The organism is Vibrio sp. Vb0937, assembly GCF_033338855.1.
Window position 1 is genome coordinate 1 of the sequence record NZ_JAWOTK010000016.1, and the last position, 56,626, is coordinate 56,626.

Sequence of the window (56,626 nt, forward strand, 5' to 3'; positions counted from 1 at the left end):
GTGCCGACTACCGGAATCGAACTGGTGACCTACTGATTACAAGTCAGTTGCTCTACCTACTGAGCTAAGTCGGCACACTTTATTCTTTGTGCTTTTGTCCGTGTTATAACATTTCGTTAAGACACCAACAAATCAAATTGTGGTGCCCGGAGGCGGAATCGAACCACCGACACGAGGATTTTCAATCCTCTGCTCTACCGACTGAGCTATCCGGGCAACGGAGCGCTATTAAACGGATTTTCCCGCGTTGCGTCAACCACTTTTTTTAAATAATTTCAAAAAAGTGGTTGTTCGAACGCTTTTTATTCAACTGTCACTACAAAGTTTGCTTCGAGTTAAATTCCTTTTTGAAATTTGTAACTTTTTCTAGGTAGCGACGCGCTTCTGCGTTCGGGTGTTTCTTGGTTAACGCCCAATAAACTTGGTTGGGTTGCAATGAATTAAGATCTTGCATTGCGCGTTTGCGATCACTGCGATGAAATGTGTTTAAAACTCCTCCAGTACCGCCATTGTATGCTGAAATCATGCTGTACTCGAGAGAGGTAGGGTGGCGGACTTCTCTTAAATAACGATTTTTTAAGATATAGAAATACGCAGTACCAGTATCTATGTTGTTTTCTGGATTAAACAAATATTCAGGGCTTGGTTGGCCTGAGCGCTTTTTCACAAGTTTGAACACATCTCGTCCCGCTGTTTTAGGTACAACTTGCATTAGGCCATATGCATTTGCCCAACTTACCGCGTATGGGTTGAAACTGCTCTCGGTTTTAATAATGGCGTATATCAAGTCTTCTGGAATGTCGTATTTCTTGGAAGCTCGACGCACGATATCGGCGTATTGGTAGCTGCGTGTTGAAAAGTGGTCTTCAACCATGGGAATTTCGACGTAATACGCTTTCTTGAAATCTACATTTTTGGTTTTTATTTTATTTGCGATGAGGTATTCCGCAAATCGGTTTGCCCGCCAAGACCATTGAATTGGCTTATTGTCTTGGTCGACAACTTGTTTATACAGGAATGGTTGCCCCTCTAACGTGATACCTTTAGAGGAGAATAAGTCGACGTGCGCGGGATCGTCTGGTGTTAATAAGGTGGTGACAATCGCGTCTTTTAGGTGTTTTTGGGGCTCGGTCGGTGATACAGTCTCTATCGTGATCACGCCTTTGCGAAAGTCGACCTCGGCGCGGCTAAGGTAGTTATCGATGTACTTAACGTAATTACTCTTGCCAGCGTACTTGATTTCTTTTTTACCCCAGCGCTTTTGAATATTGCCTGAAAAGCTATTGATTAAGGCATCTAGCGCCGCAGTATCTTTTTCAAATTGTCCTGGTAGCTCAGCTAAGTTATTGGCAAAACGGTTTGTTGGCTCGTAGTTGACGTCATAAATCTTTTCGACGAATTCACGGCTACAGCCTGCCATTAAAAGTGCGGCAGCAATAAAGACAATTTTTTTCATAAGTATCAGAGTTATTGAAGGTAATAGAAAAATGACACCACAAATGGTTGTGATGTCATTGTTTAACTCAAGCGACTTTATTCGCTCGGAGGTGTGTAACCTTCGATATGAACGTCTTTTCCTTCAAAGAGGAAATTTACCATTTCTGTTTCGATCAGTTTGCGGTGTTCTGGATCCATCATGTTGAGTTTCTTCTCGTTGATCAACATGGTTTGTTTGTGTTGCCACTGAGCCCACGCTTCTTTCGAGATGTTGTCGAAAATGCGTTTACCTAGTTCACCAGGGTAAAGTTGAAAGTCTAGACCTTCGCCTTCTTTCTTTAGTCGAGCACAAAATACAGTGCGGCTCATAATGACTCCTTGTATTCAATTAACGAAGTTCGTGGGGTAGCGTTTCCAGCAATAGTTTTACTGGCGCGGCTAAACCGACTTCTTCAGGTTTAGATAAGTTATACCAAAGACCTTTGTTGCCTTCCATTATCACGTCCGGTTGCTTTGATAAATCAATCAAAATTGGCGTGATATCTAGGTGGTAATGGCTGAATGTATGACGAAAGGTAATCAGTGTTTGCTTCTGTTTGATATTGCTGGCTTGAATGCCGCGTTGATCCAGTAGCAATTCAATGTCGCTTTCTGCATCCACATGTTCGGTTTGTGGGAAGCAGAATAAGCCACCCCAAATGCCTGTTTGTGGTCTTTGCTCCAACCACACCTCATGACCATTTTCGGTGTTGTGGTGAAGCATCACGAAACGAGTTTGCTTGATTGGTTTATCTTTCTTCGGTTTTTTGCCCGGGTAGTCGAGCACATTACCTTGTTGTTTTGCCACACACAGGTTAGCAACAGGGCAGAGGCTACATTTGGGTTTGCTGCGAGTGCAGACCATTGCGCCCATGTCCATCATTGCCTGGTTATACTTATCTACATCCGTTTGTGGGGTATGCGTTTCGGCAATTTCCCACAGCTGGTTTTCAACCTTTTTTTGTCCTGGCCATCCTGCAACTGCGAAACAGCGGGATAGGGTGCGCTTCACGTTACCATCAAGAATCGCGTGTGGTTGTTTATACACAGACGATAAAATGGCGGCAGCAGTAGAGCGACCGATCCCCGGTAGGGCGTTCATTTTCTCTATATCAAGAGGAAACTCACCATTGTATGTAGAGGCGACCTCTTGTGCGGCTTTGTGAAGGTTACGGGCTCGGGCGTAATACCCTAAGCCAGTCCAAAGGTGTAGGACTTCATCTTGCTCAGCATTGGCAAGATCGATCACGGTTGGAAAGCGCTCCAAGAAACGTTGGTAATACGGAATAACCGTAGTGACCTGAGTTTGCTGAAGCATAATTTCAGACAACCAGACACTGTATGCGGTCTTATTTTGTTGCCACGGAAGATCTTTTCTTCCATATGCGTCATACCATTCTAGGATGGCACTGGCGAAAGGTGTCACGACTTGCTCTGTATTCTATTATTGGTTAGGTGCAAAATTGCACCACATAATGGGCAAGAAGTACAACAGATAAACAGTAGGGATATAAAGAGGTGTGTCGTTGCTTTTGGGTTGCCATAGACCAAGAGCTCAACAAATACTTGCACCTAAGTAAATTCTTTGGATAATCCCCGCTTTGATTAATCAATGTGCAGGCAAAATCAATGAGTGAAGTAACCACTAACGAATACAACGAAGACGGAAAGCTGATCCGCAAAATCCGCAGCTTTGTACGCCGTGAAGGGCGTTTGACTAAAGGTCAAGAGAGCGCGATGAATGAATGCTGGCCTACGATGGGTATTGACTTCAAAGCTGAACTTCTCGATTGGAAAGAGGTGTTTGGCAACGATAACCCAGTAGTGCTTGAGATCGGTTTTGGTATGGGTGCTTCATTGGTTGAAATGGCAAAGAACGCGCCAGAGAAAAACTTCATCGGTATCGAAGTTCATAGCCCAGGCGTTGGTGCTTGTCTTGCCGATGCTCGCGAAGCGGGAATTACTAACCTGCGTGTAATGTGTCACGATGCGGTAGAAGTATTCGAACACATGATCCCAAATGGCAGCTTATCGACACTGCAATTGTTCTTCCCAGACCCTTGGCATAAGAAGCGTCACCACAAGCGTCGTATTGTTCAATTAGGTTTTGCGGAAATGGTGCGTGAGAAGCTTATCCCTAATGAAGGTATTTTCCACATGGCGACCGACTGGGAAAACTACGCAGAGCACATGATTGAAGTGATGAACCAAGCGCCAGGTTTCGAAAACATTGCTAAAGATGGTGATTTCGTTCCTCGTCCAGACGATCGCCCGCTAACGAAGTTTGAAGCTCGTGGTCACCGTCTTGGTCACGGTGTTTGGGATATCAAATATAAGCGTATTGCGTAACCAGAGGAGTTCATGGGATGTACCATTACGCGATATTAGCGAATCCGGGTCATAACCGAATTTACTTTGATAGCGCAATGACCATTGCCTGTTCTGAGCTAAAAGCAATTTTAGCTTCACAAGGCGTGGATGTGACAGAAATTGGTAGTAAAGACGTTGGCTTACCTGCTGCGTTGGTGTTTTCTTGTCAGGAAGCGCTAACCGATGAGCAGGCGCGAAGAATCGCAGCCTCTTCGATTTACTATGCGCTATTTGAAGTGCGCGAAGATGGTTTACTTCGACCAGTTCAAGCGCCCGTATTTAACACTTTCCCGGAAAGTATGAGCCAGATTTTGCGCTACACCGGGAAAACAAACGAACAGTTTACCCGTTTGATGGTGAATATCGGCATTAGTGCGTCCAATACGGGAAGTGAACAACTGACCTTAATGGATCCAATGTGTGGTAAAGGTACAACCTTATTTGAAGGCTTGATCCACGGTTTGAACGTGGTAGGGGTTGAGATCAACGCCAAGTGGGTGCAAGAGATCCAGACCTTTATTGTTAAGTTCATGAAGAATGGCCGCTTTAAGCACAAAGTGAGCAAAGAAAAGCGCACTGCGGGTGGCAAGAAAGTGGCGGATGGTTTCGTGGTTGAAGCTGCAGCAAATAAAGAAGATTACAACCAAGGCAATCTTCAGTTTATGAAGCTGTATTCGGCTGATACTCGTATCGCTGATCAAGTCGTGAAAAAGAACTCAGTTGATGTGATGGTGTCTGATCTGCCTTATGGCGTGCAACACGGCAGCAAAAATGCTAAGGACAGCAAACTGAACCGCAGTCCACTAGAGCTTTTAAACGAGGCTCTGCCTGCATGGAAAGTGGTATTGAAAAAGCAAGGTTCAGTGGTGTTGTCTTTCAATGAATTCACATTGAAATGGAAAGATGTCGCGGCATTATTTGAAGAGCAAGGTTGGAAGGTACTTTCAGAAGAGCCTTACATCGGTTATCTTCACCGTGTTGATCAATCTATCAACCGCAATATTATTGTGGCAGTAAAACCATAATCGACTTGAGTCGAACGAACCCTATGGAAAAGCCAACGACACGTTGGCTTTTTTTACCTCTGAGCTCAACGAGTTCTCTTGTAAATAGAAGGTAGAGAATGAAACCGACAGTGGAAATTTTGACAGATATTTTGGCGGAAGTACGCCCTTTAATCGGCCAAGGTAAAGTGGCTGATTACATTCCTGCTCTGGCAAAAGTACCTAGCAACAAGTTAGGTATTGCGGTATACACCAACGAAGGTGAGGTTATTAAGGCGGGTGATGCCGATGAACCTTTCTCTATCCAATCTATTTCAAAAGCATTGAGCTTGACGTTAGCGATGTGCTTGTACAAGCAAGAAGAAATTTGGTCTCGAGTGGGAAAAGAGCCTTCGGGGCAGGCATTTAATTCGCTAATCCAGCTAGAAATGGAGCAAGGTATTCCTCGTAATCCATTTATAAATGCTGGAGCGATAGTAGTGGCAGATTTGTTACAAACTCGCTTATCTGCACCTCGTCAGCGCCTGTTGGAATTTGTGCGTCAGCTTTCTGGTGATACCCATATTGTGTATGACAAAGTCGTTGCGGCATCCGAAATGATGCATGGTGATCGTAATGCGGCGATTGCATATCTCATGCGTTCGTTTGGCAACTTCGAAAATGAAGTGATTCCAGTACTACAAAACTACTTCCACGCTTGTGCGCTGAAGATGAGTTGCATCGATTTGGCTAAAACGTTTAGCTATTTAGCAAACAAGGGCACATCGGTACAAACGGGTAAGCCTGTAGTTTCTCCTGTGCAAACCAAACAACTTAATGCACTGTTAGCAACGTGTGGCTTGTATGATGGCGCGGGCGAGTTTGCTTATCGCGTTGGTATGCCTGGTAAGTCTGGTGTTGGTGGTGGCATTATTGCGGTAGTACCTGGTGAAATGACCATTTCAGTATGGTCTCCAGAGCTTGATCCTTCAGGTAACTCGCTTGCTGGTACTAAGGCGCTTGAGCTGCTCTCAGAGCGAATTGGCCGTTCAATTTTCTAATGTTGGAAATGTGTCAACCTTATTTAGGATGGTACTGTTTCTAAATAAAAAGCCTCTCAATTGAGAGGCTTTTTTTGTTTTGGGGTTGCGTTAGTCTTCGCTTTCTTCGGCCATAAAGGCTTCGAGCAAATCATTAAGGAAGAGCTTCCCTTTTTCAGTAATTTGCCAATGGGTAGCCGTTTCACTCAGGTAGCCCATTTCTATCGCCCAGTCGATGGTTTCTTGAATCGTACTGAGCGGTAAGCCCGTGGTGTCCACATAATCTTGCTTCGGACAGGCTTCGATTAAGCGGAATCGGTTCATAAAAAACTCGAATGGACGATCTTCATCCGCGACGACATGTTCTGTATGCAGATAAGGTTTGACCATATTTTGATAAGCCGCTAAATAGCCTCGCGGGTGTTTTACCTTTGTCGTTCGAATAATACGTCCGTCGGTAAAACTGAGTTTGCCATGAGAGCCACAACCGATACCAAGGTAATCACCAAAGCGCCAGTAGTTGAGGTTGTGCTGACACTGATAGCCCGGCTTGCTGTAACCGGAGATTTCATATTGCACATAACCCGCAGCTGCAAGTTTTTGGTGTCCGAGCTCGAAAATATCCCACAAGTCATCTTCGTCAGGTAGCGTTGGTGGCTTGTAGTAAAACATGGTGTTTGGTTCGATGGTCAGCTGATACCAAGACAAGTGCGGCGGTGCCAACTCAATCGCTTTGTCCAAATCTGCCAAGGCTTGTTCGATGCTTTGATCAGGTAAGCCGTGCATGAGATCGAGGTTAAAGCTGTTCAAACCGATTTGGTGCGCCAGCTGAGCAGCGTTGACGGCTTCGTCTTGGCCGTGAATACGCCCCAAACGCTCAAGCTTTTGTTGCTCAAAGCTTTGCACGCCGATAGAGATACGCGTTACACCAGCTTTGCGGTAGCCAACAAAACGCTCTGCTTCGATGGTGCCTGGATTCGCTTCCATGGTGATTTCGATTTCAGGCTTGAACGGAATACGCGCTTCAATGCCCTTAAGTAGACGCTCGATGCCTTCTGCCGAAATCAAACTCGGCGTACCACCACCAATGAAGATTGAATGCAGTAGACGTGGCGCTTCGTTAAGTCGGTATTTCTCAATGTCGGTATCCAAATCTTCTAAAAGGGCACTGATGTACTCTTCTTCTGGAATCTCGGTTTTGAGCGCGTGAGAGTTAAAGTCGCAATACGGGCACTTTTGCACACACCACGGGATGTGTACATACAAGCTGAGTGCTGGGGGCGTTAACATGGTCTAATTCGCTCGTGATTACTGAGACACTTGCTCAGACAGTTGAGCAAACAACGACTTGAGCGCTTTACCGCGGTGAGACAGTTGTTTCTTACGTGCAGGTTCAAGTTCGGCTGACGCACAGTTGTCTTCAGGAACAAAGAAGATTGGGTCGTAGCCAAAGCCATTTTTACCGTGTGCTTCAGTTAGAATTCGGCCTTCCCATTTACCGTGACAGACGATAGGCGTTGGGTCGTTCTCGTGACGCATGAGGACTAATACGCAGTGGAAACGTGCTGTACGCTCTGCTTCTGGTACGCCTTCCATTGCCGCTAGCAATTTTACTAGATTCTCTTGATCAGATGCGCTCTCGCCTGCGTAACGTGCAGAGTAAATGCCCGGAGCGCCTTTTAAGAAATCGACTTCTAATCCAGAGTCGTCTGCAATGGCAGGAAGCCCTGTTTCTTGTGCGGCATGGCGAGCTTTAATGATTGCGTTTTCAATGAAAGTTGTACCCGTTTCAGCTACTTCCGATACATTGAATTCACTTTGCGCTAATACTTCAAAGCCGAAGTCAGACAACAAATCTGCCATTTCACGAACTTTGCCTTGGTTACCAGTTGCTAGCACAATTTTTTTCATGGGAATCTCTTTTAATAGTGATAGAGGAGAACAAATCGTTCTCCTCTAGATATTCTTTAACTAATAAGTGGTTTTTAGCCTGCTTAGATCCAAAAGCTTTTGGAACATCACAACCCAATTACTCTTCAACATAAAACTTCTGGGTGAATTTAAGCTTACCTGAGCCTTTGTTTCCAGCTTTTACGTCAATATCGAAAGTAAAAGTTTCTTCGTGGGTAATTGGCAGTTCGGCTAAATAGTATATCGCATTGCCTTCTTTGACTTCACGAAAGGTCAAGGTCTGAGTTTGGCCGATAAGGTTCTTCGCGCGTCCAGCAATTTTTGCTTCTAATGCTGGCTTACCCAATGAAGCTCTATCTAACACGCTAATATTAACCACAGCGAGGTATCCATTACGTTTGATATCGTAGCTACGTGCGACTTTGGGTGTTAGGAATGTTGAGTTAAACGCGACATAGTGTACTTCGATATCTTTCATATTTTTAAACTGATCGGCGAAGCTTGGTAACGACAACAGGCTAATCAGTAATGCGGTAATCCATTTGCTCATTGTTACTTCCTCAAAGCACTTGTTATAAAACAACCATAGCTGCAATTTTACCTTGGTCAGGGGGTAAAAAATGCGTACTCAGTCGTTGGTATTAGTAAGTGTGGTACAAAATCGTAAATAAAAAGCCATCATAAGATGGCTTTAATTTCTGTCGGTATCTGGGTAGGCGATTCTATCCGAATTTGTTTGTGCCGTCCTAATTCACCTTTTTCTATGTGAACCAAGCCCTTAGCGATTTTAAACTGCTTGGCTAAGAACTTAGTTAGGTGTGCATTAGCTTTGCCATCGACAGGTGGAGCAGTAATGGCGATTTTTAGCTCTTCACCATGCAAGCCAACGATTTTATCGCGGCTAGCTTTAGGTTGAATATAGAGCTTCAGGATGATGTCCTCACCATCTTGCCAAACTGCAGCTGACATTATAGCTGGAACCAAATTGGACCAATGATATCGCCCATTAAGAAGTTCGCGAACTGCAAGCCGATAAATAACACCAGTACGCTTAAATCAAGACCACCAATAGCCGGAAGAATACGACGGATTGGAGCGCACATTGGCTCGGTCAGTTGATGGAATACGTACTCGATAGGGCTGCGGCCTTGGCTTACCCAGCTCAAAATTGCACGGATCAATAGTACCCAGAACAATAGGCCACCAGCGGCTTTGATTAATGATAGTAAGCCCAAGAATAAGAAGTCAGCGCTGAAAGAGACGGAACCGTTCGAAGCTATTAGGATAAGCACGACAAATTTAAGCACACACAACACGTAGGCAAACAACACGGTTGCTAGGTCAATATTCCCCACGGAAGGGATAACGCGGCGCAGTGGACCAATGACCGGCTGAGTCGCTTTTACTATAAATTGCGAGAATGGGTTGTAGAAGTCTGCGCGCGCAGCTTGCAACCAAATTCGCAAAATTACGACCATGATGTACAGGTCAAATAGGGTTGAGATGAGAAAACTCATTGAATTCATAAGGTACCCTTAACAAGTGATGGATGATACTAAACGGAGTTCATCCAAATAATTAAAACAGTTTTTCCATTTCTTCCGCGCGAGCCACAGCAGCTTGCATGGCTTTAGCGACAATATCTGAAAGTTGATGTTCGTTGAATGTACGCAGTGCTTCTGCCGTTGTCCCACCTTTCGATGTTACGTTCTCACGCAGGGTCGATAGCTCAGTTTCTGGGTTGCTAACCACCATACTGGCCGCGCCCAGTGCAGCTTGCTGAACCAATAGTCGAGCGGTCTCTTTATCAAAGCCTTGCGCAATCGCTTCTGCTTGCATCGCTTCCATAAACAGGAAGAAGTATGCTGGAGCACTGCCCGCTGCGGCAATCACATTATTGATGCCAGACTCTTGCTCAACCCAACATACTTTACCGACCGCTTCCATTAACTCTGCGGCAAAAGCTTTGTCGTGCTCGGTTACATGAGTTGGTGCGAACAACCCACTCATACCCAACCCAAGTTGTGATGGCGTATTTGGCATAACACGAACCAAGTTCAATTTGGTGGCTAGCATATCATCCAATCGTGAACAGTTGATGCCTGCGGCAATAGAAATCACCAGTTTATTAGTGAAATCGATCGATTGCAGTGGTTTACAGACATCCGCCATCATTTGCGGTTTTACAGACAATACCACCACATCCGCCTCGGTCGCAGCTTGGATGTTATCGCTGGTGGTACGGATGCCAAAATCTTGTTCTAGCAGAAGGCGGCGAGCCTCTGAAGGAGCCGTCGCGGTAATGTTTTGCGCTGGGTATCCGTTAGCAACCAAGCCGGAAACAATGGCTCTCACCATGTTGCCAGCACCAATGAAGGCGATTTTTTTATGTTCCATTTGTCTGATTTCCATCATGATATTTAGAATTTGTTGTGCGCTCAGGTGTATAATGGCGCCGCTGTTACTTACTGCTCCTATTGGCGAGTAAGATGATTGCGCATTTACGCTCTAACGATTGGCGACATAACTTATGTCGCGAGTGAGCGTTTTGTTGATTTAGCTGTAGTCTCGTGCGCCGAAAATAGCGGTTCCAATACGAACCATTGTACTACCAGCTTCGATTGCAGCGGTCATATCACCACTCATTCCCATTGATAATGTATCGATTTCTGGGAACTGTGCTTCGAGTGTTTGCTTCAACGTAGCCAACTTCTGAAATTCACGGAGTTGTGATTCGTAGTCAGACACGTTGGCAGGAATCGACATCAACCCTCTTAAAGTGAGGTTGGGTAGGCGAGAAATCAACTCCGCCAGCTCGAATACTTCCGCTTCAGTGACACCAGATTTAGATGTCTCACCACTGGTGTTAACCTGAATCAGAACTTGTAGCGGTTTAAGTTCGCTTGGCCGCTGATCATTCAGGCGTTGAGCAATCTTGGTTCGATCGATGGTGTGAACCCAATCGAAATGTTCAGCAACAAGTCGCGATTTATTTGATTGGATCGGGCCAATGAAGTGCCATTCGATTCGATTATCTGGATAATGCTCGGTAAAGTGCTGAACTTTACTGACGCCCTCTTGAACGTAGTTTTCACCAAAGGCGGTTTGTCCCGCTTGGTAGGCTTCGAGAATTGCCTCGACAGGTTTAGTTTTGCTTACCGCTAGAAGTTGCACTGACTCTGGAGTTCGACCACATTTTTGCTCGTCATATCGAATTTGAGAGGTGATATGTTCAATATTTTGTTGAATACTACTCATAGCTGTACTTTAGACTTAAGGATTTTAAATGGATATCACTGAGTTACTGGATTTTAGTGTAAAACATAATGCCTCGGATCTACATCTTTCTGCAGGTGTCCCACCAATGGTTCGTATTGATGGGGATGTGAGAAAACTAGGCATTCCAGCGTTTACACACCAAGAAGTGCATCGTTTGGTTTTCGAAATCATGAACGATGCCCAACGCAGTGAATTCGAAGAAAAACTCGAAGTCGATTTCTCTTTTGAGTTGCATAACGTTGGCCGTTTCCGTGTCAACGCTTTCAACCAATCTCGCGGTTGTGCGGCAGTATTCCGTACCATTCCAAGTAGCATTCCAACTCTGGAAGAGCTAGAAGCGCCAGAGATCTTCAAAAAAATTGCGAACGCTGAAAAAGGCTTAGTTCTGGTCACTGGCCCAACAGGTTCAGGTAAATCGACGACCTTAGCAGCCATTGTTGACTACATTAACCGTAATCACAACAAGCACGTACTCACAATTGAAGATCCGATTGAATTTGTTCACAACAACAATAAATGTTTGATCAACCAGCGTGAAGTTCACCGTGACACCCATAGTTTCCAAAATGCTTTGCGTAGTGCATTGCGCGAAGACCCAGACGTTATTCTGGTTGGTGAGATGCGTGACAAAGAAACCATCAGCCTTGCCTTAACGGCGGCAGAAACGGGTCACTTAGTTTTCGGGACGTTGCACACCAGCTCGGCGGCAAAAACCATTGACCGTATTATCGATGTGTTTCCTGGTAGTGATAAAGATATGGTTCGCTCGATGCTATCTGAGTCCCTTCGTTCGGTTATCGCGCAAAAGCTTCTGAAGCGTAATGGTGGTGGCCGTATTGCATGCCATGAAATTATGATGGCAACGCCTGCGATTCGCAACTTGATCCGCGAAGACAAAGTCGCGCAGATGTATTCGATCATTCAAACAGGTGCGGCTCACGGCATGCAAACCATGGAGCAAAATGCTCGTCAGTTAATGGCGCAAGGCATGGTTGCTCGTGAAGAGGTCGATAGTAAGATCGGATTAGAAGTGCAGCAATTCTCGTAACGTTCATACAGATAATGGTGAATACGGAAGATGGATCTAGATAAATTTCTCGAAGGCATGCTGGCGCTGAAAGCGTCGGATCTTTACATCACGGTTGGAGCGCCAATTCTATTTCGTGTGGATGGCGAATTGCGTCCGCAAGGGGAAAAACTTACCGAGAGCGATGTGGCTGCATTACTCGACAGCGCTATGGAACCAGATCGGCGTCAGGAATTTCGTAAAAGTCGCGAGTCGAATTTTGCCATTGTGAGAGATTGTGGTCGCTTCCGTGTGAGTGCCTTTTTTCAACGCGAGTTACCAGGCGCAGTGATTCGTCGTATTGAAACTAATATTCCTACTTTTGAGCAGTTAAAGTTACCGTTAGTGTTGCAAGATTTGGCGATAGCTAAGCGTGGTTTGGTGCTGGTGGTCGGTGCTACTGGTTCGGGTAAATCGACCACTATGGCGGCGATGACAGGCTATCGAAACAGCAATAAAACCGGGCACATTTTGACGGTCGAAGATCCGATCGAGTTCGTGCATGAACACAAGCGCTGTATCGTGACTCAACGTGAAGTTGGGTTAGATACGGAAAGCTATGAAGTTGCGCTTAAAAACTCGCTGCGCCAAGCACCAGATATGATTTTGATTGGTGAGATCCGTAGCCGTGAAACAATGGAATACGCGATGACCTTCGCCGAAACGGGTCACCTGTGTATGGCAACGTTGCACGCCAACAATGCAAACCAAGCTTTAGAGCGCATTCTTCACTTGGTACCGAAAGATCAAAAAGAACAATTCTTGTTCGACTTGTCGATGAATCTGAAAGGCGTGGTTGGTCAGCAGCTGATCCGAGATAAAAATGGGCAGGGACGTCATGGTGTATTTGAGATCTTGCTAAATAGCCCACGTGTGTCGGATTTGATTCGTCGCGGAGATTTACATGAGTTGAAGTCAACCATGGCTCGCTCAAATGAGTTTGGTATGCTGACGTTCGATCAATCTCTTTATAAGTTAGTGATGCAAGGTAAGATCAGCGAAGAGGATGCACTACATAGTGCCGACTCGGCGAATGATCTGCGCTTGATGTTGAAAACGCAGCGTGGTGAAGCATTCTCTACGGGCAGTTTGGCAAACGTTAAGATCGATATGGATTAATCCAATCCAGAAACAAAAAAGGTTGGCAGGAGCCAACCTTTTTTCATTGTGCTTGAAGTGTTTACTCACCCCAAAGGGCTTCAAACCAGCTTTCTAGAATCACCACCGCTGACTGGCAGTCAACATTACCTTTCGATAGGGCTTTGTAGCCGCCCATGCTGAACAACTCCGCACGAGCTTCTGCAGTAGATAAACGCTCATCATGCAGTTCAACTGGCAATCCGTATCGGCCTTGCAGACGCTTAGCAAATTTTCGTGCACGAGGGGTTATGGTCTCAAGGTCTTTACCATGCAGATCGGTCGGTAAACCGACCACTAGCAAATCTGGTTGCCACTCTTTGATTTGCTTTTCGATATCGTCCCAGTTTGGAATACCGTCATTGGCTTTAAAGGCTTTTAATGGGGAAGCTGTACCAGTAATTTCTTGGCCAATAGCGCTACCAATGCTTTTGGTTCCAAAGTCAAAAGCCATAATTGTGCGTGACATAAGGTGTCTCTATCTAATGTAACTGTATATTTGGACTAAGCATGTCCAGAGTCTGCTGAAAGGTGACTTGGGTCGATACCCAGCTTTTCGACCGCTTTCTTCCAACGCTCGTTGATTGGTGTATTAAAGATAATTTCAGGCGTCGCTTCAATGGTGAGCCAAGAGTTTTCGACCAGCTCACTTTCTAATTGGCCTGCACTCCAACCGGAGTAGCCCAGTGCCACTAGGTAATCACTTGGTTCTGCTTCTGTTCCTAACACCGAAAGAATATCACGCGAAGTGGTTACCGCGAGGTCATCGGTCATTTGGACGCTGGACTCGTAGTAATCTTTGGGTTTATGCAAAATAAAACCACGATCTTCCGAGATTGGGCCGCCATTGTAGACTGGTCTATCTAGACTGGCTTCAAATAGGCGCGGGTGTACTGGCTGAACTTCCACCTGCTTGAGCATGTTGCCGACGGTGATATCAACAGGAGCATTGATCATCAGCCCCATAGCGCCGTCTTCGTTGTGCTCACAAACGTAGATCACGCTGTTTTGAAAGTACGGATCTTTCATCCCAGGCATGGCAACCAAAAAGTGATTTGTGAGATTCATACTCATATTGACCCTTAACTCTCGTAAATGCCCTTAAGCAAACATCATACAATTTACCATCTAGGTATGTGCATGAGTTTGCTTAAGTTAATGTACTACGCTCTCTATTAACTGTAATACAGTTTGAGTTATTCGCCTTTTACTCGACGCTCAATCGCATCCATCAGCTTGCCTGTGATTGAGATATCAAAAGCTGCTTCAATTTCGCGAATACAGGTTGGGCTGGTGACGTTGATTTCTGTTAGCTTGTCGCCAATTACGTCAAGGCCAACAAAGATAAGGCCTTTTTCTTTCAGTGTCGGAGCAACGGTTTGCGCAATTTTGAGGTCGGTTTCGCTTAGCGGACGAGCTTCACCAGTACCACCAGCGGCTAGGTTGCCGCGCGTTTCGCCTTTAGCAGGAATGCGTGCTAGACAGTAAGGCATAGGTTCGCCATCTACCACTAGGATACGTTTGTCACCGTTGCTGATATCTGGCACGAAGGTTTGCGCCATTGCGTAGTTTTGACCGTGGTTAGTCAATGTCTCGATGATCACAGAGACGTTTGGATCGTTTTCCTTCACACGGAAGATGGACGCGCCACCCATACCATCAAGTGGTTTCAGGATGACATCACCATGTTTTTCACGAAATTCTTTAATTTTTTCTGCTTTTCGCGTCACGATCGTTGTAGGTGTCAGCTCTGGGAACCATGCTGTAAACAGCTTTTCGTTACAATCACGTAAGCTTTGAGGCTTGTTAACGATCAGTGCACCTTGTTCTTCTGCACGCTCAAGAATGTAAGTCGCGTAGATGTATTCAGTATCAAACGGAGGATCTTTACGCATTAGCACCGCGTCTAGCTCAGACAGTTCGATAGTTTGCTCTGATTTGAACTCGTACCAACCGTTTGGATCTTCTTTTAGTTCCACCACTTTAGTATCTGCAATGGCAACGCCTTGATCGAGATGCAGATCATTCATTTCCATGTAGTGGATTTCATAGCCGCGTCGTTGCGCTTCAAGCATCATGGCAAAGCTAGAGTCTTTTTTGATGTTAATGGACGAGATTGGGTCCATTACGATACCGAGTTTGATCATTATTTTTCTCCGTTTAACCAAGATCGCCGAAACGAACTTGTAAGGCTGTAATTGCTGTCAGAGCCGCTGTTTCGGTACGCAGAACGCGAGGGCCGAGTAGCGTTTCTTCAAATTGGTATTCTCGAGTCATCTCGATTTCTTCAGACGATAAACCGCCTTCAGGACCGATCAGTAGGCGCACTTTTTCAACCGGGGTTGGCAAAGTGTTGATTGAGTATTTAGCACGAGGGTGAAGGTTAAGCTTTAAACCATCGTACTCTTCTTTACACCACTCTTCCAAGCTCATAATTGGACGAATTTCGGGCACGACATTACGCCCACATTGCTCACAGGCACTGATGGCGATTTTCTGCCATTGCGCGAGTTTTTTCTCAAAACGCTTTTGGTCAAGCTTGACGCCACAACGTTCAGAAATCAGAGGAGTGATGGTATTGACGCCAAGTTCAACAGACTTTTGGATGGTGAACTCCATCTTATCGCCACGTGAAATGACTTGACCAAGGTGCAGATCTAAAGGGGATTCAATACTGCTTTCTACACGCTCGGTGATGTTAACCAAAACTGATTTCTTGCTGACTTCACTGATAACCGCTGGGAACTCTGCGCCACTGCCGTCAAAAAGTAGAACGTCTTGGCCTTCTTTCATGCGCAAAACACGACCGATATGGCCTGCTGCGTCGTCACTTAAAGCAAGTGAGCCAAGTTGATGAATGGTTTCTGGATGATAAATTCGAGGGGTACGCATGAGATTTCCAGCAAGAGAATAAACTTAAACCCTAACATGGATGCTTTGCACCGAAAAAACAAGGGGCAAGAAGCGTTTCAATATCAGTAATTGAAACGCTTCGAGGTCGGAGGTTACAGTGCGCGGCAGGCTTCTTGAACAAATGGGTTGTGATTGCCCTGTACTTTTGCAATGCGCTCGTCACGCTCACATTCCCATTTATCGGCAGGATAGGTTTTGTTCCAAGCACTCATTAATTGCGTTTGCTGCTTCGACAGTTTGAAACCGTACTCTTTGCTCATGTATAGATAGGTACGAGCAATTGAACCACGCGCACGGTCTGGTGGCATGACTTTACGCTGCTTAAAGTTCACTTGCATCTCACAGCGACCATAACTCACGCCATCCATACCGTTCCATTGGCTGAAGTTGTAGTTCGAACGGTCACCGTTTACTTCACCAATAGCAGGAGTTAGGTTGTGCAAGTCTGCTTCCATCAAACGAAAAGTTTTGTCTTTTTTCTTACAGTTTTTACGTCCGCCATCTTGCCAGCATTGACGCTGGTGGCCAAATTGCCACGCAGGAACAATGTGCTCCCATTCGATTCGTGCAGCCCGTTTTTCTTGTTTACGGACTTGGTAACCGCAAGAGGCTAAATCGGGTAAGCCTTTCTTGCCTTGCCATTGAATGTTACAGCCACAGTAGAAGCTTGTTGGGTGGTCTTGATAAATTTTGACCGCCTCACGTTTGGCTGCAGAGAATGAGCTCGGTGGCGCGGCAATCGCAGTGCTAGAAAGCGCGATAAGCAACAGAGAGAATAAGTATTTCATGATAAAAGTCTTTATAAAGTATGGCTTTATTCATGATAACACGCATAAAATAGCTTTAGTGATGAGTAAGTTAACAATAAGTGGGGAAGGGAAGGTTTTGATCAACTCGATCTTTGTTTTGGGAACGCAAGTAACACTATGAGGTAAGGGCTACGATAATTGAATGCCGGTGAAGTTAAGTGGTTGGCGGCATTTTTGACAAGAGTACGTCGCCTCTTTGCGCAGCACTTTATTATGACGGCGAATCGATAGAGGGTAGGTCATACAACCACAACGATACTCAAAGGTTTTACCTTGAACGGATTTTACTTCAAAGCTGTGAGTGGTTTTGGCTGGTACGTTAAATACGGCTTCCATGACGCCTTTCCATTCTTTACCGTGAGGCCTAACTCGCCCGTAAACCTGATAAGTAATCAGGTGTGCTACTTCATGAGGAATGACTTCATCTAAGAATGCTTGGGTGTTTTCGCGAAATAAAACAGGGTTTAGGCGTACTTGATTTAATTGAAGGTAGGCTTTTCCTGCCGCTTTCCCACGGACGTCGAAGGTGATTGTTGGAATCGGGAAAGAACGTTTGAAAGCTTGTTCCGCCATCGCGATACATCCCGCCATCACTTGCTTGGCTTTATAGCTGAGTTCTATATCCACAATTCACCTCGATAAATCAAATAAAAAAGCCCCCGCATTGCGAGGGCCAGATCATAGCATCAGTTAATTATGGTGTGTGTTTTTTCTTGATGGTGGCATGGTAAGCGTGCCATGTACCGTAGCCTAGAATTGGCATGGTAAACAACATTCCGATCCCGTAGGTCGCAAAGCCGATAAGAATACCGCCACAGATGATCGCTGCCCAAACAATCATTGCTGGAATGTTGGATTTCACGGCATTAAAGCTGGTAAACACAGCGGTCATCATGTCTACGCGACGCTCCATCATGAGCGGAATAGAAAAGGCTGAAATGCTAAACACCACACAAGCCAAAACAAAGCCAACTAAAGAGCCGATGACAAGGAAGGGTAGGAACTCACTTAAAGGTGCCCCTTGAACAGAAGGGTAGAGTGCATGAAGTAGAGCGGCAATGCGCATCCAAAATATCATACACACTGCGAGTAACACGGCGAACGCCCATTGAGATGTTGAGTTACGACCGATCGCTTTCATTGAATGGAACAAGCTTGCTTTGTGTCCGCGCTCTCTCTCCCAACTGGCATCATACAAGCCCAGCGCGAGAAACGGACCGATTAACATGTAAACAATCAAACTGGGCATGACGACCAAGTGTGTGCCTTGCCACTGTACGAGCAAAACAATGCCTATTGCAGCTGCCATAAAACAGATGCCATAGAAAGCACTAATAAGCGGCATTCGCACGAAATCATGCAGACCTAATGCGAGCCAATGAAAAGGTGCAGAAAGATTAACCGTATTGCACGGTATGGTTCTGGCGTATTCGTTGTCTGGCACTTCCTTTCGCTTGTTGTGGAAGTCCGATGGATTAACAGTTCGAGGCATAACTCCTCCTTGATTTATTCCCACATTATCCGCTTATACCAACTGACAGCGGTTTTTGTTCAGTCAAACTTGAAGCGACTTTTTCAAGTTTACATCTGAGCATTGGCTTAGTTTGGTATCGGCCATAAAGATGCCGACTCATGTCTTTACTTAAGTGTTGCTTCCACAGTCGCCAGCATCCGACGTCTCTATTTAAATTGGAGTTAACAATATTTTAACTATTGGCGGAGATGGGATAATTTACAAATAATTGCTTAAAATTTATTCGGTATAAAAATGAGGGAGAAATAGGACTGCTTTGTGGGGCAGGGCGGTATGAGCCGAAATGGCTGGATAAAAGTTGCTGAAAATAAAAAGCCCCCGCCATAGGCGAGGGCTTGATTGATTCTTGCTTGGCTTGATTATTTGATGCCAGCGAAATCGCGTAGAAGTGCAGCTTTGTCTGTCGCTTCCCACGGGAATTCTTCACGACCGAAGTGACCGTAAGCCGCTGTCTTCTTGTAGATAGGTTGAAGAAGGTTAAGCATTTCTTGTAGACCGTATGGACGTAGGTCGAAGAATTGACGAACCGCTTCAATGATGATGTCGTGAGATACTTTCTCAGTACCGAACGTTTCCACCATGATAGACGTTGGATCAGCAACACCGATTGCGTAAGAAAGTTGGATCTCACAACGGTCAGCCATGCCTGCCGCTACGATGTTTTTCGCTACGTAGCGTGCTGCGTATGCTGCACTACGGTCAACTTTTGATGGATCTTTACCAGAAAACGCACCGCCACCGTGACGAGCTGCGCCGCCGTAGGTATCTACGATGATCTTACGACCAGTTAGGCCACAGTCACCCATAGGACCACCGATTACGAAGCGACCGGTTGGGTTAATGAAGAAGTTTGTTTCTTTGTTGATCCACTCAGAAGGTAGCACTGGCTTAATGATCTCTTCCATTACCGCTTCACGCAGGTCTGAAGTTGAGATTGAGTCACAGTGTTGAGTTGAAAGAACAACCGCGTCGATACCAACGATGTTACCTTGATCGTATTGGAATGTTACCTGAGATTTTGCATCAGGACGCAACCAAGGTAGTGTGCCGTTTTTACGAACTTCTGCTTGCTTTTGAACAAGACGGTGAGAGTAAGTAATTGGCGCTGGCATTAGTACTTCAGTTTCGTTACAAGCGTAACCAAACATGATGCCTTGGTCGCCTGCACCTTGTTCTTTAGGGTCAGCTTTATCAACACCTTGGTTGATATCTGGCGACTGTTTACCGATTGTGTTTAGTACCGCACAAGAATCTGCGTCAAAGCCCATATCTGAATGTACGTAGCCGATTTCACGAACGGTTTCACGAGTTAACTCTTCGATGTCTACCCATGCTGAAGTCGTGATTTCACCACCCACCATTACCATACCGGTTTTAACGTAAGTCTCACATGCAACACGAGCCTTTGGATCTTGCTCTAGAATCGCGTCAAGAACCGCATCAGAAATCTGGTCTGCAATTTTATCTGGATGACCTTCTGATACTGACTCAGAAGTAAACAGGTGCTTAGCCATGTTAGCTCCACTATATCTGGTTTAAAACTGGGGAATGATAAACTCTCCAGCGCAAATTAATACTAATTTTTGTAGGTGTATCTACATCTAGACGTCTATTCTAAATTTGATTGCTCGAATTACAAGCTCTTTTTTGGTTTTTGTTATAACCAAACGTTTGCCTGATTTATTGATAATTTTAAGAACCTCGAACGATTTGGCGCGAAAGGTGCAATATTTGTGAGGTTTTGGACTGGAAAACGTTTGCACACCCAACAGGGCTTTGAGAGAATTATGACCTACTTTTCGTTTCGCTTAATGTACTCAGGAGCAGACATGTCGTCTCGTAAACATCTTGCCAATGCAATTCGTGCTCTAAGCATGGATGGTGTTCAACAAGCTAACTCAGGCCACCCAGGCGCACCAATGGGTATGGCTGATATCGCTGAAGTTCTTTGGCGCTCTCACCTAAACCATAACCCTTCAAACCCAGAGTGGGCCGACCGCGATCGCTTTGTGCTGTCAAACGGTCATGGGTCAATGCTTATTTACTCTCTACTGCACTTAAGCGGTTACGAGCTATCTATTGACGATCTGAAAAACTTCCGTCAATTGCACTCAAAAACCCCAGGTCACCCAGAGTACGGCTACGCGCCTGGTATCGAGACAACAACTGGTCCTCTAGGTCAAGGCATCACTAACGCTGTTGGTATGGCGATCGCAGAGAAAGCACTAGCGGCACAGTTCAACAAAGAAGGTCACGATATCGTTGACCACTTTACGTATGTGTTCATGGGTGACGGCTGTCTAATGGAAGGCATCTCGCATGAAGCATGCTCTCTTGCTGGGACGTTAGGTCTAGGCAAACTGATCGCGTTCTGGGATGACAACGGCATTTCTATCGACGGTCACGTTGAAGGCTGGTTCTCTGACGATACACCTAAGCGTTTTGAAGCGTACGGCTGGCATGTAATCCCAGCAGTCGATGGTCACGACTCAGACGCGATCAACGCAGCAATTGAAGCAGCAAAAGCGGACCCACGTCCTACGCTTATCTGTACCAAAACAATTATCGGTTTCGGTTCTCCTAACAAGTCTGGTTCGCACGACTGTCACGGTGCACCACTAGGTCACGATGAAATCCAAGCGGCTCGCGAATACCTAGGTTGGGAGTACGGCCCATTTGAGATCCCGGCAGATGTTTACGCTGAGTGGGATGCAAAAGAAGCGGGCGCCGCGAAAGAAGCAGCTTGGAATGAAAAATTCGAAGCATACGCTGCAGCTTACCCTGCAGAAGCGGCAGAGCTTAAACGACGTCTAAACGGCGAACTTCCTGCACAGTGGGAAGAAAAAGCGAACCAAATCATTGCCGATCTTCAAGCAAACCCAGCGAACATTGCATCACGTAAAGCATCGCAAAATGCACTAGAAGCGTTTGGTCAAATGCTTCCTGAGTTTATGGGTGGTTCTGCTGACCTAGCGCCTTCTAACCTGACCATGTGGTCTGGTTCTAAGTCTCTAGAAATGGAGGACTTCTCTGGCAACTACATCCACTACGGTGTGCGTGAATTCGGTATGACCGCTATCATCAACGGTATCGCATTGCACGGTGGTTTCGTTCCTTACGGCGCAACATTCCTAATGTTCATGGAATATGCTCGTAACGCAATGCGTATGGCTGCGCTGATGAAAATTCAGAACATCCAAGTTTACACGCATGATTCGATCGGTCTTGGCGAAGATGGCCCAACTCACCAACCTGTTGAGCAAATGGCGTCTCTACGTGTAACTCCAAACATGAGCACATGGCGCCCATGTGACCAAGTTGAGTCTGCAGTTGCATGGAAACTAGCGATTGAACGTAAAGATGCACCAACTGCACTTATCTTCTCTCGTCAAAACCTAGCGCAACAAGAGCGTACTGCTGAACAAGTCGCAGACATCGCGAAAGGTGCTTACATCCTGAAAGATAGCGAAGGTAAGCCTGAGCTAATCCTTATCGCAACAGGTTCTGAGGTTGAGCTTGCAGTGAAAGCCGCTGAGCAACTAACTTCAGAAGGCAAGAAAGTACGCGTTGTTTCAATGCCATCAACAGATGCATTCGACAAACAAGACGCCGCTTACCGTGAATCTGTACTGCCATCAGACGTAACGGCACGTATCGCTATTGAAGCGGGCATTGCTGATTTCTGGTACAAGTACGTTGGCTTTGACGGTCGCATCATCGGTATGACAACATTCGGTGAATCCGCACCTGCTGGTCAGCTATTCGAAATGTTTGGCTTCACGACTGAAAACGTAGTGAACACAGCAAAAGAATTGCTAGCGTAATTGCAGGACCGTCTAAACAGTCGAACGTAAACGACAACTGTTAGATGCTAAAGTTAGAAAGGCCATCATTATGATGGCCTTTTTATTTTTGTCAGGTTTTCCAACCTTGTGGAATGCTTTGATGAATGCAGTCTAAAAGTACGGATAAGCGCAGTGGTGGTCGTCCTGCTGGTGTATAGCAGTTAATGGAAATAGGCTCAGAAAGCCAACCTTCTAAGCAAGGTGTGATTCGCCCTGGGTGATGTTTCTCATAGCCGCATGCTGTCCAAGTCGGCAGCAGTCCAATACCATGACCATTCGCGATACTGTCTATTTGCATTGCTATGTTGTCGCTGTATAGGCGACTAACAAAGGGTTCTAAAAAGAACTCACCGTGTTGAGGGTGTGCTAGCATCAATCCATTTTCTTGCACTGAACCAAAATCGATCCATGGATGTGCTTCAAGTTCTTTGGGGTGCGGTATAGGCCCATGTTGTTTTAGATAATTTGGAGAGGCAAAAGGGGTATAGCGAAATACCCCCAGCACTTCTTTTCGCCAGTCTAGCTCTTTACGTTCACCGAGCCAGATGAACAAATCTGGGTCATGATGCGCCTCAGAAAAGTCACTGGTAAGTTGAACTCTAACATCGGGATTATCAGCAAGAAAACGATTGAGTACGCCGCCGAGCCAGCTTCTAACTAAGGCAGTGTGACAAACAATATGCAGTGGCCCTGAAACTTGGTTCGTTAAACCTTGAAGTGCATCATAACTCTCTTCACTTAACTCAAGAATCTGGCGGCTGTAGTGGGCAAAGATTTCTCCAGCTCTTGTCAGAACTAATCGATTACCTTGTCTGGCGGTTAGAGCCTGACCGAAGTCTTCTTCTAATTGTGCCAAGCGACGACTTAGCGTTGATTTTGGCTGATTAAGGGCTTTAGCAGCGGCTGTCAAACTTTTATGCTGATTGAGCGCATCAAAGGCTCTAATTGATGCTAAGTCGTGCATATTTATTTTACTCCTTACTGCGTTATGTACGAGTTCCATAAATGGAAAGAACCGTTCCATAACTCTCACTATGCATCTCATTCTATTTGTGAATAATTCACTTTCGAAAATAATAATCATTATCAATTATGGAGATGTAGATGTCTACTCTTAGACTGCCAGTTATTACCGCAACTGGTATTTTAGCCTTCGTCAGTGTCCCTCATGTTTTTGCCAATGATGCAGTTTCTAAAATGGAAACAGTGGTTGTAACTGCATCAAGCTACGAGCAATCTCAAGCGGACGCGCCTGCAAGTATTAGTGTGATTTCACGTGAGGAGTTGGACTCTCGTTATTACCGCGATGTGACTGATGCACTAAAAAGTGTACCAGGTGTTGTCGTGACAGGTGGTGGTGATACCACCGACATTAGTATCCGTGGTATGGGTTCTAAATACACTTTGATACTGGTCGATGGTAAGCGTCAAAGCACGCGTGAAACTCGTCCAAATAGTGACGGTCCTGGTATCGAACAAGGTTGGTTACCTCCTCTTCAAGCGATTGAGCGAATCGAAGTTATTCGTGGCCCAATGTCGACGCTTTATGGTTCTGATGCGATTGGTGGTGTGATTAACGTCATCACACGAAAAGATGCGCTAGAGTGGACGGGTAATGTTCAACTGGGCACGGTACTACAAGAGAATAGCCGCTCAGGTGGAGAGCAGAGCGCGAATTTTTTCGTTAATGGTCCGTTGGCTGAAAATTTATCTCTCCAAGTATATGGTCAGTACACAACCAGAGAAGAAGATGACATCGAATACGGTTATGAAGATAAAGATATGCAGAGTATCTCTTCAAAACTGACTTACCAGATTAATGAGCGCCACTCGGTGCAATTAGAAGGTGGCACGTCGGCACAAAGTCGTCGTGGTAATGTGGGCCTTTCAGTGCCGACCACTGGGTGTCGTGGTGGGTGTGAAGACTCACTGAATGAATATCGTCGTAATTACGTAACGGTAAGCCACAACGGTGATTGGGATTCGATTGGTACTTCAGATACTTACTTACAGCGTGAAGAGAGCGAGAACAAATCTCGTGAGATGACGATCACCAACACCACGTTCAAATCGAGCTTGGTGACTGGTATTGGAAACCATACGTTGACGACGGGTGTGGACGCCACTCATGCAGAGCTTGAGGATTTCACCTCCAACAAAGCGTCGTCGAAGACTGAAACATCGAATACGCAGTGGGCTGTTTTCATTGAAGATGAATGGAGAATCGCTGATCCGTTTAGCGTTACGCTTGGCGGCCGTCTAGATCATGACGAAAACTATGGCGCGCATTTTAGTCCGCGTGTTTACGGTGTATGGCGAGTTGACCCGTCTTGGACGGTGAAAGGCGGTGTGGCAACAGGTTTCCGTTCTCCACAATTACGTGAAATTACTCCTGGCTGGGCGCAAGTCAGTGGTGGCGGTAATATCTACGGTAACCCAGATCTTGACCCTGAAACGTCGCTAAACAAAGAAATCAGCGTCTTGTATCAAGGTGATTCTGGCTTAGATGTCTCTTTGACAGCGTTCCATAACGAATTCAAAGATAAGATCACACGTGTTGTTTGTCCAGACACTATCTGTACTGATGGTCCAAACCAATGGGGCGCAGATCCAACGTACCGTATTAACGTGGATGAAGCCGTCACACAAGGTATTGAAGCGACCTTAGCATCGCCGTTAACGGAAACCATTTACCTTAGCTCGAGCTACACATTTACCGACTCAGAGCAAAAAACAGGTGAATACAAAGGCATGCCGCTGCAGCAGTTACCAAAGCATCTGTTTAATGTGGATGTGACTTGGCAAACGACAACAGATCTAGAGAGCTGGGCGAAAGTCACGTACCGAGGTAAAGAAATGGATCCGGTTACTGGCCCATCAAGAAACAGTATTGTAGAACCAGCTTATACCTTTGTGGACGCCGGTGTGACATACCAGTTAACCGACAATACTCGTATTAAAGGCGCTATCTATAACTTGCTGGACGAGGAAATCAGTTACGAAGAATACGGATATATTGAAGATGGTCGTCGCTACTGGTTAGGTTTAGACGTCGCATTTTAATTATCTATCGTTGTAATAAGGTCGAGCATAGTCTCGACCTTTTTTAATCCTGCTTTACTTTGATTCAACAGGTGCGTTTGTCAGCCTGATCAGGTAGTATCTGTGACACGAAATTTTTGGTAGGGCGAAGGATAAATGCTAAAGGTTGCGATCAATGGATTTGGACGTATAGGTCGTAATGTTCTGCGAGCGGTGTATGAAAGCGGAAAACACCAGCAGATCAAGGTTGTGGCGGTTAACGAACTAGCACAGCCAGAGGCGATGGCACACCTACTGCAATATGACACCAGTCATGGTCGCTTTGGTAAAAAAATTTCCCATGACCAAGAACATTTGCATGTTCATCATGACAGCGGTGAATATGATTCCATTCGCATTCTCCACCTCTCCGAAATCGAATTACTTCCTTGGCGTGATTTAGAAGTTGATATCGTCTTGGATTGCACTGGTGTATTTGGTTCGCAAGCGGATGGGCAAGCGCATATAGAAGCTGGCGCGAAGAAAGTACTGTTTTCGCACCCGGGCGCAAACGACCTAGATAATACGATTATCTATGGCGTGAACCACGAAACTCTGAAAGACGAGCACCGTGTTGTCTCCAATGGTTCTTGCACCACCAACTGTATCGTTCCCATCATAAAAGTATTAGACGAAGCCTTCGGCATAGAGTCTGGCACCATTACGACAATTCATTCGTCCATGAACGATCAACAAGTAATCGATGCGTATCATAACGACTTACGCCGTACCCGCGCTGCAAGCCAATCTATTATTCCGGTGGACACTAAGTTGCATAAGGGGATTGAAAGAATCTTCCCGAAATTTTCCAACAAATTCGAAGCAATTTCTGTTCGTGTTCCAACGGTTAACGTCACTGCAATGGATTTAAGTGTCACAATTAGTACAAATGTGAAAGTTAATGACGTAAATCAAACCATTGTTAACGCATCTCAGTGTACATTACGTAACATTGTTGACTATACTGAATCGCCACTCGTTTCCATCGACTTTAACCACGACCCCCATAGTGCGATTGTGGATGGAAGCCAGACTAGAGTGAGTAACGGGCAACTCGTAAAAATGCTCGTTTGGTGCGACAACGAATGGGGCTTTGCTAACCGGATGCTGGATACTGCCTTAGCAATGCAAGCTTCTTCGCAAGTGGAACAGTAATGACGAAGAAGTGATGGAGAATTTTTATTTCTAGCCTTGAAATAAATCCATAATATCTCCATATCTATAACCAGTTTGAAGAATTAACAGGCTTGGCAGGGTTGCCGAGTTTTCAAAAACTTTAATTATTAAATATTTGAGAGGACACATCATGTCTGTAATCAAGATGACTGACCTGGATCTTGCAGGTAAACGTGTATTTATCCGTGCTGACCTAAACGTGCCAGTAAAAGACGGTAAAGTAACTTCGGATGCACGTATCATCGCATCTCTTCCAACTATTAAGCACTGCCTAGAAGCAGGCGCTAAAGTAATGGTTACGTCTCACCTAGGTCGCCCAACTGAAGGTGAATACGCTGAAGAGTTCTCTCTACAACCAGTTGTTAACTACCTAAACGACGCACTAGATTGCGAAGTGAAGCTAGCAAAAGACTACCTAGATGGCCTAGAGCTAAATGCGGGTGAACTTGTTGTTCTTGAAAACGTTCGCTTCAACAAAGGCGAAAAGAAAAACGACGAAGAGCTATCTAAGAAATACGCAGCACTATGTGACGTATTCGTAATGGACGCATTCGGTACGGCTCACCGTGCTCAAGCATCTACTCACGGCGTTGGCATGCACGCAGACGTAGCATGTGCTGGTCCTCTACTAGCGAACGAACTGGAAGCGCTAGGCAAAGCAATGGACAAGCCAGCTCGTCCAATGGTTGCTATCGTAGGTGGTTCAAAAGTTTCTACTAAGCTAACTGTTCTTGAGTCTCTATCTAAAATCGCTGACCAACTCGTTGTTGGTGGTGGTATTGCTAACACATTCATCGCAGCTGCTGGCCACAACGTTGGTAAGTCTCTATACGAAGCAGACCTAGTTGAAACAGCTAAGAAGCTAATGGACGAGTGTGCAATTCCAGTAGCAACAGACGTTGCATGTGCGAAAGCATTCGACGAGAACGCAGAAGCTGAAATTAAGCACGTTTCTGAAGTACAAGACGACGACATGATCTTCGACCTTGGTCCAGATTCAACTGCTGAACTAGCTGAAATCCTTAAAAACGCTAAGACTATCCTATGGAATGGTCCAGTAGGCGTATTCGAATTCAAGAACTTCGAAGCAGGTACTAAAGGTATCTCTGAAGCTATCGCAGCTTCTGAAGGCTTCTCTGTTGCAGGCGGTGGTGACACGCTAGCAGCTATCGACAAGTTCGGTATCAAAGCGGATGTATCTTACATCTCTACTGGCGGTGGCGCTTTCCTTGAGTTCGTAGAAGGTAAAGTTCTTCCAGCAGTAGAAATGCTAGAAGCACGCGCTAAGTAATTAAAGCAAAGCGGGGGAGTGATTCTCCCGCTTTCTTGTTTGCTGCAACGTGTGAGGAACTCTGCTAGAATAGCCTCAGTTGTGAGCAAACGTTTGCAAGATTTTCAACTTAACAAGTTTTGTTTAAAAACGACAGATAAATAGGATTACATCCATGTCTAAGATCTTCGACTTCGTAAAACCAGGTGTTATCTCTGGCGATGACGTTCAGAAAGTATTTGAAGTTGCAAAAGAAAACAGCTTTGCACTTCCAGCAGTAAACTGTGTGGGTACTGACTCTGTAAACGCAGTACTTGAAGCAGCTGCAAAAGTTAAAGCTCCAGTTATCGTTCAGTTCTCTAACGGTGGCGCTGCTTTCTTTGCTGGTAAAGGTCTAAAACTTGAAGGTCAAGAAGCTCAAATCCTAGGTGCTGTTGCTGGTGCGAAATACGTTCACGCTGTAGCTGAAGCTTACGGTGTTCCAGTAATCCTACACACTGACCACGCAGCTAAGAAACTACTTCCTTGGATCGACGGTCTACTAGACGCTGGTGAAGAGTACTTCGCGCAAACTGGTAAGCCACTATTCTCTTCTCACATGATCGACCTTTCTGAAGAGTCTCTAGAAGAGAACATCGAAATTTCTGCTAAGTACCTAGAGCGCATGGCTAAAATGAACATGACTCTAGAAATCGAACTAGGTTGTACTGGTGGTGAAGAAGACGGCGTTGACAACTCTGATATGGATGCGTCTGAGCTATACACTTCTCCAGAAGACGTTGCATACGCATACGAGAAACTAAGCGCAATCAGCCACCGTTTCACTATCGCAGCATCTTTCGGTAACGTACACGGCGTATACAAGCCAGGTAACGTTGTACTAACTCCAACTATCCTACGTGATTCTCAAGCGCACGTTTCTGAGAAATTCGGTCTTCCAGCGAACTCTCTAAACTTCGTATTCCACGGTGGTTCAGGTTCTTCTCTAGAAGAAATCCGTGAATCTATCGGCTACGGTGTAATCAAAATGAACATCGATACTGATACACAGTGGGCTACTTGGGATGGTATCCGTAAGTTCGAAGCTGAAAACCACGATTACCTACAAGGTCAGATCGGTAACCCAACTGGTGAAGATGCACCAAACAAGAAGTACTACGATCCACGCGTATGGCTACGTGCAGGCCAAGCTTCAATGGTTACTCGTCTAGAGCAAGCATTTGCTGACCTTAACGCAGTTGACGTACTATAATCGTTACTGATTAAGTTACTTAAAAACCCGCTCTTTGAGCGGGTTTTTTTATGTCTATCACTTTCTTCCCCGCTGCTTTCTCCCGATATTTTTATGCGTTAGATTGTATTTGCTAGTGAGATATCTCACCTTTAACGTTTTTTTAAAGAAAACATGGGAATATCAGTCTTAAGAGTGGCGAAATCAGAGTGCATTGCGTAACCTGTAACAAGTCAGTGTCAGAAAGCTCTGATAAAGTCTTGTTTTGCATATCTTTGCGAAACTCTGACTTTGAAAAAAGCCAGAGTTGGGATATTGTGCCAAAAATCTGACACTGTTCAGTGGAGCAATAGGGATGTTGTTTTAGAAAAGAGCCTTTAAAAAACAAGGTTCATAAATTAACGGCAATTGGATTTATATCTCTTTATTTTTGAGGATAAGAATTATGGCAGGTGAATCGGTGGGTATCGATACCACTTTAACGGATGGTCTAACTCAGGCTGAAACTTGGCTGACAAACAATTCAGATCTACTGGTTCAGTACGGTGTGAACATTATCTCTGCGCTGCTTATTCTGTTTATCGGTAATCTTATCGTTAAGGCAGTCGCTGGTAGTGTTTCTAAAGTACTAGAAAAGAAAAACATGGATAAGGCCGTCGTTGAATTTATTCACGGTCTTGTTCGTTACTTGCTATTTGTAATCGTGCTAATCGCGGCTCTTGGTCGATTAGGAGTTCAAACCGCTTCTGTTGTTGCTGTGATTGGTGCGGCAGGTCTTGCTGTTGGTCTTGCACTACAAGGTTCACTATCAAACTTTGCAGCAGGCGTACTTATTGTTGCGTTCCGTCCATTCAAATCAGGCGACTACGTAGAAATCGGTGGTGTAGCGGGTAGTGTTGAAGCAATTCAAATCTTCCAAACAGTTCTAAAAACACCAGACAACAAAATGGTTGTTGTGCCTAACTCTTCAGTTATCGGCGGTGCCATTACTAACTACTCTCGCCATGCGACACGACGTGTCGACCTAGTGATTGGTGTTTCATACAAAGCAGACCTTAAACTAACGAAGAAAGTGATTCGTGAGACGCTAGAGAAAGATCCACGTATCTTGAAAGACCCAGATATCACAATTGGTGTACTTACGTTAGCAGACTCTTCAGTTAACTTTGTGGTTCGTCCATGGGTGAAAACTGCAGATTACTGGGGCGTATACTTTGATGCAATGCAAGGTATTAAAGAAGCATTGGATGAAAATGGTATCGAGATTCCATTCCCACAAATGGATGTTCACCTGAACAAAGTCGACGCTTAATCAAAAGCAGTCGATATTCAAAAGCGAGGCCAATAGGCCTCGCTTTTTTATACTTCGTAAAGGGTGTGATGACCAGCAAGTAAGAGGCGTTTTAGATGTTTACCTGCAAATCCAAATGTGAACTCAGGTAAGCCAGGCGTATAGAGCAACTCTTGATGTTGATAGAGATTGGTATCAACAATGATAGTGATGTATTCCGGTAAGCCTATTGGGCAAACCGCGCCGGGTACGCAACCTAACACTTCGACCATTTCATCGTCATTACAAATAGAGGGACGTTTACCTGTAATCGCTTTAATCTGCTTGGCATCGAGGCGCGAGTCCTTATCTGTCAGATAAACCGCGTAACCTTGTCCTTTGAGTGTTAAAAAGAGGCTTTTGGTATGCGTACCCGTCCAACCAAGCTCTCTCGCAATGCGTATATCTGTCTCAAAGTCTAAGATGGCTTCGTGCTGCCATTCCCGAAAAGGAATAGAGAGCGCGTTGAATCGCTCTCTATTGTTGTTATAAATACGTTTTAGTGACTCCATGTCTTTGCTGCCTTACTACCTTATGATTACCAATACTTATCAATAAGCTCACTCGCTAAGATATACGCTATTGTGAACATCATCATTGCGATTGCAATGTCGATGGTTTTTTTCACTTTTGGTTTAGAGAGTGTTGGACCTAGTTTGGCGGCTCCTATCGATAAAGTGTAGAACCAAACAAAGGAAGCCATAATCGTACCTAGTGCAAAAGCAATGCGATCATGGCCTTCAAATTGTCCACCGATCGAACCTAGAATAACGACTGTATCTAAATATAAGTGCGGATTAAGCACAGTGACGGCTAACGCACCTAGAATAACCGTTCGACGACCTCGAGCTACGATCTCCCCTTTTGATTCCGATTCACTCTCTGGCTTAAAAGCACTTTTTAGTGAGAGCAGTCCATAGAAGCTCAAGAAAGCAATACCACCAAGTGTCACCGACGTCAGTAAGAGTTCATTTTGAGACAGAATTGCACCACCACCAAAAATACCTAGAGAGATGAAAATCATATCTAGCACGCTACAAATAGTGGCGGTTGTTAGGTGGTGGTTACGCTTTATGCCTTGATTCAAAACATACGCATTTTGCGCGCCGATCGGAATGATCATTGATGCTCCTAAACCAAAACCTTGCAATAGAACCCACAAGCTCACACTTCACCTCACTTCAAAATAACAAATACATTTACAGAAAAGGGAAAGATAAAGCGTTTATCTAAATAAGTATAATTAATGATTTTAATCTTACATTAGATAGACTAATTTAACGGGAGGCGTTTGATCAAGAGTGAGAGGAAAGGTATGCGAGGGTTAGATTACAAATGGATTGAGGCATTAGACGCTATAGTTTATCAGGGTAGCTTTGAGCGTGCTGCCGAGCATTTATTTGTTTCTCAATCCGCCATTTCTCAACGTATCAAGCAGTTAGAGAAGTTTCTCGCGCAGCCTGTTTTAATTCGAAGCCAGCCACCTAAGCCAACGCTAATTGGTAAAAAATTGTTGGGTCTTTATCGGCGAGTACGCTTGCTAGAGCATGAAATTCTCCCCGAACTAAAAAATGATACCAGTACGCGACCTGTGCAACTCTCTTTAGCGACTAATGCAGATAGCCTTGCAACATGGCTACTGCCAGCGCTGCAAAATGTTATGAAGCAGCGTCAAGTTGAACTAAAACTGACTATCTATGGTGAATACCGCTCTATTGAAAAACTCAAAAGTGGCGAAGTGACAGGAGCGATCAGCTTGGAGTCCCAGCCAATCCCCGGATGCAGAGCAGACTATTTAGGTCGCATCGATTATGTTTGTGTCGCGAGCCCAGAGTTCTATCAGCGTTATTTTTCTAAAGGCGTAAATAATCAGACATTGGCAAAAGCACCGGCCGTTTCATATGACCAATATGATGATCTACATAAAACATTTCTTACCGAGCATTTTAACGTCAATCCTGACAGCGTTATTCATCACAACATCAGTAGTTCTGAAGCGTTTCTAAAAGTGGCGTTAGCTGGTGTTGCTTATTGCTTGATCCCCCGCTTGCAAATTACCGACGAATTAGACAGAGGTGTGTTGGTTGATGTGACTCCAGGTTTTTTAATGTCCCATCGGATTTATTGGCACCACTGGCAGTTAGAAACTGGGGTATTACAAGAAATCTCACACGCGATAGTGGGGTATGCGCAGCAGCATCTACCTCAATAAGTTTGTCAGAGCTGCATATCGTTAACTTAAGTGTGTTTTGTTTAAAAATTACGCCAATGTTACATAGTCAAAGTTGTGTTAGAAGTCACTATGGGTGCTTGGATAATCGGCGGAAGTTTCTATTATGAAACCACACGCTTTCTCAGCCATGATAGTGATGTTGGAATCTGAGATTAAGTACTTAATTTTGTATGGATGGATTTATTGAATGAAATTGTATTCATTTTTGCTGGCTTCAGCACTCAGCCTTACCAGTGCTTCAGTTTTGGCGAATACGCCAGAGTTTGCTCATGTTACGACAACGGGGTATGGCGAAGTGACGGCCACACCTGATATGGCTACGTTTTCTGTAAAAGTAGTCGATACGACAATGACGGCCGAACAAGCGAAATTGTCCGTAGATAAAACCGTTGAAGAGTTTCTAAAAAGCTTATCGGATGCCGGCTTGTCAAAAGACCATATTACTAGCTCGAATTTATACCTTGCTCCTCAGTACCATTACCCTAAATCAGGAAAAGCAGAACTTGTTGGGTATCGAGCATCTCGCAGTATTGATGTCACGGTGACGGATCTGAAAAACCTTAACCAATACCTAGATATGGCGTTAGAAGCGGGAATTAATCAGGTTGATAATATTCAACTTAAGGTAAGCAACCAAGCCGAGTATCAGCAAAAGGCACGAATGGCTGCGATTAAGGACGCAAGAGAAAAAGCAGGGTCATTAGCGACTGGTTTTGAGAAAAAGTTGGGCGATGTATGGCAGATCAATTACAGACAGATGCACGTTCAGCCTGTGTTAATGCGTTCAATGGCGATGGATAGTAAAGAAGGAGCGAATAGCTACCAAGATTCAACCATGATCATTCGCGATCAAGTCGATGTCATTTATAAGCTAAAGTAAGGCTTAGCAAACAGTAAAAAGCAAAAGGCAGGGAGTTACAACCCCTGCCTTTGTCATTTCTATTTCACAGTTTAATGCAGGATACGAGCACGGATTGTGCCTTCAATGTTTTTGAGCTTTGTTAGAGCTTCTTCTGAGCGTTCAGTTTCAACGTCGATCACTACGTAGCCTATTTCAGCGGCTGTTTGTAGGTACTGCGCGGCAATGTTAATGCCTTCTTCAGCAAAGATGGTGTTGATCTGAGTTAGGATACCAGGACGGTTCTTGTGGATATGAAGCAGACGAGAGCACTCACCACTGTGTTCTGGTAATGACACTTCAGGGAAGTTTACGCTTGAAAGTGTCGATCCGTTATCAGAGTACTTAGCCAGTTTACCCGCCACTTCTAAGCCGATATTTTCTTGTGCTTCTTGTGTTGAACCACCAACGTGTGGAGTGAGGATGACGTTATCGAATTTTTGTAAAGGAGACTCGAACGGGTCAGCATTCGTTTTTGGTTCAGTTGGGAATACATCAATTGCAGCGCCAGCAAGGTGACCAGCTTCTAAGCTATGGCAAAGTGCAGGAATATCCACAACGGTGCCACGTGCCGCGTTGATAAAGATGGAACCTGGTTTCATTCGAGCAAATTCAGCTTCACCCATCATGTTTTTCGTTTCCGGTGTTTCGGGAACGTGCAAAGAAATCACATCACATTTGTTCAATAGTTCACTCATGGTATGTACTTGCGTCGCATTACCAAGGGACAGTTTGTTCTCAATATCGTAGTAGTAAACGCGCATACCTAAGTTTTCGGCAATAATACCAAGCTGCGTACCAATGTGACCGTATCCGATAATGCCAAGGCACTTACCACGAGCTTCGTAAGAGTTGTCTGCACTTTTCTTCCAAATACCGCGATGTGCAAGTGCATTCTTTTCAGGAATACCACGCACTAGTAAAAGGATTTGCCCAAGTACAAGCTCTGCCACGCTTCGAGTGTTAGAGAATGGTGCATTAAAGACAGGAATACCGCGTTTTGCTGCTGCATCTAGGTTTACTTGGTTAGTACCAATACAAAAACAGCCAATTGCAACCAGCTTGTTCGCCGCATTGATTACCTCTTCGGATAGGTTCGTACGGGAGCGGATACCAATGAAGTGCACGTCTTTTACTGCTTCAATTAGTTCTTCTTCCGGAAGGGAACCTTTATGGTATTCAATGTTGGTATAACCAGCTGCTTGAAGAACTTCAACTGAAGAAGGGTGGAGTCCCTCTAACAAGAGGATCTTAATCTTTTCTTTTTCCAGTGAAACTTTGGCCATTTTTTCTCGTCCTTAAAATGGAAAGGTGGGCTAATGTGGCGCACATTGGGCAAAACTATTAAAAAGGGGATAATTAACAGTTTTGTAGGAAGACAAACGTTTCCCTGTGCGTCTTCTGTTCAATAAAGTAACAAAAAAAAATTGCTTTGGGTAAGAAAATTACGGAATAAGAGATAATTTTCTTATAGAAAGGAATAAAAAACGGTGCCTTGCAGCACCGTATGTAATGAAATAACAGAAAAGTGAACCAGATAGGTTCATTTTGGGCTGTTATTTATTCTTCAATTTTTGCACCTTCTGGTGTGCCAGTGATCACTACGTCAGCACCACGATGAGCGAAAAGACCCACAGTCACCACACCAGCGATGCCGTTTATTTTGTCTTCCATTTCTTTCGGGTTGGTAATTTGCATATTGTGCACATCCAGAATCACGTTGCCGTTGTCAGTCACAACGCCTTCACGGTAAGCTGGATCACCACCTAGTTTTACCAATTCACGAGCCACGTAAGAGCGTGCCATTGGGATTACTTCAACAGGCAATGGGAACTGGCCAAGTACGTCAACTGCTTTAGTGCCGTCAACGATACATACGAACTTATCAGAGATTGCTGCGACAATTTTCTCACGAGTCAGAGCCGCGCCGCCGCCTTTGATCATTTCACGTGCTGGGTTGATCTCATCTGCGCCATCAACATACACATCCAGCTTCATTACATCGTTACACTCGTATACTTCAATACCAAGCTCTTTAAGGCGCTCAGTTGAAGCGACAGAGCTAGACACTGCACCTTTAATATCATCTTTGATAGTGCCTAGTGCATCGATGAAGTGATTCACGGTAGAGCCAGTACCAACACCGACAATGCTGCCTTTCTCAACATATTTTAGTGCTGCCCAACCAGCCGCTTTTTTCATTTCATCTTGAGTCATGCCAATCTCCTGAATAGATGTTCGTTAACGTTTGCGGGCGTGATTATAGCGGCTTACTTGTCACTTTCCCATTGCCATATTTGGCTTGGGGTCACGATCTTAGGTAATGGAATGTCCCAGCTTTCAATTGGTAAGCGTTCTACATGTTGGCAGTCATGAGCGATACCGACAGGTTTAGCACCCTCTCCAGTTATAAACCAACGTGACAGAGTACGATCGTAGTACCCCCCGCCCATGCCTAAGCGGTGTCCGATGCTGTCGAACCCAACTAAAGGCGTGCAGATTAAATCAAGCTGGCGAACGGGTTTGAGGTGTCTGATATCGAGCTTGGGCTCTAAGATGCCGTACTTGTTGTAGACGAGCTGTTCATCATTTACATACTGAAGAAACAGTAACTGACCTTTAGAAAAGGGATGGATGACGGGCAGATAAACCGATTTTCCCTGTTGCCATAACCATTCAATGAGCGGTTTAGTATCAAGCTCAGCGTCTGCAGAAAGGTAGATGGCAATATGTTGCGCCTGATCGATTTCAGGAAGTTGGGAAAATTGAGTAATAAGGTCGATTCCCGCTTGGTATTGCGTATCACTGCACAGAGCGTTGCGCTTTTCACGAATCAGTTTGCGGAAGTCTTGTCGAGAGAGGTCTGACATAGAGAGAATACCCCAGGGTGCCGTTGAGGATTGTGGCCCTTGAACCAGCTGGTTCAAGGCGGATCAGCAATGACAACCGTAGGCTTCTCGGTGCATGCCGAGCTTGCTCAATAGTTACCAAATACTAACCCTTAGGTATTGCTTATCGGCTCAGGGACTTAAATCCTGCTGACGCACACCCCAGGGTAAATTTTGTATTTACTGCTGTCCTTGCGTAACTTTGCTTAGTGCGTTCTCTAAAGACGCGGTGAGCTTTTCCATTCGCTCAGTAATTTCTTGCTGTTGACCATTGGATTCGTATGACTTGGTGTGCAACTCATAGCAAATATTCAATGCAGCAAAGGTCAGCAGTTGGATTTCATTGGTTACCTTAGTACGTTCGCTCATTTCTTTCAATCGGCGATCAAGATCTTTTGCCGCTGCAACAAGAGACTCTTCTTGTCCTGTCGGACAATTCACACGTGTAAGTTTGCCTAATATTTCAACGTCGATCGCTTGATTGCTCATGATGAATAAACTCTATATTCGCGCTATCTAAGGTGTTGCTTCATACAACTACCGAGGAGCAAACTATAGGAAAACCGCTATTAAGATTCAAGCATTTCCCATCACAGAAAGAGAAATGATGACGAGATCACACAGGAATTGGGCAAATTGAACAAATGCTGTCCAAAATTGAATTTGATAGCCGTTTCAGACCACTAACCTTGATGGTAGGATATACCAATACATTATTACGCAAGAATGAGCCAAGTTATGAGTGAAATCACCCTTCCTGAATACCAATCTATTGCTGCTGAACTGCAATCGGCAAGCCTGGCTGTGACACCGGCGGAGTTACATGGCTTATTTGTTGGCATGTTAAGTGGTGGATTGGCGATCAATGATCAAACTTGGCAGCCGATTCTTTTTGACTACACCAATGATGGGATGGGGTGGCCCTCGACAGCACTCACTTTTGCTCAGAGCATATTCAACGTTACTGTTAATGAGCTTACTGGCACATCAATGGAGCTGTCTTTACTATTGCCAGATGAGCCGGGCGAAGAAGGCTTATTCGCATTAGCCGACAGTGTGTCCGACTTTGTAAACCACTTTATTTCTGGGCTAGGTCTAGCAGGCGTTGCGCTTAACAAAGCATCTGATGACGCTAAAGAAGCACTGGCTGATCTAGAAGAGATTGCCAAATTAGGCATTGATGAAGATGACGATCTTGGTGAACAAGCGCAATTGCTAGAGCAAGTGATTGAGCACATCAAAGCTTGCGTACTAACGATTCATGCTGAATTTGGTGTTCGTCCTGAAAGCAGCGACAAAAAACCTACTATTCACTAATCGTAGACCGTCCAGAGGTTAGTATGAAGCAATATGATGTAGTCATTGCTGGTGGTGCCATGGCTGGTGCAACGTTAGCATTGGCGATTGACCATTTGTCTCAGGGAAAGCTCCGCATTGCCGTCGTTGAGCCTTTTAAAGCACAATCAGATATGCACCCTGGTTTTGACTCTCGCTCAATCGCATTGTCTTACGGTACTGTCAATCTGTTGCGTCAACTACAGCTCTGGACGTCAGTAGAACCGTTTGTCACACCCATTGAACATATCCACGTTTCTGACCGTTCTCATGCTGGGATGACGGAGATTACCAAGCAAGAGGTTGGGGTTGAAGCTCTAGGGTATGTTGTAGAATTAGCCGATGTTGGGCGTGTATATCAAGAATTATTAGACAGTAGCGAGTCAATTACGCTGTTTTGTCCTGACTCCGTTACCGATATCGAGCGCGAGCAAAACTGTACCCATGTGACGTTGAAAAGTGGTGAGCAACTTGAAGCAAAACTGCTGGTGGCTGCAGATGGTGCTGTTTCGACCTGTTGTCAGAAAATTGGTCTAGAACTTTCTGAGCAAGATTTTGAACAAGTGGCTGTCATTGCCAATATTGTGACTCAAGAACCTCATCAAGGTAGAGCCTTTGAACGTTTTACTGAGAATGGCCCAGTTGCTTTATTGCCAATGAGTGACAATCGAATGTCCTTAGTTTGGTGTTTGCACCCTGAAGAAGCCCAAGCCGTTCTTGAGTTATCTGATCAAGCATTTCTCCAGCGTTTACAGAACGATTTTGGTTGGCGTTTAGGCGCGATGAAAAAAGTGGGGCGCCGTGCAAGTTACCCATTGCTTCTTCGCCATCGAAAGCAAAATATTTCACATCGCTTTGCGATTGTTGGAAATGCGGCGCAAACGCTGCACCCGATAGCTGGACAAGGCTTTAATCTCGGTATTCGCGATGTAGTCTCACTAGCAGAAGAAATTGTGCAGCAAAGTGAGGATGTGGGTCTTTATCAAGGCCTGATGCGCTTTAGTCAACGTAGAGAAGCAGATCGAAGCGAAACTATTTGGCTAACCAGTGCCTTAGTGCATGTTTTTTCAAATGATTTACCCGCGATGCGAATTGGCCGAAATACTGCCTTAGCAGCGATGGATAACCTTTCTATTTTTAAGCAGCCGCTACTACGCCATACACTTGGCTTGGTAAAACGATGAACGGCCGCACTGAATTAGGTAATAAAAAGCAATGATGCAAAGTGTAGATATCGCCATCATCGGCGGAGGGATGGTTGGGTTGGCACTTGCTGCCGCGTTCAAAGACAGTGATCTGCGTGTCGCCGTTATTGAAGGTAAAGTGCCAGATGATTCGTTGAAAGAATTACCCGATGTTCGTGTGTCTGCGCTGAGCCGCTCTAGTGAGACGATTTTGCGTAAACTTGGTGCTTGGCAGGGCATAGAACAGCGCCGAGCTTCACCTTACCATGGCATGGAAGTATGGGAACAAGATAGCTTTGCCAGCATTGAATTTAATGCACAAAGTATGGCACAACCTGATTTAGGGCATATTGTTGAGAATCGTGTGATTCAACTTGCGCTGCTTGAACAAGTCCAAAAGCTCGATAACGTCACTATGTTTATGCCTGCACGTTGCGCGACTCTCGCGGTCGGTGAGCAAGAAAGCTGGCTGACGCTCGATAATGGCCAAGCCATGACCGCTAAATTAGTGGTCGGAGCCGATGGGGCGAATTCGTGGCTTCGCCATCAAATGGATATTCCATTAACGCATTGGGACTATGGTCATCATGCTTTGGTCGCGAATGTCAAAACTGCTATGCCACACAACAGCATTGCGCGCCAGATATTTACTCCTCACGGACCGTTGGCATTTTTGCCAATGTCGCAACCAGATATGTGCTCTATTGTTTGGTCCACGGAGCCAAATCGAGCAGAGCAGTTAGTGGCGATGAGTGAACATGATTTCAATAAAGCGTTGACGAGTGAGTTTGATGCTCGACTTGGTCTATGTGAAGTAGTGGGAGAGCGTGCTGCGTTTCCTTTGAAAATGCGCTATGCGCGAGATTTTGTTGTCGAGCGAGTCGCGCTGGTTGGTGATGCGGCCCATACCATTCACCCATTAGCGGGGCAGGGTGTGAATTTAGGTTTATTAGATGCGGCCAGTCTTGCTCAAGAAGTATTAGCACTTTGGAAGCAGGGTCAAGATATCGGCAGTAAACGCAACCTAAGAAGCTACGAGCGTTGGCGAAAAGCGGAAGCGGCAAAGATGATCGCTACTATGCAAGGGTTTCGAGATTTGTTCTCTGGCGAGAACCCTGCTAAGAAGCTTGTTCGTGGCATTGGCTTGAGTTTAGCGGGGCAACTGCCGGGAGCGAAAGATGAGATCATGAAGCGCGCGCTTGGTTTAAAGGGACACTTGCCGGATCTGGCGCGTCAGTAAGTGCAAAGCGAACTTCAAATACACAAAAGGCTGGTTAATCCAGCCTTTGTTTTATCAACATTTTGCTAAGCATATGCGCATCGGAGTTTCATTATTTCTTGATTGATCTCTTTGACCGCTCGGAAATGGCGTTGCTCTGCTTTCTCCGGCAGTATTAACTTACCGTTATCAAACTCGAATCTACCGACCCCGTAAATATAAATTCTTCCTTTAAAAAGACGACTTATATGTTTAGCAATCATACTTGGTGTATAGCGCTTAAACAGTCTCATATTTACTTTCCTTTTATCTAACCTAGCCTAGGTATTCTACGTTCTGGACGCGAAAATTATTGTGACAGCAATAGTATTAAATACAGATGTAGGGTGTTGCGTCAGAGAATTGTGTTGTCTTAGACAATTTGACAGTGTCATCTCTTAAATAGCGTGAGGATTACCCCAAAAATAACCTCTCTAAAGGAACCCTTACGCCAATACACTCCTTTTTACGTGACGCATTAAGCAATAGTTTTGTTACAGAATTAAGAATAGAACGAAAACGGTTGTTTGCTAGTTGTTTCTATTAAGGTCGTGCTTCGCGTAACACACTTTACGTTCTAACGATTAGAGGAAATGAAAGAGAAAAAGTTCCACGTAAAAAAAAGCCCGCTTCAGCGGGCGAATAGTCACAGATGCATTACACAAAAGTGGATAACTAACTGCATGAATGCTGTCACTCAGCTAGCTGACTCACTTTATATTGGTTAAGTGCTTGTTTGAAACTTAACCAACAAATTCAGCATATACGAGTTTTATCTTTGTGACTATTTATGTTTTATATGTGATTAAAAATTCTCATGTCTATTTTTGTAGATATGAGCGAGATCACGCAGTGATAGAAACACTACGTGTCATTACATTGTTTTTAGACGATTAACGACAGATCTCAGCTACGGTCGGCTGGCACAATTGGATAAGATCTTGAATAGAAAGCGCCAGCCCAGCCATTCGATCGCCACTGCTGATCGTGACTTCCTGTTCTTCTAGTAAGCTGGGGTCGAACACGATTGGCATATGACGTTTGAGTAACAGAGGAGTGACAGTACCAACTTTGTAACCAGTGATGGACTCAACATCGGCTTGATCAACACAAGTCATCCGGCGACATTTCAGTAACGAGCGCACTTTTTTGGGATCAACGCTACGATCACCTGGTGCACAGGCGAGTGCATATTGATTACCCATGTCTCGTAGCAAGATTGCTTTCACCATTTGAGAAGGGCGAATGCCGCGTTGGTGCGCGGCATCCTCAATGGTGGTTGATGGTCTTTGATGCGGTAACAGACGAAACGGAATGTGTTGGTCTGTGAGAAATTGCATCAAAGGAGTATTGATTGTATTACTCATCATCAAGACTGTAAGGCAGTGATTCGATTGTCCATTCACATTCTGGTTGCGCAACTAAACGAAGACGAGTGTCTTCATCGAGATTATTAGGCAGTACGATCAGGCCAATCGCGTGATTGTCACTGAACTGGTAGTGATTTAATAAAGCACCTACTGAACGCCAGTTTTCACCTACGCTGCGTTCGATCTCAATTGGTTCGTCACTGAATGGAGCAGAAGTTGCACCTTTTACGATATACATCGCACGTTTATTGGTACCGCGATACTTCGCTCGTGCTACCGTTTCTTGTCCCGTGTAGCAGCCCTTTGTGAAGCTTATGCCTCCTAAAGCTTGCACGTTAAGTGCTTGTGGAATGTGAGCATTCTGCGCGGATGCAGAGACAAATGGTAAACCTGCCTCAATATCGAAACGATTCCAAAGCTCATTTGTCGTAAAGACAGCGTCGGTAGTTTCAACGATTTGCTGTGCTTCTGGCGCACTTAATATCAGTAACCAGCGATCTTGGGCAACTTGCACTGCTGTGCCACCGTCAACTGGGCGAACGCTGCCAGTTGTCTTGCTCATTGTTGAAATGAATTCATCGGCTTTGACGCCAGCGACACCTAAGATAACGTCATCAGAAGCTTCAATCGTTACTTTAGAGAAAATGGCGTATTTCTTTATTTCACTAAGTTCTACGTCAATCGCCGATTTTGGTTGGATCATGCCGTAGCCATCATGATGATGGAAAAGGCGGAACACGCTCCACACTTTGCCTTTCGCATCACAATGTGCGCCCAGTGTTGATTGGTCTTTTTCTAAAGAAACAACATCGCAGGTAACCTGACCTTGTAAGTATGATTTTTTATCGTCACCGATCATGGTGATCATGCCGAAGTTATCCAGCAGTGAGATAGATAACTCTGGAAGTGCGTCTTGAGTTGAGAGAGGTAATGCTGAAAAACGAGTTTGCCATTCCATAATTACAATGCCTTTTGAAGATATTTTTCCGCTATGTTATACCCAAATAACCTTGAGATACTAGGGGAGCTATTTACGAATCAACATTTGTCTGCTTTCACTATCGTATTGTGACCCGCACACTAGTGACGTAGCACATCACTTGTTACACTCCGCACTAACAACAAGACATCTATGAAGGAATAGTGAATGTACACTCCGGAAGAAAAAGCGCGTATTAAATGGGCTTGTCGTCGAGGCATGCTTGAGCTTGACGTAGTAATTATGCCGTTTTTTGAAGAGTGCTTTGATACTCTGAGTGAACAAGAGCAGCGTGACTTTGTTTCTTTACTTGAATGCGATGATCCTGATCTGTTTACTTGGGTAATGGGGCATGGCCGTAGCGAAAATTTAGGTCATGCAGCAATGGTTGATAAAATTGTCGCCCATAACCTCAGCAAAGTTCGTTAATTTTACTGCTTCTCCCTCTCTGACTGCCCGAGTCTTCAATGTTGTACTTTTCTTATTGATGACTTGGGCTGTTATCTTCTCTAGTGTTCCGCTCGTATTATCGACTTATTTGTTATTACTGATTGTTAAGGCTCTCTCAAGCCAAGGCCTTGTTCAACCTACAAGTCATGGGCATTGGTATGTGCACTGCGATGGCTCGGTTAGGTTTGATGCCCTTGAGTATGGCGAATGCTCGGAAGATATTGAGTCCGAAAAGGGTCATTTACAGCGAGTCGATACATCGGCATCACCATTCAAGATAACATTCCAATTGCAATCTGGCCGTAGTGTTACGATTTGGCGTGATAGCTGTGACGATGAGCAGTATCGTCAACTATCTTTGGTATTACGCCAATGGGAAATGAAACAGGGAGCTAATGCTCCCTGCTGATGTAATAGTTTACTTGGTAAAGTTAAAGCTGTTTAGCTGGAACCAAAATCGTTGGGCCGCTGTTTTCCAGTTGGTTCGGATAGTCAAGCGTGTAGTGCAAACCTCGACTCTCTTTACGCTGCATCGCACAACGAACCATCAACTCTGCGACTTGTAAAAGGTTACGCAGTTCTAATAAGTTGTTCGACACACGGAAATTGCTGTAGTACTCGTGTGTTTCTTGTTGCAACAGTTGGATACGGCGTAAGGCGCGCTCTAAACGTTTGTCAGTTCGCACAATGCCCATGTAGTCCCACATAAACAGACGAAGCTCGTGCCAGTTGTGCTGAATGATCACTTCTTCATCACTATTGGTTACTTTGCTTTCATCCCAACATGGCACCTGTGAGGGTAGCTCAACGTTAGTGTGATGTTTTAGAATATCTTTTGCCGCAGACCAAGCATAAACCACACATTCGAGAAGTGAGTTTGATGCCATGCGGTTAGCACCATGCAGCCCGGTGTAGCTAACTTCACCAATCGCATACAAATTTTTCAGATCGGTGCAGCCATTTCTATCCACCATGACACCGCCACAAGTGTAGTGTGCAGCAGGTACGATTGGGATTGGCTCTTTAGTCATGTCGATGCCCAAATCCATCAAACGTGAATAAATGGTTGGGAAGTGTTTCGTAATAAAGTCAGCAGGCTTATGACTGATGTCGAGATACATACAGTCGGCGCCTAAACGCTTCATTTCGAAGTCGATAGCACGAGCCACCACGTCACGCGGAGCAAGCTCTTTACGTTCATCGAAATCTGGCATAAAGCGAGAGCCATCTGGACGACGCAGGTAAGCACCTTCGCCACGCAACGCTTCAGTCAGCAAGAAGTTACGTGCTTCTGGGTGATATAAACACGTCGGATGGAACTGGTTAAATTCCATATTCGCCACACGACACCCTGCACGCCAAGCAATCGCAATACCATCACCAGACGACACATCTGGGTTAGAGGTGTATTGATAAACCTTTGAAGCACCACCTGTAGCGAGAACCACAAATTTGGCTCGCACGGTTTCGACATGCTCTTCGTTGCGGTTCCAAATATAAGCACCGATAACTTTGTTTTTATCACCGCCAATTTTGTCTTCGGTGATTAAGTCCAGAGCATTGTGACGTTCGAGAACATGAATGTTTGGATGGTTATGAGCGTTATCTTGCAGGGAGGTTTGCATCGCCATACCTGTCGCATCTGCCGCGTGAAGAATACGACGACGGCTATGACCACCTTCACGAGTTAAGTGGTAGCGAGGTTCATCGTCAGAGTCATCTTCTTCACGATCAAATGGGACACCACCGTCAATCAACCACTGTACGCACTCTTTTGAATGCTCAGCAATGAACCTTACGGTCTCCTCATCGCAAATACCATCCCCGGCGATTTGCGTGTCTTCAACGTGTGAATCAATGGTGTCTGACTCATCAAATACGGCAGCGATACCGCCTTGAGCATAGTATGTCGCCCCTTCGCTGCGTGGTCCTTTACTCAGCACCATCACCTTACAGTGGTTAGCAACGCGCAAAGCCAACGACAAACCTGCCGCGCCACTCCCTACCACTAATACATCACACTCATGTTCACGATTTGTGTTCATATAACTTTTATAATCCCAAGCTAAGGTAACAAAGTTACCTTGTGTATTATTTGCACACCATGTGCATTCCATTATCGCGACATCTGTCGCTAAGGGCTAAGTTGGGAGACCTATCGACGTCCGTGTTACGGCGGTGACTGAGCCACTCTTCTTTTTCATGCAGAGCATGAGCATGCTTCCTAAGTTATAATTTGTAACGCGGTGTTCAGATAGCCATTAGCCATGCAAATGAAAAGTAATAGTTTGTCAATGCCATTGCTTTTCCATGCTCGACCCAGCACAATCTGGGACAGAGATCATTCATTATACCCATTTCCCTCCAAGATGCTCGCTTGTCAAACTTAGACTAAAGTCAGGCAGCGGTGGTCATTTGGGTACAGACATCATACTGTGAAAAAACAATGACAAAAAACTTGAGAAACCATGGAACTTTCTCATTCACGTTAGGGTCACAATAGTGCTCAAGTAAGCAGTGGTGTCAATACTACGTTTTGCATAATTAGTACCCATATCTGAGAAGAGTAGGGGCATAACAAATAGGAGTATCCGCTCGAATGAACGAGCAGCTGACCGATCAAGTATTGATTGAGCGAGTTCAGAATGGCGATAAGCAAGCATTCAACCTGTTGGTAACAAAGTACCAGAATAAGGTATGTAATCTTATTTCCAGATACGTTAGTAATCCTGGCGATGTACCAGATGTAGCACAAGAAGCGTTTATTAAAGCTTACCGAGCTATCCCTAGCTTTCGTGGGGAAAGTGCGTTTTATACGTGGCTGTATCGCATTGCAGTGAATACTGCGAAAAATCACATTGTTGCTCAAGGGCGTAGACCTCCAGCGACAGATGTCGATGCTGAAGATGCTGAATTTTACGAAACAGGTAGTGCACTTAAAGAAATATCGAACCCTGAGAACTTAACGTTGTCCAAAGAATTGCAACGGGTGGTGTTCAGTGCAATCGAAGCTTTACCTGAAGATTTAAAAACCGCAATGACATTACGAGAGCTCGATGGCTTGAGTTATGAAGAAATTGCAGAAGTGATGGATTGCCCGGTAGGAACGGTACGATCGCGTATCTTCCGTGCTCGTGAGGCGGTGGAAAAGAAAATCAGACCTCTTTTGCAACGCTAGTACAAGTAATAACTATGGTGAAAATAATGGCTGACAAAGAAAAACTTTCAGCTCTCATGGATGGAGAATTGGTCGATAAGGCTTTAATTCAAGAGTTAGAGCAAGACCAAGAGAGCCGTGATGCTTGGCAGAACTATCACCTGATTGGTGATGTGATGCGAGGCGAAGCGCCAGCAAAACCTGAGTGGAATATTGCTGAAAGCGTGGCGTTAGCGTTAGAAGATGAACCTGCACACCGTGCGTTTGATTCGCACAGTGCAAATGTTATCTCAATTGCGGATACGCCAAAAGAGTCGCAACCAGAACCGCAAAAAGCAAAACGTCAGTTGCCAGGTTGGTTGACGCAGTTTGGTCAAGTTGCTGTTGCTGCATGTGTATCGCTTGTTGTTATTTTAGGTGTACAGCAGTACGGTGGTAGCGATTCAATGTCGCCGCAAACAGATCAATTACCTGTATTGCAGACGGTTCCGTTTGCTGGCAGCGCAGAACCAGTGAGTTTGACTCGTGAGTCTGTAGAACGTTCTGTAGGCGAGGCAAATATGCAAGAGCAGCGCAAGCGTGTTCATGCTATGCTGCGAGACTACGAATTGCAGTTACGAATTAACAGTGATGCATCTCAACAAGATGCAAATCTGAATCCGGATATTGAATGAAAAAATTTCTGATCAGCGCTTGCGCTCTGTTCAGTATGATGTCTTCTCAAGCCTTTGCTGGTGATAAGCCAGCGGAGGCTTTATTGCATCAAATGAGCGAGGCGAGTAAGAATTTAAGTTACGAACTCTCTTATATCCTTATCAAAAAGAACAGCATTGAGCCGTTGCTGTATCGTCATGCCACGCATGGTGACGATCAATATGCTCATCTTGTCTACTTAAGTGGCCCTGTGCGTGAAGTGATTCGTCGCGGAACTGAAGTAAGTTATATCGAAACGGGTTTAGAACCGTTCACTATCGAGTCAGGTAAAATGGTCGCTCCGACTATGCCTATGCTCAACACCAATATCGATGAGCTAAACTTGTATTACGACTATGTAAAAGTGGGCAGAGCTCGTGAAGCTGGTGTGGCAACACAAGTGCTGCGTATTGTTCCTAAAGACGGTCTGCGCTATTCATACGTACTATGGATCGATGAAAAGAGTAAATTGCCGTTACGAGCCGACCTTGTGGACCGCGATGGTGAGATGCTTGAACAATATCGCACTATTTCTTACACGGTAAACCCAAAAATCGCAGAGTTAATGAGTGGCCTGCAAGATGTTCAATTACCTGCTGTTCTCACCATGCCAAAAGGCGATATTGGGACCAGTAATTGGCAGGTTGGTTGGATCCCTGAGGGTTTCGAGCCGAACGAGCTCAACCGCTATCGTATGGCCGTTACTAACCAAATGGTGGAGAGTCAGCTGTATTCTGATGGTCTGTTTAGCTTCTCTGTTTACGTAGCAAACAAAGATGAGCATTCGTTAAAAGGGCAGTTGGTTCGCCAAGGCAGAAGAACGCTACACAGTTTTGTGAGCGGTCAACATGAAATCTCTGTTGTAGGAGACATTCCACCGACCACAGCACAGCGTATCGCCCAATCTGTCACATTTAATGTAACAAAGAGTAAATAACAATGATGACCGCGTTGGCTACCGTGACAGACGTGCATCGTCGCGGCAAGCAATACGAAATTGATTTAAGTTGCGAACAGCAGACCAGTTGCAGTAGTTGCTCTTCACAGAAAAGCTGTGGAACGGGCGTTGTTACTAAAGCCATTGGTAACAAGAGCTTATCTTGGCACCTGCGCACGGATAAATCGGTGAAAATAGGTCAAGTCGTTGAGATTGGTTTTCCTGAGTCGAGCCTAATAAAATCAGCAATGGCGGTTTATTTACTGCCATTGTTTGGTTTGATTATCGGTGCGATGTTTGGTCACTTCCTGTTAGCGCCGCTGACAGCCGGCGGGGAAGGCATCATCATATTGGCATCGGTATTGTTTGCCGCTGGTGGAATGTGGATCGCAAAACGTGTTTCTCGTCCGTTAGAAGATGAATCCAAGCGCCAAGTTACCCTCGTTCGGGTACTTGGAGAGCCAATCCAGTAAGTGCTGTCCCCCTCCACTAAAGGTTATTTGGGTATGTACTTTAAATTACGTGCGCCCGTTAACGAAATTCGGTAGAATCTGCCAACTTGATTGAAATGCCGTCAGTAGATGGCGTTTCTTACTGTCCCTATTTGTAAAGAGTTAGTCACCCTAAATCTATGAAGCACATTCGTAACTTTTCGATTATCGCCCACATCGACCATGGTAAGTCGACCCTATCAGACCGTCTAATCCAAGTTTGTGGCGGGTTAACCGATCGTGAAATGGCCGCACAGGTTCTGGATTCTATGGATCTTGAACGTGAGCGTGGCATCACCATCAAATCTCAGAGTGTGACGCTAAACTACACCGCTAAAGACGGTGAGACGTATCAGCTGAACTTCATCGATACTCCGGGGCACGTTGACTTTGCATATGAAGTATCACGTTCTCTAGCGGCTTGTGAAGGTGCGCTATTGGTTGTGGATGCGGGTCAAGGTGTTGAAGCTCAAACACTGGCTAACTGTTACACCGCGATCGAAATGGATCTAGAGGTTGTGCCAATCTTGAACAAGATTGACCTACCAGCAGCCGATCCTGAGCGTGTAGCGGAAGAAATTGAAGAAATCGTTGGTATCGATGCAATGGAAGCAACCCGCTGTTCTGCGAAGACAGGCATCGGTGTTGATGACGTTCTAGAGAACATTGTGTCAGCGATCCCTGCTCCGGAAGGTGATCCAGATGCGCCACTACAAGCGCTGATCATTGACTCATGGTTTGATAACTACCTTGGCGTTGTTTCTCTAGTGCGTATTAAAAACGGCGAACTGAAGAAGAACGATAAGATCAAAGTGATGAGTACGGGCCAAGTTTGGGGTGTAGACCGCCTTGGTATCTTTACGCCAAAACAAGTAGATACCGATACCCTTCGTACTGGTGAAGTAGGTTGGGTTGTTTGTGGTATCAAAGACATTCTTGGTGCCCCTGTTGGTGATACGCTGACTCTAGCGAAGAATGGTTGTGATAAACCGCTACCTGGCTTTAAGAAAGTTAAACCTCAGGTTTACGCAGGTCTGTTCCCTGTATCTTCTGACGATTACGAGAACTTCCGTGACGCACTAGGCAAACTAAGCCTAAACGACGCATCGCTATTCTACGAGCCAGAAAACTCTGCGGCACTTGGCTTTGGTTTCCGTTGTGGCTTCCTTGGCATGTTGCACATGGAAATCATCCAAGAGCGTCTAGAGCGTGAATACGACTTGGATCTTATTACCACAGCACCAACGGTAGTTTACGAAGTTGAGAAGACGGATGGCGATCTGCTGTATGTTGATAGCCCAGCAAAACTACCAGCGATCAATGATATTGAAGAAATTCGTGAACCGATTGCGCGTTGTAATATCCTTGTGCCTTCAGAGTACCTCGGTAACGTAATCACCCTGTGTGTTGAAAAGCGAGGCAGTCAAGTTGATATGGTTTACCACGGTAACCAAGTCGCTGTGACTTACGATATTCCAATGGCTGAAGTGGTACTGGATTTCTTCGATCGTCTGAAATCAACATCACGCGGTTACGCATCTTTGGATTACAACTTCCAGCGTTTTGAAGCTTCGAACATGGTACGTGTAGACGTTCTTCTTAACGGTGACACTGTTGATGCATTGGCGATGATCACACACAAAGATCAGTCTCAGACTCGCGGTCGTCAGTTGGTAGAGAAGATGAAAGAATTCATCCCTCGCCAAATGTTTGATATCGCAATCCAAGCGGCAATTGGTAACCACATTATCGCTCGTTCAACTGTAAAACAGTTGCGTAAGAACGTTATTGCGAAATGTTACGGCGGTGATGTAAGTCGTAAGAAGAAACTTCTGAAGAAACAGAAAGAAGGTAAGAAACGCATGAAGCAGATCGGTAACGTTGAGCTGCCTCAAGAAGCGTTCCTAGCCATCCTTCACGTAGGTAAAGACTAAAGTTGAACTTTGTCTCACACTTGTCGGTCTTAAGACGTTAGATATTAAAATAAGTGAAAGGGTTTCGGCTCTTTCACTTTCGTATTTTTAGATAAGGGAATTTAATGGCGAATACATTCTCACTGATGTTGGTTATTGCGACTTTGGTAACTGGCGTTGTTTGGCTATTGGAAAAGCTGGTTTTCGCGAAAAAGCGTCAGGAAAAACTGGCTGAGATTCAAGCTCAGACGTCTAATGGTTTGGATGCAGTGACCTTGCAAAAAGTTGAGCGTCAGCCTTGGTGGGTTGAAAATAGCGTCTCTATTTTTCCTGTGATCGCATTCGTTTTAGTATTACGTTCTTTTATCTACGAACCATTTCAAATCCCATCAGGCTCAATGATGCCTACCTTGTTGGTTGGCGATTTCATTTTAGTTGAGAAGTACGCGTACGGTCTAAAAGACCCAGTATGGCGTACTCAGCTTGTGGAAACTGGTAAGCCTGATCGTGGTGATATCGTGGTCTTCAAATACCCACCACAACCAAGTGTGGACTACATTAAGCGTGTAGTTGGTTTACCTGGTGATATCGTGCGTTATTCAAGTGATAAGCAGCTTTGCGTGCAAAGCCAAGGCGAATCGGCATGTAAGCCAGTTAAACTGAGCAATGTTGAAGAAAGTCAGTTTAGCTCGAACGGTATTCCAATGATCCAACTGGATGAAAAATTGGGTAACGTTGAGCACAATATTTTGGTTAACCCTCTTGTGCGTAACCGCGTGGAGCAATATTTCCCACGCAGCGGAACGACAGAGTGGGTTGTACCACAAGGTCAGTATTTTGTGATGGGTGATAACCGTGACAACAGTGCTGACAGCCGTTACTGGGGCTTTGTTCCAGAAGCAAACTTAGTCGGTAAAGCTGTCGCGATCTGGATCAGCTTCGAGTTTGATCGTGGCGCAGATAGTGTTCTACCTTCATGGATTCCAACTGGTGTGCGTTTTAACCGCATCGGTGGCATTCACTAACCATTCAAATATCGAGAGAGTATGAATTCTCCAATTGATAAACTAGAGAGAAAGCTCGGCTACCAGTTTCAAGATGCCGGGCTTATCAATTTGGCGCTGACGCACCGCAGCGCCAACAGTAAGCACAATGAACGTCTTGAGTTTCTGGGCGATTCAATTTTAAGTTTTGTCATCGCTGATGATCTGTACCATCGTTTCCCAAAAGTGAACGAAGGTGACATGAGCCGCATGCGTGCTACTTTGGTTCGCGGACATACATTGGCGGAACTGGGTCGTGAATTCGATCTAGGAGATTATTTAAAATTAGGTCCAGGTGAATTGAAGAGTGGCGGTTTTCGCCGAGACTCTATTTTAGCCGATGCGGTTGAAGCCATTATTGGCGCAATTTACCTAGACAGTGATCTTGAAGTTGTGCGAGGCATTGTACTGAGTTGGTATCAGTCACGCCTTGAAGCCATTAAACCAGGCGTTTCACAGAAAGATCCGAAAACTCGCCTACAAGAGTTCCTACAAGGCAGAAGAAAACCGCTGCCTGTCTACACAGTGACTAATATTAAAGGTGAAGCGCACAACCAAGAGTTCACGGTTGAGTGCGAAGTAGCAGGTGTGGATAAGCCTGTAATCGGTAAAGGCACCAGCCGCCGCAAGGCAGAACAAGCGGCTGCTGAAACAGCACTTGAGCAATTAACAAATGGCTGATAACGAATTCGATATCGATGCGTTTTTCGCATCACAGGGTGAGCCAAGCTCGCCAGAAAACCAACACTGTGGCTTTATTGCTATTGTTGGTCGTCCAAACGTAGGTAAGTCGACACTTTTGAACAAGATTTTGGGTCAGAAGATTTCGATCACCTCTCGTAAGCCGCAAACGACACGCCACCGTATTATGGGTGTGGATACGGACGGCGATTACCAAGCGATTTACGTCGACACGCCTGGACTTCACATTGAAGAAAAGCGTGCGATCAACCGTTTGATGAACCGTGCTGCTAACTCGTCATTGAGTGATGTAAACCTTGTGTTCTTCTTAGTCGATGGTACGCATTGGACTAAAGACGATGAGATGGTGCTGACCAAACTTCAAAAATCGAACTTCCCAGTTGTGCTTTGTGTAAACAAAGTCGACAACGTACAAGATCGTAATGACGTGATGCTACACATGGCGGAGATGTCTAAGAAGATGGACTTCGTGGATGTTGTGCCAATCTCTGCCAAGCAAGGTAAGAACATTGACGTACTGCGTAAGCACGTGCGTAATCACTTACCTAAAGCAACGCATCACTTCCCAGAAGAATACGTGACTGACCGTTCTCAGCGTTTTATGGCGTCTGAGATTGTGCGTGAAAAGCTGATGCGCTTTACTGGTGAAGAGCTGCCATACTCAGTAACGGTTGAAATTGAACGTTTTGATTACAACCCCGAAACCGACGGTTTCCACATCAATGCCTTGATTCTTGTTGAGCGTAATGGTCAGAAGAAAATGGTGATTGGCAAAGGCGGCGAGAAGATTAAAACCATTGGTCGCGAAGCGCGTTTAGATATGGAAGAATTGTTCGGTCGTAAAGTTTACCTAGAAACCTGGGTTAAAGTGAAATCTGGCTGGGCAGACGACGAACGAGCGTTGCGATCGTTGGGTTATATAGACGATTTATAATCTTGGCTGCGAAGGTGCTTCGCTCCAACATCGATGAAAAATCAGTATCGATTAAAATAAGGAGCCGCTCGGCTCCTTATTTTTTATTTCACACTTTTTAGGCACAATGACTTAGATGAGTAATCTGTCTTCCGAAGGTTTACAGCGCTGTTTTGTATTGCACCGACGCCCTTACAGTGAATCGAGCTTAATCCTTGATGTATTTAGTGAGGAATATGGCCGAATGACTTTAATGGCCAAAGGCGCGCGCAGTAAGCGTTCGAACTTAAAAGGCGCATTGCAACCTTTTACCCCGCTATTACTTAAATGGTCGGGGAAAGGCTCAATGAAAACTTTGCGTCAAGCCGAGCCGATAAGTCTAGGTTTGCCGTTAACGGGCATTAATCTCTACTCAGCCATGTACGTCAATGAACTGATTGGCCGTATTTTGATGGCTGAAGTGCCGATGCCAGCACTATTTCATGATTATTTGCATGCGTTAACCGAGTTGGCGCACAACGAGAACCCTGAGCCTGCACTGCGTCGTTTTGAGTTAGCCTTGCTGTCTGCGATGGGGTATGGCGTGGATTTTTTGCATTGTGCAGGTACCGGCGAGCCCGTCGATCCAGAAATGACCTATCGTTACCGGGAACAGAAAGGGTTTATTGCTTCGGTTAGGCGCGATAACCTCACGTTTTTAGGGAATGAACTGATTGCTATCAGTGAGCGGCGGTTCGTCACTAAAGAGCAGCTAAAAGCGGCAAAACGCTTTACACGTATAGCCTTAAAGCCGTATCTTGGCGGCAAACCTTTAAAAAGTCGTGAATTTTTCATTCAGACCCCCAGAGCACGGAGTAACGGAAAATGAGCTCAATTTATTTAGGCGTCAATATCGACCATATTGCCACTCTACGTAATGCACGTGGTACAAAATACCCAGATCCTGTTCACGCTGCTGAAATTGCAGAGCGTGCAGGCGCGGACGGTATCACTATCCACTTACGTGAAGACCGTCGCCATATTTTGGATCGTGATGTACGTATTCTGCGTGAAACCATTCAAACACGTATGAATCTAGAGATGGCAGTGACGGACGAAATGGTTGAGATTGCGCTGCAAACTAAACCAGAGTTTGTGTGTCTAGTGCCTGAAAAGCGTGAAGAACTGACGACGGAAGGTGGCTTAGATGTAGTAGGACAGCTTGAAAAAATTAAAGCTGCGACGAAAAAGCTGACAGATGCCGGCATTAAAGTTTCGCTCTTTATTGATGCTGACCGTCAACAGATTGAAGCTGCGAAAAAGTGTGGTGCTCCGTTTATTGAGCTACATACTGGCCATTATGCAGATGCGACGACAGAAGACGAACAACAAGCTGAACTGAAGAAGATTGCCGCTGGTGCGAGTTATGCACATGATCTAGGTATTATTGTTAATGCCGGGCATGGCCTGACTTATCACAATGTCGCACCAATTGCTGCATTACCAGAAATTTACGAACTCAACATTGGTCACTCAATCATTGGTCGCGCAGTATTTGATGGTTTAAATAAAGCGGTTGCTGACATGAAAGCACTGATGATTGAGGCTCGCCAGTCATAGGGCTATCTAGATGGCGATTATAGGGTTAGGGACCGACATTGCAGAAATTGAGCGTATTGAAAAAGCGTTAGCTCGTAGTGGTGAACCTTTTGCTCAGCGGATTCTTTCAGAAGAAGAAATGGCCAAATTCTCACAGCTTAAGCTGCAAGGTCGTTATCTTGCTAAGCGCTTTGCAGTCAAAGAAGCGGCCTCAAAAGCATTGGGAACAGGGATAGCAAAAGGGGTCACGTTTCACGATTTTTCCATCTCGAACGATGCGCTTGGAAAACCAGTGCTCGCATTGACGGGCACAGCCAAGCAAATAGCGGATGCGATGGGCGTTAACCACATTCACCTGTCCATTTCCGATGAGCGTCATTACGCTGTGGCGACGGTTATTTTTGAATCCTAGCTTGTAAGTCTTAAACAAAATACTAAAAAGCCAGAGCATTTGCTCTGGCTTTTGTTTCTCTTCAATAGATCACTGTTCAAGGTATAACTTTGCGGTTGTTGTTACTTTAATCATTTCATCTTGCAGCTCGAACATTTCAGGCTCAACTTCCTCAAGACTGACCCCTGAGCGCAGTGCTTGCTCAAGCGTCGCACAGAGTGACTTCAGTCTTGGAACGCCACAATATGAACTACTGCCGTGCAGCTTATGGATGACATGAATTAGGTCATCACGGGAGATATCTTCTTGCTCCAGAGCTTGGTCAACGACTGCTTCTACTTCAGGGATGAACTCAATCAACATGCGCAGCATGTCTTTAGCGAGATCCTCTTTATTCGCGCTCTGTTTTAAGGCTGCTTGCCAATCAATAATCACATCCTGCTGAGGCGAAGAAACGGGTTGTGGTGCGCTTCCTTCAGGTTCATCAACGTATGAAGGGGCGACTTTGCCAATGCTCTCTGTACAAGCATTTGGGTTCCAGTGAACCAAAACCTGTTGCAGCACATGCTCTTCAATAGGTTTGGTCAAGTAGTCATCCATTCCTGCTGAGAGCAAGCGGTCTCGTTCCCCTGCCATGGCATGCGCCGTTACCGCAATCACTGGCGTGTCTTTATTTAGCTCCAACTCTTTAATGTGCTTACAAGCGGTCACACCATCCATTTGTGGCATTTGAATATCCATGAAGATTAAATCGTACTTTTTCTCTGTCGCCAGGTTCACCGCTTGCTGGCCATTGCTACAGGCGGTGACGGTTTCTACTCGTTCGCGGAGTAGTGCAGAGATCAGCTTCAAGTTTGCAGGGTTGTCATCCACTGCTAGTACAGTGAGAGGTAAACGGTCCCCTTCGCTTGGCGTAATTGGAGCGCTTAATACCGGTGGCGATTCTACATGTTCGCTAATCAGGCTTTGTAGCAACTTACGGCGAGACAATGGTTTCGTCAGGCACTGGACGTGATGCTCTGTCATTATTTGGTCCGCAAGCGCCAATTCGGTACTCGGTGTCCCTAGGAGAACACTCGGAGCCATGCGTTTCGCTTGTTCTATCCAAGGTGTAATAACTTCCGCATCGTGAGTCTGGTTGGCCGCTAAATTCAACAGTACATAATCATATTGTTCTTCGTTGTTTGGTAGCGAAGAGCGGTAGGTTACTAAAATACCCTCCTGACTTAGAATCTGTTGGGTTACGGATGCGGCTTGCATGTTTGGTTCAATCAGCAGTAACTGCTTCCCAGTCAGAAGTTCCACTTCAATCAGTTCGCTCATTGGCATCTCGGTTGAGTGCAAGCGCACCGTAAACCAGAAGGTTGAACCTTGGTGTAGACGGCTGGTTAAACTGATTTCGCCGCCCATCTGGCTCACCAGTTTCTGAGTGATAACCAGACCAAGACCAGTACCGCCGTAACGACGTGAAATACTTGCATCTGCTTGGCTAAAGGCTTGGAACAACTGCGCTTGCTGACGCTCAGAGATACCAATACCGGTATCACGCACCATGAATTGTAGTTCGACGGAGTCTCCTGATTGAGAGCGCATTTCTACGCTAACATCAATGTTGCCTCGCTCGGTAAACTTGATTGAGTTACCGACTAAGTTCGTCAAAATTTGCTGGATACGTAGTGGATCCCCAACTAAACCTGGTGGAATTTTAGGGTCCACTTTTAGGGTGATTTCTAACCCTTTCTCATGTGCACTTGTGGCTTGT

The 56,626-nt window shown here is 45.2% G+C and carries 59 protein-coding genes, 2 tRNA genes and 1 other RNA gene (1 of these 62 cut by a window edge); 29 read left to right on the top strand and 33 right to left on the bottom strand.

Annotated elements, in window-relative coordinates:
- Position 1: 1 nt before the first annotated feature.
- The 5 genes from R7P67_RS16995 to mutY all read right to left on the bottom strand — a co-directional run bounded on the left by R7P67_RS16995 (position 2) and on the right by mutY (position 2,902).
- Positions 2–74: transfer RNA gene (locus R7P67_RS16995), tRNA-Thr, on the bottom strand.
- A 66-nt stretch (positions 75–140) separates the two neighbouring features.
- A tRNA-Phe gene (locus R7P67_RS17000) sits at positions 141–216 on the bottom strand.
- Positions 217–316: 100 nt separating this feature from the next.
- Entirely contained in the window at positions 317–1,456 is a 1,140-nt protein-coding gene (gene mltC, locus R7P67_RS17005; RefSeq protein WP_005381001.1) for a membrane-bound lytic murein transglycosylase MltC, read from the bottom strand.
- A gap of 77 nt (positions 1,457–1,533) precedes the next feature.
- Positions 1,534–1,806, bottom strand: coding sequence for an oxidative damage protection protein (locus tag R7P67_RS17010; RefSeq protein ID WP_005381002.1), 273 nt, complete (start codon positions 1,804–1,806; stop codon positions 1,534–1,536).
- 19 nt (positions 1,807–1,825) lie between these two features.
- Complete coding sequence (gene mutY / locus R7P67_RS17015) at positions 1,826–2,902, bottom strand: A/G-specific adenine glycosylase (protein WP_206225417.1); 1,077 nt, start codon at positions 2,900–2,902, stop codon at positions 1,826–1,828.
- 203 nt (positions 2,903–3,105) lie between these two features.
- On the opposite strand from mutY, the gene trmB reads away from it, so the two are divergent.
- From trmB to glsB, 3 genes are all read left to right on the top strand, one after another.
- Complete coding sequence (gene trmB / locus R7P67_RS17020; protein WP_005384506.1) at positions 3,106–3,825, top strand: tRNA (guanosine(46)-N7)-methyltransferase TrmB; 720 nt, start codon at positions 3,106–3,108, stop codon at positions 3,823–3,825.
- A gap of 17 nt (positions 3,826–3,842) precedes the next feature.
- A complete protein-coding gene (locus tag R7P67_RS17025; RefSeq protein ID WP_005381006.1) occupies positions 3,843–4,871 on the top strand; it encodes a TRM11 family SAM-dependent methyltransferase in 1,029 nt (342 codons plus the stop codon).
- 98 nt (positions 4,872–4,969) lie between these two features.
- The gene (gene glsB / locus R7P67_RS17030; protein WP_213987498.1) at positions 4,970–5,890 is read left to right on the top strand and encodes a glutaminase B; all 921 of its coding nucleotides are present in this window, start codon (positions 4,970–4,972) and stop codon (positions 5,888–5,890) included.
- A gap of 90 nt (positions 5,891–5,980) precedes the next feature.
- Here glsB and hemW read toward each other — a convergent pair whose 3' ends face one another.
- The 7 genes from hemW to R7P67_RS17065 all read right to left on the bottom strand — a co-directional run bounded on the left by hemW (position 5,981) and on the right by R7P67_RS17065 (position 11,038).
- Positions 5,981–7,159: a radical SAM family heme chaperone HemW gene (hemW, locus tag R7P67_RS17035; RefSeq protein WP_213987497.1), complete on the bottom strand. Its 1,179-nt coding sequence runs from the start codon at positions 7,157–7,159 to the stop codon at positions 5,981–5,983.
- 18 nt (positions 7,160–7,177) lie between these two features.
- Positions 7,178–7,780 (bottom strand): XTP/dITP diphosphatase, encoded by a 603-nt coding sequence (locus tag R7P67_RS17040; RefSeq protein WP_137282374.1) that lies wholly within the window; start codon positions 7,778–7,780, stop codon positions 7,178–7,180.
- Between the two features lie 118 nt (positions 7,781–7,898).
- Positions 7,899–8,330: a DUF4426 domain-containing protein gene (locus R7P67_RS17045; protein ID WP_005381010.1), complete on the bottom strand. Its 432-nt coding sequence runs from the start codon at positions 8,328–8,330 to the stop codon at positions 7,899–7,901.
- A gap of 128 nt (positions 8,331–8,458) precedes the next feature.
- Positions 8,459–8,749, bottom strand: coding sequence for a DUF167 family protein YggU (yggU, locus tag R7P67_RS17050; protein ID WP_005393980.1), 291 nt, complete (start codon positions 8,747–8,749; stop codon positions 8,459–8,461).
- Positions 8,749–9,306 (bottom strand): YggT family protein, encoded by a 558-nt coding sequence (locus R7P67_RS17055; protein ID WP_005381012.1) that lies wholly within the window; start codon positions 9,304–9,306, stop codon positions 8,749–8,751. Before R7P67_RS17055 ends, yggU begins: the two co-directional genes overlap by 1 nt.
- A gap of 52 nt (positions 9,307–9,358) precedes the next feature.
- Positions 9,359–10,177, bottom strand: coding sequence for a pyrroline-5-carboxylate reductase (gene proC / locus R7P67_RS17060; RefSeq protein ID WP_005381013.1), 819 nt, complete (start codon positions 10,175–10,177; stop codon positions 9,359–9,361).
- 159 nt (positions 10,178–10,336) lie between these two features.
- Positions 10,337–11,038, bottom strand: a complete 702-nt coding sequence (locus R7P67_RS17065; RefSeq protein WP_137282373.1) for a YggS family pyridoxal phosphate-dependent enzyme — start codon at positions 11,036–11,038, stop codon at positions 10,337–10,339.
- Between the two features lie 28 nt (positions 11,039–11,066).
- Between R7P67_RS17065 and R7P67_RS17070 the strand changes: the two genes are divergently transcribed.
- Both R7P67_RS17070 and R7P67_RS17075 read left to right on the top strand, forming a co-directional pair.
- Entirely contained in the window at positions 11,067–12,107 is a 1,041-nt protein-coding gene (locus R7P67_RS17070; protein ID WP_005381015.1) for a type IV pilus twitching motility protein PilT, read from the top strand.
- Positions 12,108–12,137: 30 nt separating this feature from the next.
- A complete protein-coding gene (locus R7P67_RS17075; RefSeq protein ID WP_005381016.1) occupies positions 12,138–13,244 on the top strand; it encodes a PilT/PilU family type 4a pilus ATPase in 1,107 nt (368 codons plus the stop codon).
- 61 nt (positions 13,245–13,305) lie between these two features.
- Here R7P67_RS17075 and ruvX read toward each other — a convergent pair whose 3' ends face one another.
- The 8 genes from ruvX to metK all read right to left on the bottom strand — a co-directional run bounded on the left by ruvX (position 13,306) and on the right by metK (position 20,032).
- Entirely contained in the window at positions 13,306–13,731 is a 426-nt protein-coding gene (gene ruvX, locus R7P67_RS17080; protein ID WP_005381017.1) for a Holliday junction resolvase RuvX, read from the bottom strand.
- Positions 13,732–13,766: 35 nt separating this feature from the next.
- Positions 13,767–14,330 carry a YqgE/AlgH family protein gene (locus R7P67_RS17085; RefSeq protein WP_005381020.1) on the bottom strand — a complete coding sequence of 188 codons (564 nt, stop codon included), beginning with the start codon at positions 14,328–14,330 and terminating at the stop codon, positions 13,767–13,769.
- Positions 14,331–14,458: 128 nt separating this feature from the next.
- Complete coding sequence (gshB, locus tag R7P67_RS17090) at positions 14,459–15,409, bottom strand: glutathione synthase (protein ID WP_005381021.1); 951 nt, start codon at positions 15,407–15,409, stop codon at positions 14,459–14,461.
- Positions 15,410–15,422: 13 nt separating this feature from the next.
- On the bottom strand, positions 15,423–16,154 hold the full coding sequence (rsmE, locus tag R7P67_RS17095) for a 16S rRNA (uracil(1498)-N(3))-methyltransferase (RefSeq protein WP_017821890.1): 732 nt from the start codon (positions 16,152–16,154) through the stop codon (positions 15,423–15,425).
- A gap of 113 nt (positions 16,155–16,267) precedes the next feature.
- Entirely contained in the window at positions 16,268–16,963 is a 696-nt protein-coding gene (gene endA, locus R7P67_RS17100; protein ID WP_262654062.1) for a deoxyribonuclease I, read from the bottom strand.
- A gap of 150 nt (positions 16,964–17,113) precedes the next feature.
- Complete coding sequence (locus R7P67_RS17105) at positions 17,114–17,611, bottom strand: SprT family zinc-dependent metalloprotease (protein WP_005381025.1); 498 nt, start codon at positions 17,609–17,611, stop codon at positions 17,114–17,116.
- Positions 17,612–17,678: 67 nt separating this feature from the next.
- On the bottom strand, positions 17,679–18,476 hold the full coding sequence (locus R7P67_RS17110; protein WP_005381026.1) for a DUF2189 domain-containing protein: 798 nt from the start codon (positions 18,474–18,476) through the stop codon (positions 17,679–17,681).
- 401 nt (positions 18,477–18,877) lie between these two features.
- Positions 18,878–20,032 (bottom strand): methionine adenosyltransferase, encoded by a 1,155-nt coding sequence (gene metK, locus R7P67_RS17115; RefSeq protein ID WP_005381027.1) that lies wholly within the window; start codon positions 20,030–20,032, stop codon positions 18,878–18,880.
- A 315-nt stretch (positions 20,033–20,347) separates the two neighbouring features.
- Here metK and tkt point away from each other — a divergent pair, with 315 nt between their 5' ends.
- Positions 20,348–22,342, top strand: coding sequence for a transketolase (gene tkt, locus R7P67_RS17120; protein ID WP_054577167.1), 1,995 nt, complete (start codon positions 20,348–20,350; stop codon positions 22,340–22,342).
- Positions 22,343–22,433: 91 nt separating this feature from the next.
- Here the strand turns inward: tkt and R7P67_RS17125 are convergent, their stop codons facing one another.
- Positions 22,434–23,327: a LysR family transcriptional regulator gene (locus tag R7P67_RS17125; protein ID WP_017633561.1), complete on the bottom strand. Its 894-nt coding sequence runs from the start codon at positions 23,325–23,327 to the stop codon at positions 22,434–22,436.
- A gap of 140 nt (positions 23,328–23,467) precedes the next feature.
- Here R7P67_RS17125 and R7P67_RS17130 point away from each other — a divergent pair, with 140 nt between their 5' ends.
- The 5 genes from R7P67_RS17130 to mscS all read left to right on the top strand — a co-directional run bounded on the left by R7P67_RS17130 (position 23,468) and on the right by mscS (position 30,433).
- Entirely contained in the window at positions 23,468–25,426 is a 1,959-nt protein-coding gene (locus tag R7P67_RS17130) for a ligand-gated channel protein (RefSeq protein WP_262654060.1), read from the top strand.
- A gap of 135 nt (positions 25,427–25,561) precedes the next feature.
- Complete coding sequence (gene epd, locus R7P67_RS17135) at positions 25,562–26,599, top strand: erythrose-4-phosphate dehydrogenase (RefSeq protein ID WP_005384545.1); 1,038 nt, start codon at positions 25,562–25,564, stop codon at positions 26,597–26,599.
- A 151-nt stretch (positions 26,600–26,750) separates the two neighbouring features.
- On the top strand, positions 26,751–27,911 hold the full coding sequence (locus tag R7P67_RS17140; protein ID WP_005384547.1) for a phosphoglycerate kinase: 1,161 nt from the start codon (positions 26,751–26,753) through the stop codon (positions 27,909–27,911).
- Between the two features lie 154 nt (positions 27,912–28,065).
- Positions 28,066–29,142, top strand: coding sequence for a class II fructose-bisphosphate aldolase (gene fbaA, locus R7P67_RS17145; RefSeq protein ID WP_005380996.1), 1,077 nt, complete (start codon positions 28,066–28,068; stop codon positions 29,140–29,142).
- Positions 29,143–29,566: 424 nt separating this feature from the next.
- Entirely contained in the window at positions 29,567–30,433 is an 867-nt protein-coding gene (gene mscS, locus R7P67_RS17150; protein WP_005380995.1) for a small-conductance mechanosensitive channel MscS, read from the top strand.
- Positions 30,434–30,480: 47 nt separating this feature from the next.
- Here mscS and R7P67_RS17155 read toward each other — a convergent pair whose 3' ends face one another.
- Both R7P67_RS17155 and R7P67_RS17160 read right to left on the bottom strand, forming a co-directional pair.
- Positions 30,481–30,963, bottom strand: coding sequence for a YbaK/EbsC family protein (locus R7P67_RS17155; protein WP_017633558.1), 483 nt, complete (start codon positions 30,961–30,963; stop codon positions 30,481–30,483).
- Positions 30,964–30,989: 26 nt separating this feature from the next.
- Positions 30,990–31,619: a LysE/ArgO family amino acid transporter gene (locus tag R7P67_RS17160; protein WP_213877707.1), complete on the bottom strand. Its 630-nt coding sequence runs from the start codon at positions 31,617–31,619 to the stop codon at positions 30,990–30,992.
- A 147-nt stretch (positions 31,620–31,766) separates the two neighbouring features.
- On the opposite strand from R7P67_RS17160, the gene R7P67_RS17165 reads away from it, so the two are divergent.
- Together R7P67_RS17165 and R7P67_RS17170 are read left to right on the top strand one after the other, a co-directional pair.
- Positions 31,767–32,663: a LysR family transcriptional regulator ArgP gene (locus R7P67_RS17165; protein ID WP_025768836.1), complete on the top strand. Its 897-nt coding sequence runs from the start codon at positions 31,767–31,769 to the stop codon at positions 32,661–32,663.
- A gap of 208 nt (positions 32,664–32,871) precedes the next feature.
- On the top strand, positions 32,872–33,564 hold the full coding sequence (locus tag R7P67_RS17170) for an oxidative stress defense protein (RefSeq protein ID WP_213910023.1): 693 nt from the start codon (positions 32,872–32,874) through the stop codon (positions 33,562–33,564).
- Between the two features lie 71 nt (positions 33,565–33,635).
- Here the strand turns inward: R7P67_RS17170 and serA are convergent, their stop codons facing one another.
- From serA to R7P67_RS17195, 5 genes are all read right to left on the bottom strand, one after another.
- Positions 33,636–34,868, bottom strand: coding sequence for a phosphoglycerate dehydrogenase (gene serA / locus R7P67_RS17175; RefSeq protein WP_005384551.1), 1,233 nt, complete (start codon positions 34,866–34,868; stop codon positions 33,636–33,638).
- Positions 34,869–35,142: 274 nt separating this feature from the next.
- Complete coding sequence (gene rpiA, locus R7P67_RS17180) at positions 35,143–35,799, bottom strand: ribose-5-phosphate isomerase RpiA (RefSeq protein WP_005380982.1); 657 nt, start codon at positions 35,797–35,799, stop codon at positions 35,143–35,145.
- Positions 35,800–35,852: 53 nt separating this feature from the next.
- Positions 35,853–36,452 carry a 5-formyltetrahydrofolate cyclo-ligase gene (locus R7P67_RS17185; protein ID WP_262654057.1) on the bottom strand — a complete coding sequence of 200 codons (600 nt, stop codon included), beginning with the start codon at positions 36,450–36,452 and terminating at the stop codon, positions 35,853–35,855.
- 5 nt (positions 36,453–36,457) lie between these two features.
- Positions 36,458–36,642: non-coding RNA, 6S RNA (gene ssrS / locus R7P67_RS17190), on the bottom strand.
- A gap of 8 nt (positions 36,643–36,650) precedes the next feature.
- Entirely contained in the window at positions 36,651–36,959 is a 309-nt protein-coding gene (locus R7P67_RS17195; RefSeq protein ID WP_005384553.1) for a cell division protein ZapA, read from the bottom strand.
- 249 nt (positions 36,960–37,208) lie between these two features.
- Here R7P67_RS17195 and R7P67_RS17200 point away from each other — a divergent pair, with 249 nt between their 5' ends.
- Genes R7P67_RS17200 through R7P67_RS17210 form a run of 3 tightly spaced genes read left to right on the top strand, consistent with a single transcriptional unit; the run spans position 37,209 to position 40,229 of the window.
- The gene (locus R7P67_RS17200) at positions 37,209–37,787 is read left to right on the top strand and encodes a YecA family protein (protein WP_005380976.1); all 579 of its coding nucleotides are present in this window, start codon (positions 37,209–37,211) and stop codon (positions 37,785–37,787) included.
- 23 nt (positions 37,788–37,810) lie between these two features.
- On the top strand, positions 37,811–38,989 hold the full coding sequence (gene ubiH, locus R7P67_RS17205) for a 2-octaprenyl-6-methoxyphenyl hydroxylase (protein ID WP_005380974.1): 1,179 nt from the start codon (positions 37,811–37,813) through the stop codon (positions 38,987–38,989).
- A gap of 31 nt (positions 38,990–39,020) precedes the next feature.
- Positions 39,021–40,229 (top strand): FAD-dependent 2-octaprenylphenol hydroxylase, encoded by a 1,209-nt coding sequence (locus R7P67_RS17210; RefSeq protein ID WP_033907445.1) that lies wholly within the window; start codon positions 39,021–39,023, stop codon positions 40,227–40,229.
- A 65-nt stretch (positions 40,230–40,294) separates the two neighbouring features.
- Here R7P67_RS17210 and R7P67_RS17215 read toward each other — a convergent pair whose 3' ends face one another.
- From R7P67_RS17215 to ygfZ, 3 genes are all read right to left on the bottom strand, one after another.
- Positions 40,295–40,501: a DUF1107 domain-containing protein gene (locus R7P67_RS17215; protein ID WP_005380970.1), complete on the bottom strand. Its 207-nt coding sequence runs from the start codon at positions 40,499–40,501 to the stop codon at positions 40,295–40,297.
- A gap of 639 nt (positions 40,502–41,140) precedes the next feature.
- Positions 41,141–41,614 (bottom strand): aminoacyl-tRNA deacylase, encoded by a 474-nt coding sequence (locus R7P67_RS17220; RefSeq protein ID WP_021707783.1) that lies wholly within the window; start codon positions 41,612–41,614, stop codon positions 41,141–41,143.
- Positions 41,607–42,575 carry a tRNA-modifying protein YgfZ gene (ygfZ, locus tag R7P67_RS17225; protein ID WP_138939846.1) on the bottom strand — a complete coding sequence of 323 codons (969 nt, stop codon included), beginning with the start codon at positions 42,573–42,575 and terminating at the stop codon, positions 41,607–41,609. Before ygfZ ends, R7P67_RS17220 begins: the two co-directional genes overlap by 8 nt.
- A 189-nt stretch (positions 42,576–42,764) precedes the next feature.
- Between ygfZ and R7P67_RS17230 the strand changes: the two genes are divergently transcribed.
- The gene (locus R7P67_RS17230; protein WP_005380951.1) at positions 42,765–43,025 is read left to right on the top strand and encodes a succinate dehydrogenase assembly factor 2; all 261 of its coding nucleotides are present in this window, start codon (positions 42,765–42,767) and stop codon (positions 43,023–43,025) included.
- Complete coding sequence (locus R7P67_RS17235) at positions 42,994–43,455, top strand: protein YgfX (RefSeq protein ID WP_226977255.1); 462 nt, start codon at positions 42,994–42,996, stop codon at positions 43,453–43,455. The genes R7P67_RS17230 and R7P67_RS17235 overlap by 32 nt, the downstream gene beginning before the upstream one ends.
- A gap of 22 nt (positions 43,456–43,477) precedes the next feature.
- Here R7P67_RS17235 and nadB read toward each other — a convergent pair whose 3' ends face one another.
- The gene (nadB, locus tag R7P67_RS17240; RefSeq protein ID WP_005380947.1) at positions 43,478–45,091 is read right to left on the bottom strand and encodes an L-aspartate oxidase; all 1,614 of its coding nucleotides are present in this window, start codon (positions 45,089–45,091) and stop codon (positions 43,478–43,480) included.
- A gap of 554 nt (positions 45,092–45,645) precedes the next feature.
- Between nadB and rpoE the strand changes: the two genes are divergently transcribed.
- The 11 genes from rpoE to acpS all read left to right on the top strand — a co-directional run bounded on the left by rpoE (position 45,646) and on the right by acpS (position 54,885).
- On the top strand, positions 45,646–46,224 hold the full coding sequence (rpoE, locus tag R7P67_RS17245; RefSeq protein WP_005380946.1) for an RNA polymerase sigma factor RpoE: 579 nt from the start codon (positions 45,646–45,648) through the stop codon (positions 46,222–46,224).
- A 26-nt stretch (positions 46,225–46,250) separates the two neighbouring features.
- Positions 46,251–46,877, top strand: coding sequence for a sigma-E factor negative regulatory protein (locus R7P67_RS17250; protein ID WP_005380944.1), 627 nt, complete (start codon positions 46,251–46,253; stop codon positions 46,875–46,877).
- Complete coding sequence (gene rseB / locus R7P67_RS17255; protein ID WP_005380941.1) at positions 46,874–47,833, top strand: sigma-E factor regulatory protein RseB; 960 nt, start codon at positions 46,874–46,876, stop codon at positions 47,831–47,833. Before R7P67_RS17250 ends, rseB begins: the two co-directional genes overlap by 4 nt.
- 2 nt (positions 47,834–47,835) lie before the next feature.
- A complete protein-coding gene (locus R7P67_RS17260; RefSeq protein ID WP_005384575.1) occupies positions 47,836–48,306 on the top strand; it encodes a SoxR reducing system RseC family protein in 471 nt (156 codons plus the stop codon).
- A 158-nt stretch (positions 48,307–48,464) separates the two neighbouring features.
- Positions 48,465–50,258: a translation elongation factor 4 gene (gene lepA, locus R7P67_RS17265; RefSeq protein WP_005380934.1), complete on the top strand. Its 1,794-nt coding sequence runs from the start codon at positions 48,465–48,467 to the stop codon at positions 50,256–50,258.
- Between the two features lie 104 nt (positions 50,259–50,362).
- A complete protein-coding gene (gene lepB / locus R7P67_RS17270; RefSeq protein ID WP_154205031.1) occupies positions 50,363–51,262 on the top strand; it encodes a signal peptidase I in 900 nt (299 codons plus the stop codon).
- 21 nt (positions 51,263–51,283) lie between these two features.
- Complete coding sequence (rnc, locus tag R7P67_RS17275; protein ID WP_005380932.1) at positions 51,284–51,961, top strand: ribonuclease III; 678 nt, start codon at positions 51,284–51,286, stop codon at positions 51,959–51,961.
- Positions 51,954–52,916: a GTPase Era gene (gene era / locus R7P67_RS17280; RefSeq protein WP_005380931.1), complete on the top strand. Its 963-nt coding sequence runs from the start codon at positions 51,954–51,956 to the stop codon at positions 52,914–52,916. Before rnc ends, era begins: the two co-directional genes overlap by 8 nt.
- Before the next feature lie 115 nt (positions 52,917–53,031).
- Positions 53,032–53,763, top strand: coding sequence for a DNA repair protein RecO (recO, locus tag R7P67_RS17285; RefSeq protein WP_005384578.1), 732 nt, complete (start codon positions 53,032–53,034; stop codon positions 53,761–53,763).
- A complete protein-coding gene (gene pdxJ / locus R7P67_RS17290; protein ID WP_005384579.1) occupies positions 53,760–54,494 on the top strand; it encodes a pyridoxine 5'-phosphate synthase in 735 nt (244 codons plus the stop codon). Before recO ends, pdxJ begins: the two co-directional genes overlap by 4 nt.
- A gap of 10 nt (positions 54,495–54,504) precedes the next feature.
- Positions 54,505–54,885: a holo-ACP synthase gene (gene acpS, locus R7P67_RS17295; protein WP_012841407.1), complete on the top strand. Its 381-nt coding sequence runs from the start codon at positions 54,505–54,507 to the stop codon at positions 54,883–54,885.
- 69 nt (positions 54,886–54,954) lie between these two features.
- Here the strand turns inward: acpS and barA are convergent, their stop codons facing one another.
- On the bottom strand, positions 54,955–56,626 hold the 3' portion of the coding sequence (gene barA / locus R7P67_RS17300; protein ID WP_005383774.1) for a two-component sensor histidine kinase BarA. It continues 1,127 nt past the right edge of the window; only the last 1,672 of its 2,799 coding nucleotides appear in the window; its start codon lies off the right edge, out of view; it ends in the stop codon at positions 54,955–54,957.

What these genes read in the sequence shown, in the direction of transcription:
- mltC (WP_005381001.1), bottom strand. Translation starts at nt 1,456, where the DNA reads ATGAAAAAAATTGTCTTTATTGCTGCCGCACTTTTAATGGCAGGCTGT.
- R7P67_RS17010 (WP_005381002.1), bottom strand. Translation starts at nt 1,806, where the DNA reads ATGAGCCGCACTGTATTTTGTGCTCGACTAAAGAAAGAAGGCGAAGGT.
- trmB (WP_005384506.1), top strand. Translation starts at nt 3,106, where the DNA reads ATGAGTGAAGTAACCACTAACGAATACAACGAAGACGGAAAGCTGATC.
- R7P67_RS17025 (WP_005381006.1), top strand. Translation starts at nt 3,843, where the DNA reads ATGTACCATTACGCGATATTAGCGAATCCGGGTCATAACCGAATTTAC.
- glsB (WP_213987498.1), top strand. Translation starts at nt 4,970, where the DNA reads ATGAAACCGACAGTGGAAATTTTGACAGATATTTTGGCGGAAGTACGC.
- hemW (WP_213987497.1), bottom strand. Translation starts at nt 7,159, where the DNA reads ATGTTAACGCCCCCAGCACTCAGCTTGTATGTACACATCCCGTGGTGT.
- R7P67_RS17040 (WP_137282374.1), bottom strand. Translation starts at nt 7,780, where the DNA reads ATGAAAAAAATTGTGCTAGCAACTGGTAACCAAGGCAAAGTTCGTGAA.
- R7P67_RS17045 (WP_005381010.1), bottom strand. Translation starts at nt 8,330, where the DNA reads ATGAGCAAATGGATTACCGCATTACTGATTAGCCTGTTGTCGTTACCA.
- yggU (WP_005393980.1), bottom strand. Translation starts at nt 8,749, where the DNA reads ATGTCAGCTGCAGTTTGGCAAGATGGTGAGGACATCATCCTGAAGCTC.
- R7P67_RS17055 (WP_005381012.1), bottom strand. Translation starts at nt 9,306, where the DNA reads ATGAATTCAATGAGTTTTCTCATCTCAACCCTATTTGACCTGTACATC.
- proC (WP_005381013.1), bottom strand. Translation starts at nt 10,177, where the DNA reads ATGGAACATAAAAAAATCGCCTTCATTGGTGCTGGCAACATGGTGAGA.
- R7P67_RS17065 (WP_137282373.1), bottom strand. Translation starts at nt 11,038, where the DNA reads ATGAGTAGTATTCAACAAAATATTGAACATATCACCTCTCAAATTCGA.
- R7P67_RS17070 (WP_005381015.1), top strand. Translation starts at nt 11,067, where the DNA reads ATGGATATCACTGAGTTACTGGATTTTAGTGTAAAACATAATGCCTCG.
- R7P67_RS17075 (WP_005381016.1), top strand. Translation starts at nt 12,138, where the DNA reads ATGGATCTAGATAAATTTCTCGAAGGCATGCTGGCGCTGAAAGCGTCG.
- ruvX (WP_005381017.1), bottom strand. Translation starts at nt 13,731, where the DNA reads ATGTCACGCACAATTATGGCTTTTGACTTTGGAACCAAAAGCATTGGT.
- R7P67_RS17085 (WP_005381020.1), bottom strand. Translation starts at nt 14,330, where the DNA reads ATGAATCTCACAAATCACTTTTTGGTTGCCATGCCTGGGATGAAAGAT.
- gshB (WP_005381021.1), bottom strand. Translation starts at nt 15,409, where the DNA reads ATGATCAAACTCGGTATCGTAATGGACCCAATCTCGTCCATTAACATC.
- rsmE (WP_017821890.1), bottom strand. Translation starts at nt 16,154, where the DNA reads ATGCGTACCCCTCGAATTTATCATCCAGAAACCATTCATCAACTTGGC.
- endA (WP_262654062.1), bottom strand. Translation starts at nt 16,963, where the DNA reads ATGAAATACTTATTCTCTCTGTTGCTTATCGCGCTTTCTAGCACTGCG.
- R7P67_RS17110 (WP_005381026.1), bottom strand. Translation starts at nt 18,476, where the DNA reads ATGCCTCGAACTGTTAATCCATCGGACTTCCACAACAAGCGAAAGGAA.
- metK (WP_005381027.1), bottom strand. Translation starts at nt 20,032, where the DNA reads ATGGCTAAGCACCTGTTTACTTCTGAGTCAGTATCAGAAGGTCATCCA.
- tkt (WP_054577167.1), top strand. Translation starts at nt 20,348, where the DNA reads ATGTCGTCTCGTAAACATCTTGCCAATGCAATTCGTGCTCTAAGCATG.
- R7P67_RS17125 (WP_017633561.1), bottom strand. Translation starts at nt 23,327, where the DNA reads ATGCACGACTTAGCATCAATTAGAGCCTTTGATGCGCTCAATCAGCAT.
- R7P67_RS17130 (WP_262654060.1), top strand. Translation starts at nt 23,468, where the DNA reads ATGTCTACTCTTAGACTGCCAGTTATTACCGCAACTGGTATTTTAGCC.
- epd (WP_005384545.1), top strand. Translation starts at nt 25,562, where the DNA reads ATGCTAAAGGTTGCGATCAATGGATTTGGACGTATAGGTCGTAATGTT.
- R7P67_RS17140 (WP_005384547.1), top strand. Translation starts at nt 26,751, where the DNA reads ATGTCTGTAATCAAGATGACTGACCTGGATCTTGCAGGTAAACGTGTA.
- fbaA (WP_005380996.1), top strand. Translation starts at nt 28,066, where the DNA reads ATGTCTAAGATCTTCGACTTCGTAAAACCAGGTGTTATCTCTGGCGAT.
- mscS (WP_005380995.1), top strand. Translation starts at nt 29,567, where the DNA reads ATGGCAGGTGAATCGGTGGGTATCGATACCACTTTAACGGATGGTCTA.
- R7P67_RS17155 (WP_017633558.1), bottom strand. Translation starts at nt 30,963, where the DNA reads ATGGAGTCACTAAAACGTATTTATAACAACAATAGAGAGCGATTCAAC.
- R7P67_RS17165 (WP_025768836.1), top strand. Translation starts at nt 31,767, where the DNA reads ATGCGAGGGTTAGATTACAAATGGATTGAGGCATTAGACGCTATAGTT.
- R7P67_RS17170 (WP_213910023.1), top strand. Translation starts at nt 32,872, where the DNA reads ATGAAATTGTATTCATTTTTGCTGGCTTCAGCACTCAGCCTTACCAGT.
- serA (WP_005384551.1), bottom strand. Translation starts at nt 34,868, where the DNA reads ATGGCCAAAGTTTCACTGGAAAAAGAAAAGATTAAGATCCTCTTGTTA.
- rpiA (WP_005380982.1), bottom strand. Translation starts at nt 35,799, where the DNA reads ATGACTCAAGATGAAATGAAAAAAGCGGCTGGTTGGGCAGCACTAAAA.
- R7P67_RS17185 (WP_262654057.1), bottom strand. Translation starts at nt 36,452, where the DNA reads ATGTCAGACCTCTCTCGACAAGACTTCCGCAAACTGATTCGTGAAAAG.
- R7P67_RS17195 (WP_005384553.1), bottom strand. Translation starts at nt 36,959, where the DNA reads ATGAGCAATCAAGCGATCGACGTTGAAATATTAGGCAAACTTACACGT.
- R7P67_RS17200 (WP_005380976.1), top strand. Translation starts at nt 37,209, where the DNA reads ATGAGTGAAATCACCCTTCCTGAATACCAATCTATTGCTGCTGAACTG.
- ubiH (WP_005380974.1), top strand. Translation starts at nt 37,811, where the DNA reads ATGAAGCAATATGATGTAGTCATTGCTGGTGGTGCCATGGCTGGTGCA.
- R7P67_RS17210 (WP_033907445.1), top strand. Translation starts at nt 39,021, where the DNA reads ATGATGCAAAGTGTAGATATCGCCATCATCGGCGGAGGGATGGTTGGG.
- R7P67_RS17215 (WP_005380970.1), bottom strand. Translation starts at nt 40,501, where the DNA reads ATGAGACTGTTTAAGCGCTATACACCAAGTATGATTGCTAAACATATA.
- R7P67_RS17220 (WP_021707783.1), bottom strand. Translation starts at nt 41,614, where the DNA reads ATGAGTAATACAATCAATACTCCTTTGATGCAATTTCTCACAGACCAA.
- ygfZ (WP_138939846.1), bottom strand. Translation starts at nt 42,575, where the DNA reads ATGGAATGGCAAACTCGTTTTTCAGCATTACCTCTCTCAACTCAAGAC.
- R7P67_RS17230 (WP_005380951.1), top strand. Translation starts at nt 42,765, where the DNA reads ATGTACACTCCGGAAGAAAAAGCGCGTATTAAATGGGCTTGTCGTCGA.
- nadB (WP_005380947.1), bottom strand. Translation starts at nt 45,091, where the DNA reads ATGAACACAAATCGTGAACATGAGTGTGATGTATTAGTGGTAGGGAGT.
- rpoE (WP_005380946.1), top strand. Translation starts at nt 45,646, where the DNA reads ATGAACGAGCAGCTGACCGATCAAGTATTGATTGAGCGAGTTCAGAAT.
- R7P67_RS17250 (WP_005380944.1), top strand. Translation starts at nt 46,251, where the DNA reads ATGGCTGACAAAGAAAAACTTTCAGCTCTCATGGATGGAGAATTGGTC.
- rseB (WP_005380941.1), top strand. Translation starts at nt 46,874, where the DNA reads ATGAAAAAATTTCTGATCAGCGCTTGCGCTCTGTTCAGTATGATGTCT.
- R7P67_RS17260 (WP_005384575.1), top strand. Translation starts at nt 47,836, where the DNA reads ATGATGACCGCGTTGGCTACCGTGACAGACGTGCATCGTCGCGGCAAG.
- lepA (WP_005380934.1), top strand. Translation starts at nt 48,465, where the DNA reads ATGAAGCACATTCGTAACTTTTCGATTATCGCCCACATCGACCATGGT.
- lepB (WP_154205031.1), top strand. Translation starts at nt 50,363, where the DNA reads ATGGCGAATACATTCTCACTGATGTTGGTTATTGCGACTTTGGTAACT.
- rnc (WP_005380932.1), top strand. Translation starts at nt 51,284, where the DNA reads ATGAATTCTCCAATTGATAAACTAGAGAGAAAGCTCGGCTACCAGTTT.
- era (WP_005380931.1), top strand. Translation starts at nt 51,954, where the DNA reads ATGGCTGATAACGAATTCGATATCGATGCGTTTTTCGCATCACAGGGT.
- recO (WP_005384578.1), top strand. Translation starts at nt 53,032, where the DNA reads ATGAGTAATCTGTCTTCCGAAGGTTTACAGCGCTGTTTTGTATTGCAC.
- pdxJ (WP_005384579.1), top strand. Translation starts at nt 53,760, where the DNA reads ATGAGCTCAATTTATTTAGGCGTCAATATCGACCATATTGCCACTCTA.
- acpS (WP_012841407.1), top strand. Translation starts at nt 54,505, where the DNA reads ATGGCGATTATAGGGTTAGGGACCGACATTGCAGAAATTGAGCGTATT.